Below are 56,850 nucleotides of genomic sequence, written 5' to 3'. Positions count from 1 at the left end.
GGTGATGCGCTGCTCGGTTTCCAGCGGCGAATAGCCGGGGGCTGCGGTGTTGATCTGAACCTGCACGTTGGTGATGTCAGGCACGGCGTCGATTGGCAACTGCCGGTAGCTGTGGATACCCACGGCGGCCATCAGCACCACGGCGAGCATCACCACCAGGCGCTGCTCGATGGCGAATTGGATCAGGCGTTCGAACATGCAAGCATTCCCGTGATCAATGGCTGTGTTCGGCGGAGCCCTTGCCGAGCTCCGACTTGAGGACAAAGCTGCCTGCGGCAGCTACCTGGGTACCGGGCGCCAGCCCAGAGGTGATTTCCACCCGGCCAGCATCACGCCGGCCTGTCTGCACCGCACGGGCCTCGAAGCCCTCGTCGCTGCGGGCGAACACCACGGTCTGCTCTTCCCAGGTCTGCAGCGCGCTCTGGGGCACCACCACGGCGGCGTTGTAGCGCTCGACACTGACCGCGATAGTGACGAACAGGCCCGGACGCCAGGCTCCGTCGGGGTTGGCCAAGGTTGCGCGAACGGTGGCGGCGCGATTCTGCTCGCCGAGCAGGCTGCCGACGTAGTTGACCTTGCCCTCGACCTCGGCACCGAGGTCTGGTGCACTGACGGTGACCGTGCGCCCGGTAGTGACCTTGCCCAGGTCACGCGGGGCCACGGCGAAGGTCGCCCAGACCCGGCTTAGGTCAGAAAGGGTGAACGCGTTGCTGGCTTCGTCGACCACTTCACCCACGGCAAGGTGCTTCTCCACCACCACGGCATCGAACGGTGCACGCAGCTCGTAACGATTGCCTGTACCAGCCGGGCCGACGGCAGCAACCTTCTGCCGGGCATTGGCCAGCGTGATTTCAGCCTCCTGCAAGGCCTGACGAGCCTGGAGGTAGTCCTGCTCGGCACTGATGCCCTCCTGCCACAGCTGTCGCTCGCGCTGGAAGGTCTGGCGCGCAAGCTCCAGGCGTCGCTGGGCAGCTTGCTGCTCGCTGCGCAGGTCGGAAATCTGCTGGCTGGCGATCACGGCCAATACCTGGCCACGCTTGACCGCCTGACCAAGCTGCGCCTGCACGGCCACGACCACACCTGGCACCCGGGGCACGACATGGGCGGTGCGGTCTTCGTCAAAACGGATTTCACCCGCAAAGCTGATGGCGGTGCTCAGCTCATCGGGTGCGGCAGTGACCAGTTGGATGCCGGCAGAGTCGACCTGCGCGCGGGAGAGCTGCACCCTGCCCGCTTCTGCCGGGTGCGCCTCGCCCGCTTCCTCTGCATGGCCGTGGCTGTCTGCCCCCTGGTCATCGTGCCCCTGAGCCTTGCTGGCCTGGCCAACGCTGCTGGTCCAGATCAGGCCGCCGAGGCCCAACACAGTGATGGCGGCAACCACGAGGGCCAGTTTGCGTGGGTTATTCATTGATTGCTCCTGCTGTACGATTCATTGCGCAAACCTTCAAGGTCGCCGTAAATCCGCTCGACCTGCGCGCGTGCGTCGCTGGCGGTGGCCAGTGCCTGGAGGTACAGGCCACGTGCCTCGATCAATGTGCGTTGGGCATCGAGCACGTCGAGAAAGGCAAACTTGCCACGCTCGAAACCCCGGGTGGCGTTATCGACCGCCTGCTGCGCCGAGGGCAGGATGGTGCGGTCATAGGCAGCCACCTCCTGCATTGCCGTACGCCACTGGCTGACGGCGCTAGCGGTTTCAGTGCGCAGGCGAAGTTCAACGGCATTGCGCAGGTCACGCGCCTGGTCGGCACGCCGCGCAGCGGCCAGCACGTTGCCCTGGTTGCGGTCGAACAGCGGCAGGGGCATGGACAAGCCCACCACGTTGACCCGCTCGCGGTCTTCCCGGCTGTACTGGCTACCGATGCTGACGGTCAGGTCGGGGATGCGCTGGGCCTCTGCCGACCCTAGGGTGGCTTCGCCGCGCTCGACCTGTGCAGCGGCCATGCGCCATTCGGCGGTCTGCTCAAGCTTGTCGAGCAGGGCCTGGTGAGCAGGCGCAGCACCAGGGGATAACGCGGTGGCCTGCACCCGGGCAAACGTCGCGACCGGGCTGCCAGTAAGCTGCGCCAGTGCCTGGTATGCCACCCCCTGCTGAGTTTCGGCGCGACGCACTTCAGCCTGCGCCTGGGCCAGTTGGACCTGAGCGCGGGTAGCCTCCACGGGCGAGGACTGCCCGGCCGTAACGCGGCCCTGCACCACCCGCAAGCCCCGCTCGGTCAGTGCCTGTGACTGTTGTGCCAGTTCCAGCGCAGCCTGCATGCGCAGCGCGGTGTGAAATGCCTGGACCACATCGGCGCGCAGGCCATTGCGTTGACGCTCCAGATCGAGCTGGGCCAGTACCTGGCCGCTACCGGCCACCGCGATGCGCGCCCCCCGCTTGCCGCCAAGCTCCAAGGTTTGACTCAAGGTGACTGTCGTGGTGCTGGTGTCGCGGCGGGTGTCTTCGACTTCCCAGGACAATTCAGGGTTGGGCATGAGCCCAGCCTGGCGACGCTCGCCGTCGGCGATGCCGATTTCGCGCCCGGCGGCAGCCAGTTGCGGGTTGTTGGCAAAGGCGGTGGCGAGCGCCTCTGGCAGGCTAAGGCCCTGCCCGGCCTGGGCACCGGCGGCGGCCGTGAGCAGCAAGCAGAGCATGGCGATCTTGCGGGGGGTGGGCACTTCGGATGTCCTCGTCGGCGAGCATTGGCGAGGACTGTAGGCAGCGGTGGTTATCGGGGCGGTGGCGTGAAAATTACAATCCTGTCATCACGCCGTGGCGCATCTGCCTGCCTATTTGTAAAAGCGCAGGTTCGATAATCGCCCACTTTCAGCCGTCCGGGATGTAACCCAAATTGACGAAACTAACCGGTTGGTACAAACATTGGGGCATCCAAAAACAACAAAGCGATACCCGCCATGAAGCCCCTTGTCCTCGTGCTCAACGGCCCCAACCTGAATATGCTCGGTACCCGCGAACCTGGCCAATACGGCCGTGAAACCCTCGCCGACCTGGCCCAACGTTGCGCTGAAACAGCCCAGGCCCACGGCCTGGAAATCGAGTTCCGCCAGACCAATCACGAAGGCGAACTGATCGACTGGATCCACGCAGCGCGTGGCCGTTGTGACGCCATTGTGATCAACCCCGGCGCCTGGACCCACACCTCGGTAGCGATCCGCGATGCTCTGGTGGCCAGCGAATTGCCGGTTATCGAGGTACACCTTTCCAACGTGCACAAGCGCGAGCCGTTTCGCCACCTGTCGTTCGTATCGTCAATCGCCGTAGGGGTGATCTGCGGCTTGGGTAGCCAGGGTTACCGCATGGCCTTGAATCACTTTGCCGACATGCTGCGGGAGCAGGCCACATGACTGAGCACGCCATCCTTGCCGGCCTTATCGGGCGAGGCATACAGCTGTCACGCACCCCCGCCCTGCACGAGCATGAAGGCGACGCCCAGGCCCTGCGTTACCTCTATCGCCTGATCGATGCCGACCAGTTGCAACTGGCCGACAGCGCCCTGCCGCAGTTGCTCGATGCAGCCCAGCACACCGGCTTTACCGGGCTCAACATCACCTACCCGTTCAAACAGGCGATCTTGCCGTTGCTCGATGAGCTGTCGGAAGAAGCGAGGAGCATTGGTGCGGTAAACACCGTGGTCCTCAGGGACGGCAAGCGGGTGGGCCACAACACAGATTGCCTGGGCTTTGCCGAGGGCCTGCGCCGAGGCCTACCGCAGGTGCCACGCCGGCAAGTGGTGCAGTTGGGCGCTGGCGGAGCCGGCTCGGCGGTGGCCCATGCGTTGCTGGCCGAGGGCGTAGAGCGGCTAGTGCTGTTCGAAGTCGACACCACGCGGGCACAAGACCTGGTGGACAAGCTCAACGGCCACTTCGGTGCCGGCCGTGCGGTTGTCGGCACAGCCCTGCCTACAGCGCTCGCCGTGGCGGACGGGCTGGTCAATACCACCCCGGTCGGTATGGCCAAGTTGCCAGGTACGCCATTGCCGGTCGAGCTGCTGCACGCTCGGCTCTGGGTGGCGGAAATCATCTACTTCCCGCTGGAGACAGAATTATTGCGCGCCGCGCGTGCCTTGGGCTGTCAGACACTGGATGGCAGCAACATGGCGGTGTTCCAGGCGGTAAAGGCCTTCGAACTTTTCAGTGGGCGCAAGGCGGATGCAGGCCGGATGCAAGCGCACTTCGCCAGCCTAGGCTGAAACAGCACCGGCTTCTTCGCAGGCATGGCGTGCGAAAAAGCCGGTGTAGCACGCTTAGTACTGTTCATCGAGCAAGGCCCGTATCACGCGCTCCTGCCCGGCATAATCACCCTCACCGAAGTGAACATGCCGCACCTGCCCGTGGCGATCGACAAAATAATGCGCCGGCCAGAACTGGTTGCCCCAGGCATTCCACACATGGTGGTCGTTGTCCACCGCTACCGGGTAACCGATGCCCAGGCTGGCCACCTTGAGCTTCAACTGGCCAACATCACGTTCGTAGTCGTATTCCGGCGTGTGCACCCCCACCACCACGAGCCCTTGGTCGGCATAGCGCCGAGCCCACTCGTTGACATGCGGCAGGCTACGTTGGCAGTTGATGCAGTCCCAGGTCCAGAAGTCCACCAGCACCACTTTGCCCTTGAGCGCCGGTGCGTCCAGCGGCGGCGAGTTGAGCCACTCGCTGGCCCCCGCCAATGACGGCATGGCGCCATAACTGTCGCGGGCCATCAGGTGGCTGGCCAGGCCCAGGCCTACAAGCGCCAAAACCACGCCACCGGCTTTCAATAGCCGCCGATCAATTGTCATGGCACCCGCCGGTCGCGTAGGTACGGTATTCGACACTTTCGTGCTGCCCTTTGGAGTCCAGGTAGTTCATTCGGGTATTGACCACACCGCAGACATTGCTTTGGTCGTCTTTGATCGACAGTACCTTCTTGACATCCAGGTGCTCGCCATAACGGTACTGCATGGCACCGTCATCGTTCATCGGCATGCTGGTAGCCTGGGCTGCGAGGGCGCCAAGGCTGAACACGGCGAACAGACCGGCGCTGGTGATCATTTTGAAGTTCATGGCATTTCTCCTGTGTAACGCTGGGCGGTGGGAAGTTGTGCTTCCCGTTCCAGAGCCATTTCACGCTTGCCAGGTATCCGGCGTGTGTCGCCCGGGCGGTGCTGTGCTTCCTGCTGTATCTGTACCAAGGCCGGATACACTGCAATACAAAACCCCGCAGGCAAGCACCCACATGCTCGATACACTGCGCCCACTCACCCCGCACAGGACCCCTGCGATGGAACATGTCGATCACATCCTGATCGTCGACGACGACCGCGAGATCCGCGAACTGGTCGGCAATTACCTGAAGAAGAACGGCCTGCGCACCAGCATCGTCGCCGATGGCCGACAGATGCGCGCTTTCCTCGAAGCCAACAGCGTCGACCTGATCGTCCTCGACATCATGATGCCGGGCGATGATGGCCTGCTGCTGTGCCGCGAACTGCGTGCCGGCAAGCATCGCAACACGCCGGTGCTCATGCTGACTGCACGCAATGACGAAACCGACCGCATCATTGGCCTGGAGATGGGGGCCGATGACTACCTCACCAAACCGTTCTCTGCCCGCGAACTGCTGGCGCGTATCAACGCGGTGCTGCGCCGCACCCGCATGCTGCCGCCCAACCTGACCATCAGTGAAAGCAGCCGCCTGCTCGGCTTTGGCCAATGGCGCCTGGACACCACCGCGCGCCACCTGCTCGACAGCGAAGGCACCCTGGTGGCTTTGAGCGGTGCCGAGTACCGCCTGTTACGGGTGTTTCTCGACCACCCGCAACGGGTGCTCAGCCGCGAGCAGTTGCTCAACCTGACCCAAGGGCGCGAAGCCGACATCTTCGACCGCTCCATCGACCTGCTGGTCAGCCGCCTGCGCCAGCGTTTGGGCGACGATGCCCGCGAACCGAGCTGCATCAAGACCGTCCGCAGCGAGGGCTATGTGTTTTCCCTGCCGGTACAACTGATCGAGTCGCCGTCATGAAATGGCCCCGCACCCTGGCTTCGCGCCTGGCGTTGATCTTTTTTACCGGGCTGGTGCTGGCCTATGGCTTGTCGTTCAGCCTGCAGGCCTATGAACGCTACATCAGCAGCCGCTCAATGATGCTCAGCAACCTGGAACTGGACGTTGCCACGTCGGTCGCCATCCTCGACCGGCTGCCCGCCGCCGAGCGTGCCAGCTGGCTGCCACGCCTGGAGCGGCGCACCTACCGCTATCAGCTCGATGACGGCCTGAGTGGGAACGCCATGCCGAGCAACGACCCGCCCATGGCCGCCGAGTCGATCGTCAAGGCCATCGGTGACCATTACCGGCTGACCTTCCAGGACATACCAGGGCCGAACGCGCGCTTTCAGGCACACCTTCGCCTGGCCGATGGCGCGCCGCTGACCATCGACGTTACCCCCGCCACCGTGCCAGTCGCCCGCTGGCTGCCGCTGGTGCTGCTGATCCAGCTGGCCGTGCTGTTGTTCTGCACTTGGCTAGCGGTGCGTCTGGCTATCGGCCCGCTGACCCGCCTGGTGCAGGCGGTCGATGCGCTTGACCCGGACAAACCCGGCAAACTGCTGGACGAAAGTGGGCCACGCGAAGTGAAATACGCCGCCGTTGCGTTCAATGCTCTGCAGGCACGCATCGCCGCGTACCTCAAGGAGCGCATGCAATTGCTGGCGGCAATTTCCCACGACTTGCAAACGCCGATCACACGCATGAAGCTGCGGGTCGAGGTGATGGACGAGGGCGTTGAGAAAGACAAACTGTGGCACGACCTGGATGCCATGGAACACCTGGTTCGCGAAGGTGTGGCCTATGCCCGCAGCATGGACATCAACACCGAACCTGCGTGCCGGATCAACCTGGATGCCTTCCTTGACAGTGTGGTTTTCGACTACCAGGACAGCGGTGCTCAGGTCGAGCGCCATGGCAGCACTGGCGGCTTGCTGGAAACCCGCCCCCATGCGCTACGCAGGGTGTTGGTCAACCTGGTGGACAATGCCCTCAAGTTCGCCGGCAAGGCGCAACTGGAGGTAAGCCGTGAACACGGCCGTACGTTGATCAGGGTGCTGGATGAAGGCCCGGGAATCCCCGCTGAAGAACTCAACGAAGTGCTCAAGCCATTCCACCGGGTGGAAAGCTCGCGCAATCGCAGCACCGGGGGCACCGGGCTGGGGCTGGCCATCGCCCAGCAATTGACCCAAGCCATGGGCGGGCGCTTGACCTTGAGCAATCGTCCGAGCGGCGGGCTGTGCGCGCAGATCGAGCTTTAGCGATACGCCACTGAAGCCAGCGCGGCAGGCCGGCCTGACCTGCCGCTCGCGCCCCCGCCCCTACAGTGCGATACACAATCGAGCCTGAACCGACACACTGCAGATACCCTCGCCGCACACACTCCCGGTCGCACAACGGCAGTTCGGGAATGCTGCGTTTCCCGATCGCCGTTTGGTATCCATCGGCCTTCCTTGCGACGAGAACTTACATGATCACTCTGAACCGCGCCTTCACCACGTTTGACCGTTTCGGCAGCTGGAGCGCCGACTTGCCGCTGCGGCTGTTCCTGGCCTGGGAGTTCTTCGAGTCGGGCCTTGAGAAATTCAACGGCAGCAACTGGTTCGGCGATTTGCAGTCAAGCTTTCCGTTCCCCTTCAACGTGCTGCCCGCCGAACTGAACTGGCAGCTGTCGATGTGGGCTGAACTGCTGTTGCCGTTGCTGCTGCTACTGGGCCTGGGCACGCGTCTGGCGTCAGCGGGGCTGATGGTGGTGACGGTGGTGGCAATTGCCGCGGTACATTGGCCAGCACAGTGGTCAAGCCTCGCCGACCTGGCGCAGGGCTACGCCATCACCGACCGTGGCTTCGGCAACTTCAAACTGCCACTGATTTACCTGGTGGCGCTGCTGCCCCTGTTGCTCAAAGGCGCAGGACGCTTGAGCCTCGATCACTGGCTCACGGCCAGCTACCGGCCGGTTGCAGGTGCCCACCGCGTATAACGCACCTGCAATCGCGGGTCACGGTAAAGCCGCCACAGCGTTGGCCGGCCTGTCAGTCGTCCAACGGTTTGGGCGGCGCCGCCGGTTTGGCCGGCTTGGCAGGCTTGCTGTCCTTAGGTTTGGCTTCAGGGGCCGCCGCCACGGGCTCAGGGGCGGTCACGGCCTTTTCGGTAGCGGGTAGCGCATCGACCGCCTTGAGGATGGCTTGTGGGTCGATCTTCTCACCGGTTTCGTCATCCTTGAGCATATGCCGCTCGCCATCCTTGCCCACCAGGATCACCTTGGTCCCTTTGCTCGCACCGAGCTTGAGCTCACGGATCAGCGCCATCGTGGTCTGCTGCTCGAGGTTCTTGTCCTCACGCTTGCCCATCATGTTGGCGACACTGTAAAGCACCAGGCCGCGCTCTTTGAAAGCGGCCTGCGTGGTAGGGTCCTTCATGGCCTCGTTCAGCCCCCGCAGGGTCGGGTCGGCTGAACTGGGGGCAATGATCACCAAGGGCCGAGCCTTGCCCAGCTCCTTGGCCAGAGGCGCGTCGCTGTCGGCGGCGAACAGGGGGCCGGTGACAGCGAGCAAGGTGGCGAGGGTCAGTGACCGAACGAGCATGCGCATCTCCTTATTGTCTCGATAAACCAATGACTACAGATCACGGAGAAAAATCCGACCTGGAGCCTAAACCACTTCGCGCGACAGAGGGCCCAGGAAAAGTAACTTGCGGTTTCCAGCGCAGCCAAACAGGCTTGCAGCCCTGACGCAGACAGCCCACATCCTTGTCTGAGCATAGTCCAAAGCCACTGGAGGCAAGCAAGCTGCGAGCTGGCCTAGAACAACAGCAATTGGCGGTCCGTCAGCGCTGCGAAATCATCACCGACGAAGGGCAGGATGGCATCAGCCACCGGTTGCAGCTGGCGGCTGATGTAGTGCTCGTAGTCGATCGGCGATTGCAGGTTTTCCAGCGGTTCAGGGCCTGCCGTGGTGATGATGTAGCTGATCCAGCCGCCATTCTGGTATTGCCGGGCACGCCCCAGGCGGACGTTGTACTCGTCGGCCAGGCGTGCCGCGCGCACATGGGGTGGGACATTGCGTTGGTAATCGGCCAACGGGCGGCGCAGGCGCTTGCGGTAGATCAGCAATTGATCCTGCTCACCGGCCAGGGTCTGCTGTACGAAGGTGCGCAGGTAATCGCGATAGGGTTGGCCGCGAAAGATCCGCCCGTACAGGGCTTGCTGGAAGTCCCGGGCCAATGGCGACCAATCGGTACGCACCGACTCCAGGCCTTTGTACACGACATCCTCAGACCCATCCGCACGTTGCACCAAGCCTGCGTAGCGTTTCTTGCTGCCCTCATCGGCACCGCGAATGGTCGGCATCAGGAAGCGTCGGTAATGGGTTTCGAACTGCAACTCCAGGGCGCATTCCAGCCCCAGGGTCTGGCGCAGGTGCTGGCGCCACCACTGGTTGACTTCAGCGACCAGCTCGCGGCCGATGCTGGCCGCCGCCTCTTCGCTGTGCGCCCCCTTGAGCCAGACGAACGTGGAGTCGGTATCGCCGTAGATCACATCAAAACCCCGTGCCTCGATCAGCGCGCGGGTCTGGCGCATGATCTGGTGGCCGCGCAGGGTGATCGAGGAAGCCAGACGCGGGTCGAAGAAGCGACAGCCGCTCGAGCCGAGCACACCGTAGAACGCATTCATGATGATCTTCAGTGCCTGCGACAGCGGTGCATTACCCTCTCGCTTGGCCGCTTCCCTGCCCTGCCATACACGCTCGACGATCGCCGGCAGGCAGTGCTGGCTGCGTGAAAACCGCCCGCCGCGAAAGCCCTCCACCGAAAGGCTGTCGTCCGGCTGGCGCAAACCCTCGACCAGGCCAACTGGGTCAATCAGGAAGGTACGGATGATCGAGGGGTACAGGCTTTTGTAGTCCAGCACCAGTACCGAGTCATACAGCCCCGGGCGCGAGTCCATGACAAAGCCGCCGGGGCTGGCGTCACCGGGGCGGCTGCCCAGGTTCGGCGCCACATAACCCAGGCGGTGCATGTGCGGAATGTACAGATGGCAGAACGCAGCCACCGAGCCGCCGCTGCGGTCCACCGCCAGCCCGGTCACAGACGCACGCTCGAGCAGGAACTCCAGCAGCCGGGTGTGGGCGAAAATACGCGTCACCAACTCACAGTCCTTGAGGTTGTAACGTGCAAGCGAAGGCTTGTCCTGGGCGAACATGCGGTTGATCTCGTCCATGCGCTGGTAGGGCGTATCGATCGCCTTGCCCTCCCCCAACAAGGTCTGGGCGACGTTCTCCAGGCTGAAGGAGGGGAAGCTCCAGGTGGCAGAGCGCAACGCCTCGATGCCATCGATCAGCAGCCTGCCTGGCGCATCGGCGAATACATGACCACGGTTGGCGTGGCTGCGTACGGTCATGACCGCGCCATTGCGCCCTAATGCCAGCGGCACCTGCAACTGCCTGGCATGCTCATGCAACAGGCGCAGGTCGAACTGCACAAGGTTCCAACCAATGATGGCGTCCGGGTCATGCTTGGCCAGCCATTGGTTGAGGCAGACCAGCAGCATGGCGCGGTCGTCGCAGTATTGCAGGTCGAAATCCAGGTCACCCGCCTGGCCATTGCTGGGCCCCAGCATATACACCTGGCGTTGGCCGCAGCCCTCCAGGGCAATGCTGTAGAGCTCACCGCGCTCGCTGGTTTCGATATCCAGCGATACCAACCTCAACGGCGGGCGATAGCCCTGCGCAGGTTTGAGCTGGGCATCGCACAGCACTCCCTGGGCGTCAGGCCGGCCGGTGAACTGCACCGCCGCCGTGATGAAGCGCTCCATCAGGTACCGCTCGGGTGGACGGATATCGGCTTCCAGCACATCGATGCCGGCAGCGCGCAGGCGCTGCTCCACCTGCAGCAGGTGCCGATGCTGGCGACAGTACATCCCTGCGACAGGCCGCTGGTCAAAATCACGCAGTTGCAGGGGCCTGAGCTCGACGCCCACATCGCCCGCCAGCAACAGCCGGGCATGTTCGGCCTGGGCCTGCGGGATGAACGCCACCGACGCCTGGGGTGCCAGGCGCACAAGTCGCGGCCCCTGATCGGTGGCCAGCCAGAACTCTACGCACGTCCCTTCGGGCGTGTCATGCCAATGCCGGGTCAGGACAAAGCCCTGCTGCAACTCCACTGCGATGTCCTCGATGCCACCGATCTGTCGAATGGGGCAATTCTACCCCTCACAGCGGTGCCTGTGGGGGGGGTCAACCGTACAGGTAGTGGATGTCCTTGTAGGTCAGCGGTGGCACCTGGCCGACCAGAAAATCACGCAGCTTGTGCATCTGTCGTGCCTTGGGGCTGGCCTTGAGCCAGGTCATGTAGTAACCGTCACCGGTGGCCACCGCATGTTTGAATGGTGTGCTAAGGCGCCCGGCCGCCAGGTCGGTGCTGGCCAGCACCAGGTCGACTACCGAAATGCCCAGGCCCTGCTGCGCCGCCGAGATACCTTGGTCAAGGGTATCGAACACCTGCCCTTGGTCGATGCTGATGTCCAGCGCATCCATGCGCGCCAGCCAGCGCCGCCAATCGCGCCGGTCCGGTGACGGATGGAGGAACTCGCACTGGCGCAGGTCGCCCAGTTGCGCAGGCTCATGCTGCATGTAATCCGGGTGGCACACCGGGATCAGCCATTCATCGAACAACTTGAAACTCTCGACATCAGCGGGGAAGCGGCCGTTAGCCAGCAGGATCGCGCAATCGTAGGGCTCGGAATAGAAATCCACCGAGTCAATGTCCATCCACACGCTCGACAGCTGCACGCTGCAGCTGTCGTCGATCTTCTTGAAGGCGTCCAGGGCCCGCAGGAGCCAGCGCACCGTGAGCGTCGAAGGCGCCTTCAGACGCAGCCCGTAACGGTCCTGACGCAACAGCGCGCAGGCGTTCTCGATGATCTTGAAGCCGACCTTCAGCTCCTGGGCCAGCAAACGCCCGTGTTCGGTCAAGCTCAGTTTGGGGCCGCGACGTTCGAACAGGTCACAGCCAAACATGGCTTCCAGGGTCTTGATGTGATGGCTGACTGCACCTTGGGTCAGTGCCAGTTCCTCGGCCGCGCGGGTGAACGAGCCGTAACGCGAGGCCACCTCGAAGGCACGCAACGCGTGCAAAGCCTGAATCCGTTCCGACATGGCGCCTCCGAAGCATGAGTAAGACTAATAGTAGGTCATAGTTCCACGCGTTTTACAACGTTAAGTACGTCTCAGAAAATGCAGGTAAATAACAAAGATAAACACCTGAACCTGCCTGCATATGAGTTGAACTTCCACTTAACTAAACGCCTGGGGAAATCATGTTTACGGGTTATGGAAACTGCTATCGCCTGGATGCGCTAGAGCTGGCCGCTGAACATGTCCGGAACACGCAACACTGGACGCACAAAACCATAGAACACTTTCGTGGGATTCTTGCCAACCCCGACTTCCCATGCCTGTTCGGGCGCAAGGCGGTGGCCGGCCAATCCTGCCACATTCTCTTCGCCCGGGCCGAGCAACTGGCCGACGACATCGCCCAAGGGCTGGCGGACTACGTACGTACCATCGCCACGGTGCCCGTCAAGCAGCGCATCGGCAGCCCGTTGGTGGTGTTCCTCGAGACCCATGCCGACAGCAGCCTCGCCGACCAGCAGGCGCTGGCCTGGAAGGTGCTGCGCGGCGTACATGCCCGCGACCCGCAGCCCTGGCCGCAAGCGATACCCACCGACCCCGACGACAGCGGCTGGTCATTCTGCTACGCCGGCATGCCGTTGTTCATCAACATGAACTTCCCTGGCCACCAGATGATGAAGAGCCGCAACCTGGGCAACCACATCACCTTCGTCATCAACCCGCGGGAGAACTTCGACGAGGTCGCCAACGCCGGCACCGAAAGTGGCAAGCGCATTCGTGCGCGCATCCGCGATCGCGTGCGCCACTACAACGACGGCGTCATGCCCGACAGCCTGGGGTTCTTCGGCGAGCAAGACAACTTCGAATGGAAGCAGTACCAACTGCAGGAAGCAGGCTCGCTGAACCCATCGCGCTGCCCCTTCCATGCCCACACCAACGCAACACCCGACACACTGATCGAGAACTGACCGTGAATACCGCCCTGACTGCAACCTACGCCCTCACCGTCCTGCTACTGATTGCCACGCCCGGCCCGGTGGTCGCCCTGATCGTCAACACCGCCGCGGCCTCCGGGTCGCGCAAGGCCATGTTCACTGCCGTCGGCACCAACTGGGCATCGTTGGTGCTGATCGGCGCCGCCGCCTGGGTCATCCTGACCAGCGCGGCCATCGACAAGGCCTGGCTCAGCGGCATGAGCCTGCTCGGTTGCCTGTTCATCGGCTACATCGCCGTGGGGACCTTGCGCGAATGCCTGCAGGCGCCTGCCGCGCAGGATGTGGAGCAGGCGCCGAAGGCCGGCCGCGGGGGGCTGTGGCAAGGCTTCATGGTGGGTATTTCCAACCCCAAGGACATCATCTTCTTCATCGCCTTCTTCCCGCAGTTCATCCAGATCACCGAGTCGTTCGGCAAAAGCATGGTGGTCTTGTCGCTGCTCTGGGTGGCCATCGATTTCGCCGTGCTCAGCCTGTACATCTTCGCCATCGGCAAAATTGCCTCGCACCGCAGCAACCGCATGATTTCCCTGGCCTCCGGGGTTGCCCTGCTGCTGATCGCCGTGGGCGGCCTGGCCTACAACATCAAGGAGCTGGCGGGCTGAGGCCAGGCCAGACGCAACGGGAGCGCCCATGACATCGAATGACACCGCCGCACACGTCCAGGGCCACCCTTCGCCGCTGCAACAGGACTACCAGCGCTTCCTGCAACTGGGCAACCGCCGCGCGCCCCACACCCTGCATGTGCACGAGAGTGGCTACCGCTCCGGCACCATCAATACCGACGCCCTCGGCCTGCGCTACAGCCATTGCGCCGGCAAGCGTTTTTCGGCAGCCGAGCGCGGCGGTAGCGGGCGTGTCAACCTGCTGGTTGGCGGCTCGACCGCGCTGGGCATCGGTGCCAGTTGCGATGAGCACACAGTGGCCTCGCACTTGTCGATGCTGACGGGCGAAGTGTGGCTGAGCCTGGCTGGCTGCGGCCTCAATGCCAGCCAGGAGCTCCTGCTATTCCTGACGCATCAGCACCGCTTTGGCGAGGTCGGCCACGTGGTGGTACTCAGCGGCCTGAATACCTTGGCCCATGAAGCACTTGGCGAGGTCCTGACCAGCCCGCAGGGCCCACAGCACGCCAAGGCTTATCAGGACTACCTCAACAGTTTCAACGAAGGCATGGGACCGATCGCCCCGCAACGCCGCGAATCGCTCTGGGACCGCCTGGGCAAGGCGTTGGCCCCCAGGCGTCAGGAGGTAGCGCCTGCCTGGCCGCTGTCGGCCCCGGAAAAACGCCTGGCACGTGCGGCCGACACCATTGGCCGCAGTTTGCGCCAGTGGGAGCGCATGCTGGCGGACAGCCACGCCACACTGACCTTCATCCTGCAGCCCTTGCTGCCCTGGTGCCGCGAAAACCTGCCAGCCGGCGAACAAGCGATGCTCGCTGCACTGCAACTGCAACCGGCAAACTTCGACCGCCTGCTGCAAGGCACCTTCGACAGCCAATTGCACATGGCCTTCTTTCGGCGCATCAAGAGCCAGGCAGACCCGGTGCCGTGCTACGACATGAACAGCATGCTCAGCAGCTCCCCGGTGTTCGGCGCCGATCTGTTCATCGACCGCTTGCACCTCAACGACCTGGGTAACAATGCCTTGGCCAAGGTAATCACCGCCAAGCTTGGCCTTGCCCAGGAAAAACATGCCCAGCGCAAGGTCACACCGATCAAGCTGGTCTGACAATGCTGCAACGGCCTTTCGGTCAGACCGCTCGCTTGGCTAGAATAGGCTGTCGTTCCGATTCGCCAGAGGCGTACGTGTACTTGTCATGAACACCCAAGCCGTCCATCAGTACCTGTTTGCCTTGCGTGGCTGTTGCACCTGCGAGGCCTGCCTGTGAGCCGCCCCGTTCGCGTGCCTGCGCTGCTGCTCAGCCTGCTTCCCTTCGCCGCCCACGCACTTGACGTGCGCATCGACCCACATGCCGACCTGCTCTACCGCCAGGCATTGCCACTGCTGGAACAAGCTGACAATCAGGACGACAGTGCCAGCACCCTGCGCACGGCCATTGGTGGCGACCCAGAACTCAATCGCCAGGGCCAGGCGCTGGCCCGCACGTTGCCGACGGCGGTGGCGCTTCTGAAGAAGTCGGTCGAGCTCGGCCACCCTGTTGCCCAATACCGCTTGGCGCTGTACTACACGACCTACCTGCCGGCAGCGCAAATCGCCGATGCCGCCTGCCCGTTGCTGGAGTCGAGCCTCAACCAGGGCTTTGCCCCACCGGCGACGGCAATCGCCACCTGGTGCCAGCCCTATAACGCCAGCCCCGCCTACCGCGAAGCGCTCGAAGCGATCCCGAGCATGGCCACGCTGTATGCTTCCTACTACCCGCAACCCGCCGCTCGGCTGTCCTGCAGCCGTAGCCAGCCACAAGGGCTGGAAATGCAGTGGGGACGCCAGCGCGACTATCAGGCCGAGGTGTATCGGCTTCTGGGCGACCTTGACCCGCAGCATCGCCGAGACCTGTTGCAAAAGGCCGTGGAAATCAATGGTTGTGCGGCCGCGCAGCAGCGGTTGACCAGCCAACGCTAACCGGCACCGGGGTCGGCGGGCAGCAAACCAGCAAGATCGTTCAAGCCAGCCACCCTCACGCTCTGGCATGCTGGTCTACCGAACAACAGTGTTAGCCCGCTCATGCCAAGCCGCACACCCATTGCCCGCCAAGCCTTCCTTCACGGCGCCATCGCCATTTTGCCGTTATCCCTGGCGGTCGCCCCTTGGGGCCTGCTGGCGGGGTCCATGGCCATCGAGGCCAACCTCAGCGCCTGGGAGGGCCAGGGGCTCTCGGCCATCGTCTTCGCGGGCGCCGCGCAGTTGGTGGCCATCGGCATGCTTAAAGGCGGCGCCAACCTGCTGTCGATCCTGCTGACCACACTGCTGCTGACTTCGCAGCACCTGCTTTACGGCTTGTCCATGCGCCCGTTGCTGTCCAGGCAGCCCTTGCGCTGGCGGCTCGGCCTGGGGTTTCTGCTGACCGACGAGTTCTTTGCCCTCACCAGCCACCATGACCAACAGCAGTTCAATCGCTGGTACGCCCTAGGCGTCGGCCTTACGTTCTACGTAGCCTGGAACCTGTTTACCCTGGCTGGCATCGTGCTAGGCCAGAACATTCCGCACCTCGACCAGTTGGGCCTGGACTTTTCCATTGTCGCCACCTTCGTTGCACTGATCGCGCCCTTGGTGCGCACCCTCCCCACGGTGGTGTGCGTCGCGGTGTCGCTGTTTTGCTCGGTTCTGTTCAGCTACTGGCACTGGGAAACCGCGCTGGTGGCGGCCGGCCTGCTCGGCATGGCGGCCGGTTTCATCTGTCAGAAATGCTCTGGAGGCCGTGCATGACCTGGCTGCTGATCTTCGCCATGGGCGCCGTGGTGTTCCTCAACCGCTACGCCTTCCTTGAACCGCGCCTGCCGTTACGCCTGAGTTCCAATGCACGCCAGTTCCTCGGATTCGCGGTACCTGGCATGCTCACCGCCATCTGCGGGCCGATCATTTTCCTGCCGGGCCACCAACTGGACCTGAGCCTGCTCAACCCTTACCTGCTGGGCGCTGGGGTAGCCGTGGCACTGGTGCTGTTGACCCGCAGTGTATTGCTGAGCATGCTGGTGAGCATGTTGATCTTCTTCCTGCTGCGCAGCTGGCTGGCATGAGCACGCCCCTGCGCGAACAAACCCATCTGTGGCAGGCGCCGGCTCTGGGCGATGTCGAGATGCTGCATGCGCGCTACTTTCAGCAGCGCTTCGCCCCGCATGTGCACGAGGGCTTCGTCTTCACCGTGATCGAGTCTGGCGCCCAGCGCTTCTGGCACCGCGGCAGCGAGCACCTGGCACCGGTGGGCAGCATGGTGCTGATCAACCCCGACGAACTGCATACCGGCGCCACGGCCCATGAAGCGGGCTGGCGTTATCGCGGTTTCTATCCTGAGCACGAGCGGGTTACCGGGGTGCTGGATGAACTGGAGCTGAGTCGGCATGGCATGCCGCATTTCAAGGACAGCGTGATTCAGGACCCCACGCTGGCGGTTGCTTTCAGCCAGTTGCACCAGTTGTCGGAGTCCGGCGCGAGCGCCCTGGAGCAGCAAACGGCTTGGCGCCAGGCCGTGCTGGCCTTGGTGCAACGTCATGGGCAATGCGCCGAGCCGTCGGCGCCTGGCCATGAGCCCCTCGCCGTGGCCCGTGCCCGTGAACTGCTGGAAAGCCAATTGGCCGACCCGCCCTCGCTCGAAGCGCTGGCGGCGGCAGTCAACCTGTCGCCATTCCACTTCGCCCGGGTGTTTCGCCAGGCCACCGGCCTGCCGCCGCACGCCTGGCTGAAGCAGCGGCGCCTGGCCCGCGCCCGGGAAATGCTGAAGAGCGGCCTGGCCGCTTCGGAGGTGGCGTTCGACCTGGGTTTTGCAGACCAGAGCCATTTGAGCCGGCAGTTCAAGCAAGCCTATGGGGTGACACCGGGGGCGTATCGGCAGGCATGCGTCCATTCGGTCGTGCCTGGCCCACTCTTCACAGGGCCAACTCCAGTTGCAAGAGGTCCGAATGATTTCGTCGAATCCTGACGGCAATACCGACCAGTCGCACTGCCCGCCCTTGCCGTTTGGTGTTCCAAAGCATACGGCACAGGCCTTGAATGACGTTCGGCTCCAACGCCAAGGCAGGTGCCTCGGCGCTGGCAATGGAAAAATCGGAAAACTTGAGTTTGACCTGGTTCCTGACTATGCGGGGCACGCTGCCAAGCGCGTTCAGGCGTCCAGCTAAGGTCGCCAGCAATTCATCCAGTTGCCTGGCACAGCAGGCAAAGTCAGTGCAGTCGCTGGGCAGCGTATGCTCGACACCCAGTGACTGGACACTCCCAGGCTTCCCTTCGTAGCCCTCCTGGCCCCGACAACGCTCCCATACATAGAAGCCGTGCGCCCCAAGCTGGCGCAGCAGTGCCGGGATCATTTCGTCAGTGACATCAGCACAAGTGCTGCAGCCCATGGCCTGCAGCACAGCCCAGGTCTTGGGCCCTACCCCGGGAATCTTGCGAACGTCCATGTTCGCAAGAAAGGACTGCACCTGATTCGGCGCCACAACACACTGGCCATTGGGTTTGTTCACTTCCGAAGCCATTTTCGCCAGATACTTCAAAGGTGCGATACCTGCCGAAGCCGTCAACTTCAGCTCCTGTTCGATTGTATTGCGGATCCGACTCGCCATCAGCGTCGCCGAGCCGTTGCAATGCACCTGCCCTGTAACATCCAGTGTGGCCTCGTCCAGCGAGAGAAACTCAACATTCGGGTCATAACGGCGAAAGATGCTGTCCAGCCGGCGTGTCACCGCTTCATAGCGTTCGAATCGCACCGGTAACAGCACCAACTCCGGGCATAGCCGCTGCGCAGTTGCGGTTGCCATCCCACTTCTGACACCAAACTGCCTGGCTATGTAGTTGGATGTGCTGATCACCCCGCGGTCCATCGCTCTGCCGCCCACGGCAACTGGCCGTTCGCGCAGCCACGGCGCATCCAGCAACTCGACGGCGACGAAGTAGGAATCCATATCGACATGAATGAACTTGCTGTTCGGGCCCGAGGGTGATTTTGCGTTTTCAGTCAAACACGAATACCCCTAGCGAGGCCGAGCCATCCGAATTACGAACGGTATGTACCCCTTGAATGTGTGGGGCGAATACAGCTGTGAAGCGTGCGCTGATCTGCTTGTGTAATTTGACTGACGTGGCGGCATTGTTTGAATTTGCCTGTGCTTGGCTCGGGCAACAACAATCTAAGGCTCATTCAGGATCGTGCTCAACTTGTAAGTTGTAACAACAGCAAGTCGCGCCACACGTGCAGTTCTGAACCTAGGAATACTCCTACAGTCAGTAGGCTTTTGAATGCAGATGCTGCCCCAACTGCCAAACAGCGCAGCAGAGCGCTTTTATTCAGGCATATCAAATGCCGTGCTTCATCGCGTACGCACTGAACCACCAGCAACGATAAACATGCCGTTTATAAGTAACGAGTTTTTACAGCGTTGCCAGAGCGAGTCTTTGCCACGACCTCAGCGCGTTTTGCCAGGGGAGTAGAAGCCCACCAACCCTCTGCTACACTGACAAGGCTGAATGGAGGATCCTGCCATGTCCGAAAGAGAGCTCACCACCCTCCTGTCGCTGATGAACCAGCGCCAGGCCTGCCTGAACAGTGCCTGCAAGGAGATTGCCGACTGGATCGACCGGCAGGGCGATGTGCCCGCCGCAGGCAAGATCCGCGCAAGCCTGAAGGCGCTGGAGGCCGATGAGGCCCAGGTTCGAAAGACTCTGACGTCGCTGACACTCGACAGGCCGCTGCCCAAGTTTCGCAGCTGACTGAACCAAAGACCGGCGCGGGAGCGGGCTTGCAGGCGAAGGCGGCAACGCGATTAAGCGGTTCGCGGGGCAAGCCCGCTCCCACAGGCCGCCCCGTTCAAACTTATCAGTGCTTCATGTGCATGTGGTCATGCCCACCGCCAGCCTCGGCGTTGAGCGGACGCACTTCGGCCTGCACGTCGAGGGTTTCCTTGGCCCCCTTGGCATCCTCGATGGTCAGGGTCAGTGGCACTTTCTCGCCTTCCTTCACCTGATTGTTCAGGCCCATCAACATTACATGCAGGCCATTGGGGTCCAGGGTCACGGCCTTGCCGGCTGGCAACTCGACAGCCTTCACCTCACGCATGCCCATCACGTCGCCATTCATGGTCATCTCGTGCACCTGCACGGTCTTGGCCACGGGCGAAGCCACGCTCACCAGCTTGCTGTCGCTGCTGGCGGTCAAGGTCATGAAGGCACCGGTGGACTGCTGGTGCGGCACGCTGGCACGAACCCAGGCATCACTCACTGTGGTCTGGGCCAGGGCCGGCAGGGCCAGGCCCATCAGTGCCAGGGCAGCCAGGCCGCGTTTGATCGGTTGCATCGACATTCAGCAGATCTCCATCAGGGTGACCAGGTCTTCGGCGCATTCCTTGGCGTTCAGGGAATGGCCCAGGCTCAGGCGCAGGGTGCCACGTGTGTCGTAGACGTAGCTGGTGGAAGAATGAGAGATGGTATAGGTGTCACCGGCCGGAACCTTCTCGTAGAACACCTTGAACTCCTTGGCGACCTCGGCGATTTCCTCCGGGGTGCCAGTCAGCGCGGTGAACGACGGGTCGAAGGCCTTGACATAGGCGTCGAGCACTTCGGGGGTGTCGCGCTCCGGGTCCAGGGTGATGAACACCACCTGGAACAGTTGGCGATCGCGGCCTTTGAGCAGGTTCTTGATTTGCACCGCCCGCGCCAAGGTGATCGGGCAGACCGCCGGGCATTGGGTGAAACCGAAGAAGATCATCGGCATGCTGCCGTAGAAGCTGGACAGGGTGACGTCGTTGCCCTTGGTATCCTTCAGGCGGAACTTGCGCCCGAGGATCTCGTTGCTCATGTTCTTGCCGTACTTGAACTCAAGCCCCCGTGCCGGGTTGCAACCCGCCAACAGGCCGAGCCCGAGAACGCCCATCCCAGCGACAACTGCGCGCCGGGTCAACAGATCATTCATGGAACCATCCTTTACAGGGAAGGTGCCGACCCTCGGGACGGGCCGGCCGAAAAACCGGGGCATTCTGGCATGACACCTCGAGGGCTTCTACCCGACGAAGGCGGTGATGGCCTGCAGCCCTTTAAACACGGGCTGCGGCCTGTTGTCGCAGGGGTTGAATCCGTAACAGATTGTTGCTAGATGTGCGCCACGACCCCGGATCAGTAGTAGGCGTTTTCCTTCTGGGTGTGGTCGGTAACGTCACGCACGCCCTTGAGTTCCGGAATACGCTCGAGCAGGGTGCGCTCGATACCGTCTTTCAGGGTAACGTCGGCCTGGCCGCAGCCCTGGCAACCGCCACCGAACTGCAGCACGGCAATGCCGTCGTCAACCACATCCACCAGGCTCACCTGACCACCGTGGCTGGCCAGCCCCGGGTTGATCTCGGTCTGCAGGTAGTAGTTGATGCGCTCGTTGATCGGGCTGTCTTCATTGACCATCGGCACCTTGGCATTCGGCGCCTTGATGGTCAGCTGGCCGCCCATACGGTCGGTGGCGTAATCGACCAGCGCATCTTCCAGAAACGGCACGCTGACGGCGTCGAGGTAGGCGGTAAAGCTCTTCAGACCCACGGCGGTGTCGTCAGGCTTCTCTTCGCCCGGCTTGCAATAGGCAATGCACGTCTCGGCGTACTGGGTGCCCGGCTGGGTGATGAAAATGCGAATGCCGATGCCAGGCGTGTTCTGCTTGGAAAGCAGATCAGCCAGGTAATCATGGGCGGCGTCGGTAATGGTTATAGCGCTCATGGAAGTTCCTCACAGACTTGCGGCCAAGTGTACGCCAACCTGGCCTGTGAACAAAGTCCTAGTATTTAACTCGGGAAAGCGCAAATGCCGGGCTTTGCTGCCGTGGTTGCGCCAGCCATGCCTGCATCCGCCGGTACAGGCCACGCTCCAGCCATTGGTAGCTGAACCACGACATTAGTCCAATGGACGGCACGCACAGGGCGAATACCAGGTAGGGATTCAGGTGCAGGCGCTCGCTGGCGAACCAGCCCGCATACAGCACCAGCACGTGAATCAGGTACACCGAGTAGGAGCAGTCACCCAGTGCCTTGAGCACACGGTTGCCCTGGAAGTACGGTTCCAGGGCGATGAATGCCAGCACCACCAGCGCGCTCGGCACGCCCCAGTGCAGCAGGCGTTGTGACGCATCGAGGTGGTAGATCGCATACCCCGCAGCGCCCAGCACCACCAGTGGCAGCCACAACCCCTCGCGCACCAGGCCACGCCGATACAGCACACCAAGGCCGATACCCAACAGAAACTCGTAGATGATGCCGTTGTTGTAGAAGTGGCTGAGCACCCCCAGGCGGCCAAGCACCTCGCTGACCAGCAGCAACGCCGCCGTCACCAGCAGCAGGTGGTGGCGCTGGCGAACCAGAAAGGCCAGGCCGAACAGCAGGTAGAAAAACATCTCGAAGTTAAGCGTCCAACCCACGTTCAGGGTGGGGTACAAGCCATAACCCCCAGGGTTTTGCGCCGGGATGAAAAGCATCGACAGCAACAGGTGGCGCCAGGCGAACTCCTGGTGCGGCATCCACTGACTGAACGCCAGCAGCACCACCGCCATGAGTGCCGTGTAGAACCAGTAGGCGGGTATGATACGCAGCGCCCGATTGAGCAGGAACTGCCGCGGTTCGATGGGCTTGTCGCGGGTCGACAGGTAGATCACCAACCCACTGATGACGAAAAAGATGTCCACGCCCACCGCGCCCCGGTCGGCGAGCAACTGGCCAATGGGGCCGGTGGCATGGAAGTCGAAGAAGATCTGCATGAAATGGTGGCAGACCACCACCCAGGCGGCGAACGCCCGCAGTGCCTGAAGCGAATACAGCATGTAATACCCTGCGATTGCCGGTGCATTGAGGCCTTGGCGAACGCGGTGCGTTCGATCGCCGAAAGCGGCGATGGGCTGCAAGCAGCCCCGGACCACCCAACCTTTCCGACCGCAGTCGTATCGGAAAGGTCAGGCCAACCGATCAGAGGTTCTCGTAGCGGTTCATGTCGAGCACGCCGGCCTCCACCGGTTCGGTCTCCTTGATGTAGGTGTTCAGGTCATGGAAGTAGTGCCAGAACTGCGGGTGGCTGCGGCGCACGCCCCACCGCATGACGATACGCTCGAACCTGGCCGCATCGTCGCGTGCATACTCCATGTCCTCGACAAACTCCGGCACGTCGCTGGCAGGGATGTTGAAGATGAAGTTCGGGTAACTGCTGAGCACCCCGGGGTACAAAGTCAAGGTGTCCAGGCCCGGCTGGTAGCGGTAGGCTTCGCCGAGCAGGAAGGCGACGTTGCTGTGGGCACGGTTGCGCAACAGGCTGTAGACCTGGCGTTGGCCACCCTGCCCTTCGATACGCAGCAGGGTTGCCTCTGGCAATTGGTTGATCACTTTCAGCCCGGCAGCCGGACGGGACACCAGACGGCTGAGCGATTGCTCGACGTTACGGAACTCTTCACTCATCTGGGGCCGTGAGCAGTATGCGCCCTGGCAGCGGTTGATCGGGTCGGGTGCGGCATTCAGGCTGCCGGTGCGCTGTACCAGCTTGAGGCCGAAATCGCGCTTGGGGTTGCGCGGGTCGAGCTTGATACCGCTTGGGGTATCGGTGTCGATGTCTTCATAGTCCAGCCACATCTTCACCTTGCCGCTGTTCTGGTACCAGTCGCTGAGGATCGCGCCACGCTGGTCGGCCGGCATCAGGCGCAGGAAGTTGACCTCGGCACCATTGCGAATCAGGTCGAAGTACAGGCGAGTCTGCAACTGGTGCGAGACGTTGCCGAACACATCGAAATTGACCGCCAGCTGGTAGTAGGTGCGCTCGAACAGCGGATAGTCGAACAGCCACATTGTCAGCGGCACGTCGCCGATCAGGCCTTTGGTTACAGACGCACTGTCGAAGTGGCGGAAAATGCTCAGCAACGCATTGTCGTTGCCGGCCCACAAGCTCGACCAGCCCGGCGCGGGCATTTGCGCATAGGCCTCACGGCGCAGCTTCTCGTATTCGTTACGTTTGTCGCGGTAGGCATGCCAGAGGGTGAGCACACTGCCCACATCGTCGATCTGCCCCGGCATGGCCAGCAGCGGGGTGGCCTGGCCACGGTATTCGGCATCGGTGATGTAACGGTCGTGGGCCGGCTCCTGGAACAGCGCCCAGAAGTTGTCACGGATCACGTCGGTGGCGATCTGGCCACGGCACACCGGGCCGCGGATGAAGGTGCGGACGAAGTATTCGGCGTTGTCGAGCATGAACTGGTAGCGCGCCACCGCCGGGATCGCCTCGAAGGTTTCGAACGGGTTGGCCCGATGACGCGGGCCATAACCTGGCAATGCGGTGGCATGCCAGTCGCCAGCGTAGAACAGCTGCTTCACGCGCTTGAGTTTTTGGGGCCCCATTGGGTAGGTGATGTGGGTCTTGTGAACGATCACGCCCTGCACCGGGATCAAGCGGTAGTAGAAGTCGGTGCCTGGCGGATCGTTGGGGCGACGGGTGGCGATCAGGTCCACCGGCTGGCCACTGGGCGTGCGCGAGCGCACCCACTGGAAGAAGTGGCCCTGCTCGCCGCCGACAAAGTAAATGTGCGCCAGGAACAGGTGCTCGTACAGCCACCGGCCCACCAACGCTTCGGTGGAGCCTGGGCGGTTGAGCAACGCTTCCCAATCAGCGATCTGCCTGGCCTCTACCGGGCTCGGCGTGATCGCTTGATACTCGACCGGCGCACCCGCGGCCAGCCAGCGCTGCAGCGTCTGGTATTCCGGGTCGGTTAGCCCAGTGACCGCCAACGGCATGCCCTCCTTAGGGTGCGCGCCGGCATAGGCGTCGAACTCATGGGGCAACGGGCACATATTGTTGCGATTCAGGCCCAGGACGATTTCGTCCGGCAGCTTTGCGTTGGGGGTCAGCGGCGTCTTGTGCCCCAGCTCCAGCATCCGCGCCATCAGCGCGGCCTGGCTGCCCTGGTTGTCGAGCACTGAGTAGAAACCCTTCTTGCGCCACTCCCCTTCGCTGTGAGCGTCGTAGAACAGCCGTGTAGTGGGCACTGCCTGGCTCCGTTCACCCTGGTACACCGGTACCTTGGTCGCGCCGCGCACCGCGCCTTCCGGGCTTTCCAGCTTCAATTGGCAGGCAGCATCGTTGCAGGCATGGCAGGCCACGCATTTCTCTGTGAGGATCGGTTGAATATCCCGAGTGTAGGAGATTGCCGGGCTTGATTGGGGGGCTTGCCCGAACGCCGCGCCGCTGATGAGCAGGGCGAAGGCGACGACAAGAATACGCTGCACCATGTGCCGAAAGTCCTGGGTTCTGAAAGCTATCACGATTGCCTGGTCGTTCTTGGGTGCTTTGGGCTCAACATGAACGAAATTCATGCAATTGGCTGATGCGCCTAAAAACCGCGCAGCTTTGATATGATTCCGCACCTTCTGATTTCGCCCGACCAGGTAGTTCCTATGTCCGACCGCAGCGCTCGTCTCCAAGCACTCCAGCACGCACTCAATGAGCGCATTCTGATCCTCGACGGCGGTATGGGTACTATGATCCAAAGTTATCGCCTCGAGGAACACGACTATCGTGGCACGCGTTTCGCCGATTGGCCAAGCGACGTGAAGGGCAACAACGATTTGCTGCTGCTCAGCCGCCCCGATGTCATCGCGGCCATCGAGAAAGCCTACCTGGATGCCGGCGCCGATATTCTCGAAACCAACACCTTCAACGCCACGCAGATTTCCCAGGCCGACTACGGCATGGAGTCGCTGGTTTACGAACTGAACGTCGAGGGCGCACGCATCGCCCGCCAGGTGGCCGATGCCAAGACCCTGGAGACCCCGGACAAGCCGCGCTTCGTTGCCGGTGTGCTCGGCCCGACCAGCCGTACCTGCTCGATTTCCCCGGACGTCAACGACCCTGGCTACCGCAACGTTACCTTCGACGAGCTGGTGGAGAACTACATCGAAGCCACCCGCGGGCTGATCGAGGGCGGCGCCGACCTGATCCTGATCGAGACCATCTTCGACACCCTCAATGCCAAGGCGGCGATCTTCGCCGTGCAGCAGGTGTTCGAGGACGACGGCATCGAACTGCCGATCATGATCTCCGGTACCATCACCGACGCCTCGGGCCGTACCCTGTCGGGCCAGACCACCGAAGCGTTCTGGAACTCGGTGCGCCATGCCAAGCCGATTTCCGTAGGCCTGAACTGCGCACTGGGCGCCAAGGACCTGCGCCCGTACCTCGAAGAACTGTCGACCAAGGCCGACACCCATGTTTCAGCCCACCCCAACGCCGGCCTGCCGAACGCCTTCGGCGAGTACGACGAAACCCCGGCCGAGATGGCTGCCGTGGTCGAAGAGTTTGCTGCCAGCGGCTTCCTCAACATCATCGGTGGTTGCTGCGGCACCACGCCAGGGCACATCCAGGCCATCGCCGAAGCCGTGGCCAAGTACAAGCCACGCAAGATTCCGCAGATCGCCAAAGCCTGCCGGCTGTCGGGCCTAGAGCCGTTCACCATCGATCGCCAATCGCTGTTCGTCAACGTCGGCGAGCGCACCAACATCACCGGCTCCGCCAAATTCGCCCGCCTGATCCGCGAAGAGAACTACACCGAGGCCCTGGAAGTCGCCCTGCAGCAGGTCGAAGCCGGCGCCCAGGTAATTGACATCAACATGGACGAAGGGATGCTCGACTCCCAGGCTGCCATGGTGCGCTTCCTCAACATGATCGCCGGCGAGCCCGACATTTCCCGCGTGCCGATCATGATCGACTCCTCCAAATGGGAAGTGATCGAGGCCGGCCTCAAATGCATCCAGGGCAAGGGCATCGTCAACTCGATCTCCATGAAGGAAGGCGTCGAGCAGTTCAAGCACCACGCCCGCCTGTGCAAGCGCTACGGCGCTGCGGTGGTGGTGATGGCCTTCGATGAAGTCGGCCAGGCCGACACGGCCGCCCGCAAGAAGGAAATCTGCCAGCGAAGCTACGACATCTTGGTCAACGAAGTGGGCTTCCCGCCGGAAGACATCATCTTCGACCCGAACATCTTCGCCGTTGCCACCGGCATCGAAGAACACAACAACTACGCCGTCGACTTCATTGAGGCCTGTGCCTACATCCGTGACCACCTGCCCCATGCCCTGAGCTCGGGCGGGGTGTCCAACGTGTCGTTCTCGTTCCGCGGCAACAACCCGGTGCGCGAAGCGATCCACTCGGTGTTCCTGTTCCACGCCATCCGCAACGGCCTGACCATGGGTATCGTCAACGCCGGCCAGCTGGAGATTTACGACGAGATTCCAGCCGACCTGCGCGAAAAGGTCGAAGACGTCGTGCTCAACCGCACGCCGGAAGGCACCGACGCCTTGCTGGCCATCGCCGATGACTACAAAGGCGGCGGCGCCACCAAGGAAGTCGAGAACGAAGCCTGGCGCTCGCTACCCGTTGGCAAGCGCCTGGAACATGCCCTGGTCAAGGGCATCACCGCGCACATCGTCGAGGACACCGAGGAATGCCGCCAACAGTGCGCTCGCCCAATCGAGGTCATTGAAGGGCCATTGATGAGCGGCATGAACGTGGTCGGCGACCTGTTCGGTGCCGGCAAGATGTTCCTGCCCCAGGTGGTCAAGTCGGCGCGGGTGATGAAACAGGCCGTGGCCCACCTGATCCCCTTCATCGAAGCTGAGAAAGGTGACAAGCCTGAAGCCAAAGGCAAGATCCTGATGGCCACGGTCAAGGGTGACGTGCACGACATCGGCAAGAACATTGTCGGCGTGGTGCTCGGCTGTAACGGTTACGACATCGTCGACCTCGGCGTGATGGTGCCGGCGGAGAAAATCCTGCAAACCGCCCGTGACGAGAAATGCGACATCATCGGCCTCTCCGGCCTGATTACCCCGTCGCTGGACGAAATGGTCCACGTTGCCCGTGAAATGCAGCGCCAGGGCTTCGAGCTGCCACTGATGATCGGTGGCGCCACCACATCCAAGGCGCACACCGCCGTGAAGATCGAGCCCAAGTACAGCAACGATGCCGTCATCTACGTTACCGACGCCTCGCGCGCCGTGGGCGTGGCCACCCAACTGCTGTCCAGGGAGCTCAAGCCAGGTTTCGTGGAAAAGACCCGCCAGGAATACGTCGAAGTACGTGAACGCACCGCCAACCGCAGTGCCCGCACCGAACGCCTGAGCTATGCCCAGGCAGTGGCGGCCAAGCCGAAATACGACTGGGCCGGCTACCAGCCGGCGGTGCCCACCTTTACCGGTGTCAAGGTGCTGGAAGACATCGACCTGCGTACCCTGGCTGAGTACATCGACTGGACCCCGTTCTTCATCTCCTGGGACCTGGCCGGCAAGTTCCCACGCATCCTCACCGACGAAGTGGTCGGCGAAGCGGCCACTTCGCTATACAAGGACGCCCGAGAGATGCTCGACAAGCTGATCGACGAGAAGTTGATCAGCGCCCGCGCGGTGTTCGGTTTCTGGCCCGCCAACCAGGTGGCCGACGACGACATCGAAGTCTATGGTGACGACGGCCAGCCGCTGGCCACCCTGCACCACCTGCGCCAGCAGACCATCAAGCCCGACGGCAAGCCAAACTTCTCCCTGGCCGACTTTGTCGCGCCGAAAAGCAGCGGCGTAACCGACTATGTGGGCGGTTTCATCACCACCGCAGGCATCGGTGCCGAGGAAGTGGCCAAGGCGTACCAGGACAAAGGCGACGACTACAGCTCGATCATGGTCAAGGCCCTGGCCGATCGCCTAGCTGAGGCCTGTGCCGAATGGCTGCATGAACAGGTACGTAAAGAGCACTGGGGTTACGCCCGCGACGAGCACCTGGACAACGAGGCGCTGATCAAGGAGCAGTACAGCGGCATCCGTCCCGCCCCTGGCTACCCGGCCTGCCCGGACCACACCGAAAAGGCCACGCTGTTCCGCCTGCTCGATGGCACTGCGATTGGTGAAACCGGGGCTAGCGGCGTGTTCCTGACCGAGCACTTCGCCATGTTCCCAGCGGCAGCGGTCAGCGGTTGGTACTTCGCGCACCCGCAAGCGCAGTACTTTGCGGTGGGCAAGGTCGACAAGGACCAGATCGACAGCTACAGCGCGCGCAAAGGCCAGGAGGTCGGTGTGAGTGAACGCTGGTTGGCGCCGAACCTGGGTTACGACAGCTGAGCCCGCCCCGGCCTCATCCTCGGCGCCCACAGCCCCCAAGGTTGGATCAGTGTCCAACTTCTTGGGGGCAGTCCACCCTTGTAGGAGCGGGCGTGCCCGCGAATACCGGCCAAGCCGGTGCCAACCACCGCGTTAACTCCAGGTTCAAATCCCTCTGAAGGCACAAGCGGGCAATGGTGCCGGCGCTTTCACCTACAATGTCCCTGATTGCCTCCGATACAGCTCAGGAGCCACCATGGACGACTCAAGCCAAGGCAAGCCCCCTACGTTGTGGCAGATGCTGCACAGCATCCTCGCCGCCGCCTTCGGTGTGCAAAGCGGCAAGAACCGCGCGCGCGATTTCACCCACGGCAAAGCCAGCCACTTCATCGTGCTGGGCACGTTGTTCACCCTGGTTTTCATTCTGGTGCTGATAGGCCTTGTACAACTGGCCATGCACCTGACCGCCCGCTAAAACGCGAACCGCCCACGCAAGTCCATTGCGCGGGCGGCCTGCTTGCATCACGGTCTTGTCACGAAGGTTACTGGTGGCTGACCCAATACACGGCAGTGACCACCACCAGGACGATCAGGCACAGTATCGCCCAGGCATCAACACTGCTGTCAGCCTTGCGGACCTTGGTTGAGTTTCCCATTGCATTGCCTCTTGTAGTGGTTATGGGAATGCACTTCACACCCAGCAGTTAAGACGAGCACCGCCCAGCTCTCAAGCGGGCGCCCCGCACAATCGACGAATGACGCCTGATACCCGAGATGAGCGCACGCTGGTTGGTCTTCAGTACGCCATGGGGGACGTCAGGAACGGGTATTGATAATCGGCTGGGCGCCCTTCGGCGCTGTAGGGCTGGAAGTGAACGCCATGCCCGTCTTGTTCGAGCAGCTTCAGCCAGCGCCGGGCCTTGGCCTGGTCGATCAACTGCAGGGCTGGCACGGTGTGCTCGCGCTGGCCATCACGGTTGATCTCGAGCCCCAGAGCGTCGTCATGCAGCATGACCATCGCCCAGCCCCCCAAGCTGAAGTGGCCGCCCATCAATACACCCAGGCGTCCGTCGATACGCGCACGCAAGGCTTCGGGGGAGCTGTTGATCGCGCTGAACACCACATCACGCCCCGGCTTGCGCCCGGCGGCCTCGAACGCCTGCATGGCACCGAAGGCCATTTCGTCGTTGGCCGACCACACCAACTGAGTATGCGGATAACGCTCAAGCAGTACCTGCGCCTGTTCGAAAGCACGCTGACGGCTCCAGCCACCGTAAACCACCTGGCGCAAACGCACCTGAGGAAAGTCGGCCAGGGCCCGGCGCATGCCCGCCTCGCGCAGCTGCGAAGCCGGCGTGGTCTTGACCCCGGCGAACGCCACCAAGTCCACCGGGCCATCGCTGCGCGGCAGCAACGCAACCATCTGGTGCAGCATCTGGTAACCGGCCTGCTCATCGTTGGTGGTCAGCGCACCCAGCACCGGGGCATACTTTTCAGGATGCGCCTGGACGCTCTGCGCCTGGCTGGCGGTCAAACCGTTGTTGACCAAAAACAACTTGACCCCCGTGCCCTGGGACAAGCGGATGATCTCCGGGGCTACATACTGCTCGTTGACCAGCACCAAATAATCTGGACGTTGCGGGCCGTCGAGCACTGCCCGTGCCTGGGTCAGTGCCAACCCGGCGTTGCGTTCGCTGTACGCCACCTGCAGGGTCATACCCAAGTCGTCGGCGGCCGCCTGCATGAAGCGCGAATAACTCGCCCAGAATGCCTCATTGGGCAACCCAGGGTTTAGGAAAACCACTGAAGCGGCATGTGCGCCAGCTGCCAGCGGCAGGCTCAGGCACAAGCTTTGGCAAAGCGCCTTGAGCATGCGGTTACACCCCTTGCAACAAACACGCGAGTATAAACACATGGCACCGAATGACGAACAAATGCCAGTCAGTCTCACTTAGTCCGTTTGGTTCTTTTCATATGCAAAAACATCACTTTAGCGCATAAACGCAACCTGATATCGTTCCCCGGCTCCGAACCGGAGTGCGCGGCCGTGCGCGCGAATAGCTGCATGCCTGAGACAGGACTTTTATGTACGTATACGACGAGTACGATCAGCGGATCATCGAGGACCGCGTCAAGCAGTTCCGTGATCAGACCCGCCGCTACCTGGCCGGTGAGCTGAGCGAAGAAGAATTCCGCCCTCTGCGCCTGCAGAATGGCCTGTATATCCAACGTTTCGCGCCGATGCTGCGCGTCGCCGTGCCCTATGGCCAGCTGAACGCCCGCCAGGTCCGCACACTGGCCAAGATCGCTCGCGACTACGACAAGGGCTACGCCCACATTTCCACCCGTCAGAACGTGCAGTACAACTGGCCGGCGCTGGAAGACATCCCGGACATCCTTGCCGAGCTGGCCACCGTGCAAATGCACGCGATTCAGACCAGCGGCAACTGCCTGCGCAACACCACTACCGACCAGTTCGCGGGCGTTGCCGCAGACGAAATCATCGACCCGCGCCCCTGGTGCGAGATCGTTCGCCAGTGGACCACGTTCCACCCAGAATTCGCCTACCTGCCACGCAAGTTCAAAATCGCCATCAACGGCTCCAAGGAAGACCGTGCCGCCATCGAAGTGCACGACATCGGCCTGGAGCCTGTGCGCAACGCGGCCGGTGAACTGGGCTTCCGTGTACTGGTCGGCGGTGGCCTGGGCCGTACCCCAGTGGTCGGTTCGTTCATCAATGAATTCCTGCCGTGGCAGGACCTGATCAGCTACCTCGATGCCATCCTGCGCGTGTACAACCGTTACGGTCGCCGTGACAACAAGTACAAGGCGCGGATCAAGATCCTGGTCAAGGCACTGACGCCGGAAGTGTTCGCCGAAAAGGTCGAGGCCGAAATGGTCCACCTGCGTGGCGGCAGCTCCACCCTGACCGAAGAAGAACTGCAGCGCGTTTCGCGCCACTTCGTCGACCCGGCCTACCTGCCCCTGGACAATGTCGACTACAGTGCCCAGGACGCTGAAAACCCGGGCTTCGCCCGTTGGCGCTCGCGCAACACCCGCGCCCACAAACGCCCAGGCTATGTGGCCGTGACCCTGTCGCTCAAGCCCACCGGCGTTGCCCCTGGCGACCTGACCGACAAGCAACTGGACGCCGTTGCCGACCTGGCCGAGCGCTACAGTTTCGGTTTCCTGCGGACCTCGCACGAGCAGAACATCATCCTCGCGGACGTCGAGCAACGCCAATTGCACGCGCTGTGGCTGGAGCTGCGCGAGAGTGGCTTCGCCACACCGAACATCGGCCTGCTGACCGATATCATCTGCTGCCCGGGCGGTGACTACTGCTCGCTGGCCAACGCCAAGTCGATCCCGATCGCCGAATCCATCCAGCGCCGTTTCGACGACCTGGACTACCTGTTCGACATTGGCGAGCTCGACCTGAACATCTCCGGCTGCATGAACGCCTGCGGCCACCACCACGTCGGCCATATCGGCATCCTCGGCGTGGACAAGAAGGGCGAAGAGTTCTACCAGGTGTCACTGGGCGGCAATGCCGCGCGCGACGCAAGCCTGGGCAAGATTCTCGGCCCGTCCTTCGCCCAGGATGACATGGCCGATGTGATCGAGAAGCTGATCGCCGTGTACGTGGAACAACGTACCGAGGAAGAACGTTTCATCGATACCTACCAGCGTATCGGCATCGACCCCTTCAAGGAACGCGTCTATGCAGCGAATCATTAAGAACAACCAGATCGTCGACGAGACCTGGCACCTGCTGCCCAAGGAAACCACGCTCGACGAACTGACCAACTGCGATGACTACATCGTCCCGCTGCAACTGTGGCGCGACCATGCCCATGTGCTCAAGGCCCGCGACGGCGGCCTGGGCGTGTGGCTGGACAGCGATGAACAGGCCGAAGAAATCGGCGAAGACGTGCAGCACTTCCAGGTCATCGCCCTTAACTTCCCGGCGTTCACCGACGGGCGCAGTTACTCCAATGCGCGCCTGCTGCGCGACCGCTACAAGTTCAAGGGCGAGCTGCGGGCCATTGGCGACGTACTGCGCGACCAGCTGTTCTTCATGGCCCGTTGCGGCTTCGATGCGTTCGCCATCCGCGCCGACAAGAACCCTGAAGATGCGCTGCAAGGCTTGAAGGACTTCTCGGTGACCTACCAGGCTGCCACTGACGAACCACTGCCGCTGTTCCGCCGCCGCTGATCGTCACCCGCCATGGCCCACGTCGCTGGGCCATGGCCTTCCTCACCGTCTGCCCCGAGGGCGCCCTGCATCAGCCATGGCGGCTCGGCGGTTTCCTGCTCGCTGTCGCAGGCGGTATGTCGGCCCCCCTCGCCGCCTCCTCCCTGAACCGAATCAATGCAGCCCGCACCCGCTCCATGACCTGTGAACTCAACACGTTGTGCTCAAGATTGACGTTGGCTGCATGGGTCTCGATCCAACTGAGCGCGTCCTCGCTTAGCGTCGCGATGCGATTGCCACGCAAATCCACGACCAGATCAGGATGGCGCTGCATCAGGGCCAAGGGGAAACTGCGCAGGCCGGTTGCGCGCAGTGACAGGTAAGACAGGTGCGGGTTGTAGCGCAGCCTCGGCACAATGCCCAAGGGGTTGCCTGCCAGGCTGAGGATTTCCAACCTGGAAAACCATTCCAGCCGCAGCTCGCTGCCTGCATCAAGGGTGATGACGTTGTCATGCAGGTACAACTGGGTCAGCCGGCCAAGGCCATTGAGGTGCTCGGGTACGGTGGTCAAGCGGTTGGCGCTCAGATCGAGTACAACCAACCGCTCGAGGTTACCGAGGCGGCGCGGCACGCTGCCCAGCAGGTTGCCGCTCAAGTGCAGGTTCTCCAGGCTGGTCAATCGGCAGGCCCGTTCGCTGAGGTCGGTGAGCTGGTTGAACGAGAGGTCCAGGTCGCGCAGGTGTCCCAGTTGCTCGATACCGGCTGGCAGTTCTTCCAGCTGATTGCCGCTAAGGTCCAGTTCGGTCAATTGGCTTAGGTGTTGCAATCCCGTCACCGTGGTCAGCAGATTACCGCCCAGGTTTAACCGGCGCAGGTATGGCAGGTGTTCCAGCCCGTCAAAACGGGAAATGCTGTTGCCGGAAAGGTCCACCTCTTCCAGATTTGGAAAGCACCTCAGAAATGCGCTGTCGACCGCCGTGAGCTGCTGATTGCTCAGCGACAGCGTCCGCAGCCGGTCGAACACGATACCCGCTGGGAGGGTGGGCAGCGAGCTGATCGATAAGCCTTCGATTGTTGAATTCAACGATGAATCCTGGTCCTGATAGTTCGACAGCCAGACATCCCTCAGCACCCCGGCGATGTAGGAGCGCGCCTTGTACTCCGGGTCACCAGGATGCCCCCGCCATGCCATGAGGTTGTGCTCGAGGCGCCTCGACAAATGGCTGAACCCACGGACATTTGGACCATGCGGGCCATCGAGCCGGTACCACGTCCAATAATTACCCCGGGCCAGGGTCAATGTCATGGCCTGCTCCTCTTCCCGGCGCTGATCACGCAGCCGCTCGATCACCTCTGCAGGTGCCTGCCCTTCGCCCTCAGGAACAGCGGCAGCCAGGCGCAGGTGGTAGTCCCGGCGTATGGCGGCGAAGGGTGCGAGGTATTCTGCCTGAACATATTCCTGCCAGAACGGCTGTTGCGCCAGAAACTGACTCAGCACCTCGGGGGTTTCGGTTTCATACAAATGAGCCTCGGCGTCAGTCAGGTTGCCCAGTGTCACGGTGTCGACGTGCTCATAACTCAAAAGCGAAGGCTGGCCTTGGAGGCCCAGTGATTCGGCGAGCCCAGCCCTGAACGCCAGGTAGATATCATTTTCGTTCACAGGCTCGCCGCCCGTACGCAGGGCTTCGATATGACGTGCGGCAAAGCGGTCGAGCTGATCGAGCCTGAACAACTCACGCCCCAGGTTGCGTAGCTCGCGCTCCACACGCCGGCCGCGCAGGCCCTCGGTGCGCAACACCACCTGCATCCGCACCCGCCATGCCGCAAGATCCGCCCGCCCACGTGTCGCAGCGGCCTGCTCGAACAGCGCGCTGCGTACTTGCCCATGGTGGTACATGGCATTGAGCAGTTCGACGACCTGCCGGCGCATCTCTGCAGGATGCTGGATAAACGCTGGGCCATCGGACAGCTCCGCGAGCTGAGAAAAAAAGCGCTCGCTACCCACTTGTGCGCGAAGCAACCGCCACTGTTCACGGCACTGATTCGCTTGCGCCTCCGCCAGCCCGTCGAACCATGGCGCGCCGTCCACGGCCGGCTCCTGCACGACAGGCGCGGGCTCGCTATGGAGTCGCTCCCGCGCACGCTGAGACAGCGGATTGCCCTGCAACTGAACCTCGTCGAGGCTGGCGCGCAGCCGGGCAGCCTGCGCTTGGCTGACCTCGGCAATGCGGTTGTCCCGTAGGTCAATGTGCTGCAAGCACTGCAAATGCGAGGTATCGGGTATCGATGTCAGCCGGTTGCCCGACAGGTTCAGCCGAGTCACATTCGGGAAGCGGGCGAGAAACCCCTCGCTGACCTCGCCCAAGTCGAGGCTGCGCAAGGTCAGCGTGGTCACATGATCAAAGCTCACCGTCGGCGCAAGGTCAGGCAGGGTGCCCAACCTGGAACCTTCCAGGGTCAACGCCCGATTGCCGCTCGCATCATGGTCACGGCGCTGCCAGGCACGCCGGATACGCCGTGCCATACGTGCACGGCGAAGGAACTGTAGTGGGCCGGAGGCCTGTCGCCGCCACTGCCCCAACGCCTGATCCAGCGCCCGCAGCTCGTCGCACAGGCGCAGGTAGTAGTTCCAGGGGGAAAGGCCGAGGCTACGGGCAGTCGCCGTAAAATGGTCGAGTGTGTGCTCGTCGCTCGCCGGGAACAATTGCTGGAGGCCGCGCCGCAGTGCGCGATTGCTGCTCTCCCCGCGGCCGCTCAAGGGGTAACCCACACGGCCATCGCCCAGGCGTACCGGCGGCCTGAAACCAAGCCCGACCGGCGCCATGCCCAGCAACGCAGCGGCCCGCTCACGGTGCTTGCTTGCCCACAACGACAGGGCGTCGGCCAGTGCCTCAGGCGACTCACAAGCGTCGCCCAAGACTTTCTTCTGCCAGGGGTCGAGCTGCAGCAGCAGTGCCTTGAACAGGCTGTCTTCAGCGCTGGCCGATGGCAAGGGTTGGCCAAGGGCATCCAGCGCTTGATAGCCCTGGGCAGTCCTGAGCACGGTTCGTACGTGTGTTGCCGCAGGAGCGCCAGCACTGGCGGTAGGCGTCGCCGCCAGCGTGTCGCCGCGCACATCGAGCCGCACTGCGCGCCAGGGCGCGCGGTCAGCGATCAGGCCCAGGGCCAATCGCTCAGTGTCGCGGTTGATCGCTGCCGCTTGCAGCAGGCCCGCACAGGCGCGGTCCAGCCGCGCATCGCGGATGTACCAGCGTGCCTGTTCAGCCAAGGCCAGCGGCACACGCTGGTGAGCTTGCATGTGCTCGACCAGGTCCTCAGGCGCGTGATCGATGATCTCACCCGCGCCCAGCACCGTCAGGCCGGGGAAGTCACGGCGCATCAGGGTTTGCGCCGGGCTGGGGCTACCCTGCTGCGCCTGCAGCTGCCGTTCGAACGCCTCTCCCTCCAGCCTGGGGAACTGCGCATGCAACTGGTGACGCTGCACGGCATCGCGCAAGCGCGCTGGCGGCGGGGCCTGTTCAATGTGCAAACCGCGCAGTTGCGCTTCGTCATACCCCGTTGCTCGCATTACTTCATGGACTGTTCGTTCATCGAGCTGCGCCCAGTCGCGGCTCAAGTCCTGCATCAGCTGCACGCTGCCCTGCCACTCTTGCGGGTTCTCAAGCGCATGGCGCCAGCCGCCGGCCCCATTGTCCTCAAGCACAGGGGCGTAAGCATCGCTACGCAGCGGGTGGCGGATGCGCCGCTGCTGCGTGGCCTCGTCCAGGTACGTCATGTGGCTAGCCAACGGTGTACGCACATACGCTTGGCCTTGCACCTGGGTGAGCTCGCCGACCGCCCCTCGGTCCTCGACGCCATAGCCCGGCAATGCGGGGTCACACAGCTTGAGGGTGCCTTCACCGGGGTACACCGGCACCAGCTCATCGACCCTGTCAGCACGGGCCAGACGCTGCGAAGCCGCACCAGCCCCCACATTGAGCGCGGTCATGATCACGGTTTCGGCCACGGCATACAGGTGTTCTAGGGCCTCCTGGCGGTCCCCCAATCGCCAGTCGGCATACCCCTCATACACGTCATCGGCCACCTGCAATGCCGTGATGCCCAGCAAGGGCACGGCCAAAACAGGCAGCGCGAAACTGACCAGGCCCACCGCATCGAGCGCAAAGCTGCGATAGAAATGCAGGCGGCGATCCCGCACTTGCCCATCCACCGCGGCAGTGGGCGGCGCCTGCACACTGGCGTTGTCCAGCAAGGTGTCGATCTGTTGCTGACGCAGGTGTTCGAACAACGGCACTTCAATGGCCTCGTAGCGCCCGTCGAGCCGGACCGGGACATCCACGCCGACGCCTTGCAGTGCCTGGGCCAGGCCACGCGCATACGCTTCTCGGTCACGCTCACCGATAAAACGTTGGAAGAATTCTTTGTAGCCCGGCAAACGGAACTGTTTGCCCAATGCCAGAAACAGCATCTCCCAGGAGGCGTACCAGGTGAGCGCGCCCTGGGGGTCGTCCGGGATCCAGCACAGCACACCTTCAACCGCCGACCCGCTGGCGCCGTGTTGCTTGAATTCAAAGGCCACCGCTGAGCGTACCCGTTGACCAAACACCCGCAGTTGCATGGGCCGCAAGCCGCAGGCCGACTCCGGTTTGGCCGCCAGCAAGGCAAACAGCGGTGCACACGGGGCGTAGGCCTCTACACCGATTTCACCCTTGGCCAACGACAGCCGCAGTGTCGCCTCGAGGCTGGCCCGAAACCCTTCCTCAAGCAGAGCCTGAAGCTGCCTGCCCGCCTCGCCGTCGGGCGTAAGCTGGGCCCGCAGGTAGGCCTGGTATCGGCCCCCCAAGTCCAGCGTACGGCACAGCCTGGCAAAAGCGTTGAGCGACAAACCGGTCTCTAGCCCCGACGGATCCAGCACGGCGCTGCCCTGGAGAACCTCGGCCGCGAACGTTTCACGTTCAGTGAAGTTGTGCAGTGCCGCTTCCAGCAGGCTGTGCTCATGGACCTGCTCTCTGACGCCATCTGGCACTTGAGCGATGTAAGACGGAGAGCGTTGCAGCGTTCTGCGGCGCAAGCGGGCTTCACGCACATCAAGCGTTAGCGCGTGCTGTGTCTGCAATGCTTGTTGCAGCAGCGGCGCGGCAAAGGCCTCCAACGGGGTGATGCACGTTAGCAGCTCGTGTAATTCTTGTTGCACCTGCTGCTGGCGCTGCTGGCTGTGGTGCAAGGCGTAGAGCGTGTCCAGCGAACCGGTGGTCATCCACACCGGCAGGCGGCTGGCAATCAAAGCATCGGTGGAATCATCGGTGAACGCTTGGCTGGGCATCGCGGGCTCCTCGCGGCAAAAGCGCGATTGCACCACTGCTGTGTCAGGCGGTTGCGGTAGCTATTGCTGTACCAGTGCTTCGGACCTGGCGGTGCGCATGCCCCTCGGCCTCGGGGATACCTACATCAATAGCGCTCATGTTCCTGTCCGGCCTGCCGATACCAAGCTTTATATGCCGTGAACAGTAAGGAAGCTGGCGATGAACCCCATTACCTCAGCAGCACGCCTGACCCCCGTCTTCGACGTTGTAGCACGCGCGCCTCAGGTGAGGGCTGCCAGTTCGACCCAAACATTGGCAACCCCCCCAAGCACCGTGGTGAGCCTCGGGCAGCAGATCGACAGCGTCGATGCTCCGCTCTACACGGCCAAGGGCACGCTGGGCGAGGGGCAGCGCCAGTATGCGTGGGAGCAGGACAGCACCGACAAACTCAGCATGTACATGTTGAGCGCAATCCAGTCGTCCTCCACTGCCGCACGCTTCCAGGGGTTGGGTGCCGCCTTGCTGGAGCAATTGGCAGCCAACGGCGGGCAACGCATCTCGCAATCGGGGCTGGCAATCAGCAACAACACGCCAACCGACCCTTTGTTGCTAGGTCTGCAGCAGGCCAGGCTGCGCGAACATGCCACCAGCAGCGTGAGCTTCAACCTGACCACCGCATCGGGTGCCACGGTGACCCTGGGGCTGTACAGCAGCGCCAATGGCCTGGCAGTGGACGCTGACGTGCAAGGGGGTACGCTGAGCGGCGAAGAGCTCAAGGGCTTGGCTGCCATGGCAGACAGCTTCCAGTCAGCCCTCAACGGCTTGTCCCAGGAGCCACCGCGCCTGCAACTGGGCACACTGGTCAAGCTCGACCCCACGCTGTTCGCCGGTCTGCAGTTGAATGCCAAACTTGAGAACGCCAATGGCGACATGCAAACCTTCGACCTGCAGCTCGATGACCACACCCGCAGCCTGAAACTGCAAGGCCCCAGCGGTGAGGTGAAAATGAACCTCGATACCCAAGGGGGTGCGCTGCTGGGCAGCCAGGCACAGCGCCAGGCTGCGGTGGCCAATTACCTGACCCAGTTCGATGCTGCACAGAAGCGTGGCCACGGTGACGCGCAGTTGATGGCCCTGTTCAAGGATGCCTTCAGCCAGCTCAACAGTGTGGACGATACTCAGCCGCGCCCGGTGGGCCATACAACGGCGCAGAACACCGCCAGCCGCCTGCTGTTGAGTGGTCTGGCCGACTTCACCGCCTCGCTCAAGCAGGCCGAACAGAAGATCAACCCCATGCGCAGCGAAGAGGTCGATCACTTCGACTACAACGCCTCGCAAGCGACCACGCTCAAGGGCGGCACCACCAACCTGTCCGTGCAACAGGACCAGCAGGCCGATCTGAAAGCAGCCTGGCACACCGGCCTGAACCCCTTGGTCCAGCTCAACCTGACCCGTGACAGCAAATCGCAGAATTACCGCTACCACGAGGTCAACGACCAATCGAGCAGCACCACACGGCTTGAGTTCGCTCGCGATAAGCTGGTGCACGCCAGTGCGACCCAGCAAGCCAGCCAGCAGGAGCGAGTACGCACCTATCAAGAGGGGGTGATGAAGGACGATGTGACCCACAAAGCGTCGTCCACCAAGACCCGTGATCTACTGGCCATGCTCGATACCCTGCTTACCCAGGATCGCGCCGCACGCCGGGTAGGCGCGGCCTCTGTGCTGGAAGACCAGTTGGCTAGCCAGCGCCATCTGTGGCTGCTGCAGTCGGTCCCAGGGCAGATCGCCGCCTGACAGACTTGATTGTAACGCTGGGAGTCACGAGCCAAAGCTGTACTCGTGACTTTCAGTCAAAGCACCTTGACCCCGCCCCGCCTTAATCAATCCCCGCCAAACCCGCACACTGCTCCCATTCGAACGAGCTTGAGGCTAAAGCGCCTAAGCTCTTGTTCACCTTTCATCACTCAGCAGGAGCAGCCATGAACATTCCATCCTTCGGCCTCGGCACCTTCCGGCTCACCGGCAACGCCGTCATCGATTCGGTCAAATCCGCCCTGGCACTGGGCTACCGGGCCATCGATACCGCACAGATCTACAAGAACGAAGCCGACGTCGGCCAGGCGATCGCCGAGAGCGGCGTCCCGCGAAATGAGCTGTTCATCACCACCAAGATCTGGGTCGACAACTACGCCGCCGCCAAGCTGGTCCCCAGCCTGCGCGAGAGCCTGAACAAGCTGCGCACCGACTACGTCGACCTGCTGCTGATCCATTGGCCGGCTCCGGATAACGGCGTCGAATTGACCGAATTCATGACGGCCCTGGCCGATGCCAAGAAGCTTGGCCTGACTCGCCAGATCGGTGTGTCCAACTTCAACATCGAACTGACCCGGCAGGCCATCGATGTGGTCGGTAAAGGGGAGATCGCCACCAACCAGATCGAACTCAGCCCCTACCTGCAGAACAGCAAGCTCGCCGCCTACCTCAAGGAACAGGGCATCACCGTGACCTCCTACATGACCCTGGCCTATGGCAAGGTCCTGAACGACCCGGTGCTAGCCGAGATCGCCGCCAAGCACAAGGCCACCGTCGCCCAGGTCGCGCTGGCCTGGGCCCTGCAGTTGGGCTACGCGGTGATCCCGTCGTCCACCAAGCGCGAGAACCTGGCCAGCAACCTGCTTGCCCGCGACCTGCGCCTGGACGCTGACGACATGGCGCGCATCGCCACGCTCGAGCGTAACGGTCGCGAAGTCAGCCCCGACGGCCTGGCGCCTGCCTGGGACTGATCCCTATGCGCCGGTAGCGCTTCCCTCGCAGGTAAACCCGTCAAGGGAGCGCTACCGACCACCTTCGATGACCTGCATTCTTGGAGCTGTAGATGAGCGCGCTTTCCCCCAAACGGGTCCTGTTTGCCCTGGCCATCGGCGCCTTCGGCATCGGCACCACAGAGTTCACCCCGATGGGCCTGCTGCCGGTGATCGCCCAGGGCGTCGATGTCAGCATCCCCAGCGCGGGCATGCTGATTACCGCCTACGCCATCGGCGTGATGGTCGGCGCACCGATCATGACGTTGTTGTTCAGCCGCTTTGGCAAACGCGCCGCGCTGATGGCGCTGATGGCTATCTTCACGCTCGGCAACCTGCTGTCGGCGTTCTCGCCGGACTACTACACCCTGCTCGCGTCCCGGCTAGTCACCAGCCTCAACCATGGCGCCTTCTTCGGCCTGGGTGCGGTGGTGGCCGCCAGCGTGGTGCCCAAGGATAAACAGGCCAGTGCCGTGGCAACCATGTTCATGGGCCTGACCATCGCCAACATCGGCGGCGTGCCCGCCGCCACCTGGATCGGGCAGCAAGTCGGCTGGCGCATGGCGTTTGCCGGTACCGCAGGGCTCGGCCTGCTGGCCATGAGCGCCTTGTGGTATGCCCTGCCCAGAGGTGAGCGCGGCAGCGTACCCCACGTGCGCAAGGAGCTGGCAGTGATCGCACGCCCCAGCGTACTGCTGGCGATGGCCACCACGGTGCTGGGTGCCGGCGCCATGTTCACCCTGTATACCTACGTGGCACCGGTGCTGGCGGAGCTGACCGGCGCCTCGGACAGGTTCGTCACCTTCGGCCTGGTACTGATCGGGGTGGGGTTCACCCTTGGCAACAGCTTGGGGGGGCGTCTGGCCGACTGGTCGCTGGACGGCGCAGCCCGAATCTTTCTTGGCCTCTTGGCGTTGATCATGTTGCTGATGCCACTGGTGCTCGGCAGTCACATGGGCGCCGCCATCGCGCTGTTGGTTTGGGGCGTGTTCACCTTCGCGGTGGTGCCGCCTTTGCAGATGCGCGTGATGACGGCGGCCATCGAGGCGCCGGGGCTGGCCTCGTCGATCAACGTTGGCGCGTTCAACCTGGGCAATGCCGTGGGTGCGGCCCTGGGTGGCGCTGTGATCAGCCTGAACCTGGGCTATGCCGCGGTGCCGGTGGCCGGTGGTCTGCTGGCGGCGGCAGCCCTGCTGCTGGTCTGGCTCGGCGGGCGCCAGAAGGCGCCTGACCAGGCCCTCAAGGGCGCCGCTGAGCAGTGAAAGCGGGAGGGGGCTGTTGCGGGCCCGCATCATTTCGCCAACTGCAATTATCAAATGTTGCATGCAGCCATTCTCAACCCAGGCATCGTGGTACTACGCTGCTCCAGGCCCACCACCACCGAGGAGTATCCCGATGTCACGCCCACCCTTGCCACCCTTCACCCGCGAAAGCGCCATCGAAAAAGTCCGCCTGGCCGAAGACGGCTGGAACAGTCGCGACGCCGCCAAGGTAGCTCTGGCCTACACCGTGGACACGGTCTGGCGCAACCGTGTGGAGTTTCCCCGGGGCCGCGCCGACGTGCAGGCATTCCTGACCCGCAAGTGGAACCATGAGCTGGAATACCGCCTGATCAAGGAGCTGTGGGCGTTCACCGACAACCGCATTGCCGTGCGTTATGCCTACGAATACCACGACGATAGCGGCCAATGGTTCCGCGCCTATGGCAACGAGAATTGGGAGTTCGCCGAAGATGGCTTGATGCAACTTCGCCATTCGAGCATCAACGAGCACCCCATTACCCAAGCGCAGCGCAAATTCCACTGGCCCCTTGGCCGTCGCCCGGACGACCACCCAGGCCTTGGCGAACTGGGGCTCTGAAGGTCAGGCACCCTCGCAGACGGCGCACCTGCGGGTGACGCACGCACAGCACGTAGCGCTCATGCACGACGCTCTGCTGCGAGTAACCACCCAAGGTCCAGCCAGGCGCATGTTGCCCAAACCAGCAATGTCCGAAACGTGCTAGTGGGTGCCTGTTCGACGTGAGACAGGCAAAAGCGGCGCTGGATATTCTCCAGCCGCAATGCCTTGTTACCACTCGACAAAAAGAGCCTCGCCCATGACGACTTCTGCCGCCACCTTGGCCTCGCCCACCGCGCCCGCCGATCAACCCCAGGGCTTTCTGGTCCGCATCGTCGGTGCTGCCGCCTTCGCACACCTGCTCAACGACCTGATCCAGGCTGTCCTGCCGTCGATCTACCCCATGCTCAAAAGCGACTTCTCGCTTAGCTTCGCACAGATCGGCTGGATCGCCCTGGTCTACCAGGTCACCGCCTCGCTGCTGCAACCCTGGGTTGGCATGTACACCGACAAACACCCACAACCTTACCTGCTGCCCGCCGGCATGCTGGTGACCCTGGTCGGCATCGCCCTGCTGGCATTCGCCGACAGTTACCCCATGTTGCTGGTGGCGGCGGCGGTAGTCGGCGTCGGTTCGGCTACCTTCCACCCCGAAGCCTCGCGGGTGGCGCGCATGGCCTCGGGCGGGCGCTTCGGCACCGCGCAGTCGACCTTCCAGGTCGGCGGCAACACCGGCTCTGCGATCGGCCCATTGCTGACGGCAGCGATCGTCATCCCCCACGGCCAGTCGGCCATCGCCTGGTTCATGCTGGCCGCTGCGTTGGCGGTCTTCGTGCTGCTGCGCGTCACCGGCTGGACCATCCGCCATGGCCAGACACACCTCAAGAGCTTTGCCGGGCAACAGGCGCCAGGGCTTTCCAGGGGCGCCATGTGGCGTGCGGTGGGTGTGATCGCAGTGCTGATGTTCGCCAAGTTCGTGTACATCGCCTCGTTTACCAACTACTTCACCTTTTACCTCATCGAACACTTCGGCCTGAGCGTGCAGCAAAGCCAGTTGTACCTCTTCGTGTTCCTTGCCGCCGTGGCGCTGGGCACCTTCGCCGGCGGGCCGGTGGGTGACCGAATCGGGCGCAAGGCGGTGATCTGGATTTCCTTCCTTGGCGTAGCGCCCTTCGCCCTCGCCTTGCCCTATGCCAACCTGGCATGGACAGCCGTGCTGGCGGTGGCCATTGGCCTGGTGATGTCGTCGGCCTTCGCCGCGCTGGTGGTCTACGCCCAGGAAGCGGTGCCAGGACGCGTCGGCATGGTGTCCGGGGTGATGTTCGGGCTGATGTTCGGCATCAGCGGCATCGGTGCTGCCGGGCTGGGGGAGTTGGCCGACCTGCATGGCATCGAGTGGGTGTACCGGGCGATCTCGTTCCTGCCGCTGCTCGGCCTGGCGACCGCCTTGCTGCCGGCGACCCGTTCCAAGGCACGACCAGCCACCTGCTGCTAAGATGGCGGCGCCGGATTGCGGCAACATGAGGGCACCATGGTAAAGCCACTGAAAGACATGCTGGTGGAGGTCGATGAATGGACCTGGGAGGTCGGCAGCCGTGCCACCGACTACCCCCCGGACTGGTACATCGCCCCGCACTCGCATGCCAAGCATCAGCTGATCTACGCCATCAAGGGCCTGATGATCGTGGCGTCGCAATCCGAACGCTGGACGGTACCGACCAGCCGTGGCATCTGGATGCCCTGCGGGCAGGAGCACGCCATTCGCTGCGTGGGCGACGTGAAGATGCGCAGCGTGTTCGTGCGCCCGGATGCCGCAGCAGGCCTGCCACTCCAGAGCAAGGCCATCAGTATTTCACCGCTGCTCAGCGAGCTGATCAAGGCCTCGGTACACTTCACCGGGCCCTTTGCCGACGATTCGCGGGAAGCGCGCATCATGCGCCTGATCCTTGATGAAATCAGCGTTCTGCCGACCTTGCCGCTGAAGCTGCTGCAACCCCGCGACCAGCGTCTGCTGACGATTTGCTCAGCCCTGCAGCAACGGCCGGACGACCCCTCCACCGTTGCCGACTGGGGGCAGTACCTGGGCGTGGACGAGAAAACCATCCAGCGCCTGTTTCGCAAGGAAACCGGCATGACCTTCGGCCAATGGCGCCAGCAGGCGCGACTGATGCAGGCCCTGGAGCGCATCGCCCTCGGCGAGCGCATCATCGATGTGGCCGGGACGCTGGGCTATGACAGCCCCAGCGCGTTCGCCAGCATGTTCAAGCGCCAGTTCGGCACCACCCCGAGCCAGTTCTTCAAGTAGGCTTCACGCCCTGAAAGCCTGATCCAGGTCACGCTGCAGCGAGCCCACGTCTTCAAGCCCGACATGCAGGCGCACCAGCGTGCCGGGCAATGCCGGTGACGTGCTGCGTTCGCCGACCTCGGCCAATGTGACCAGGCTCTCGTAGCCGCCCCACGAGGCGCCGATCCCGAATAGCCGCAAACCGTTGACGAAGGCCTCGGCGCGGGCGCTGTCTGCGTCGGCAAAGGCAAAGCTGAGCAGGCCGTTGCTGCCCTTGAAGTCGCGCTGCCACAGCGCATGCCCAGGGTGCTCCGGCAGCGCCGGGTGGTACACCCGGGCCACTTCTTCACGGCCCTGCAGCCAATGGGCGATCTGCAGCCCCTGGCGCTCGTGCACGGCCATGCGGCTGGCCAGGCTGCGGGCCCCGCGCAGTACCAGCCAGGCATCGTCGGGGCTGACGGTGCAGCCGCAGGTATCGCTCATGCGCGACAGCGCGCGGAACGCTTCGCGGGTGGTGCAGACACTGCCCATCATCACATCGCTGTGGCCGCCCAGGTACTTGGTCAGGGCCATGATCGAGATGTCGGCCCCCAACGCCAGGGGCTGCTGCAGATAGCCCGAGGCCCAGGTATTGTCGACCGCCAGCAGGATGTTTCTGGGCTTGCACAGGGCCGCCACGGCGGGCAGATCGACAAGTTCGTACAACAGCGAACCTGGGTTCTCGCAGTAGACCATGCGCGTATTGGCGCGCAATGCATCCTGCAAGCCGTGGCCGTTGGCGGCAAAATACTGCACCTGCACGCCGAAAGGCTCGAGCAGTTCACGCGCCAGGCGTCGCACCGGGCCGTAGACGCCATCACTGACCAACAGATGATCCCCCGGGCGCAGGTAGGCGAGCAGGGTCTGGCTGATGGCCTGCAAGCCGGTCGCGAAGAGCTTGCTGCGGTATCCGCCCTCAAGCTCGGTGACCAGGTCTTCCAAGGCGTGACCGGTCGGGTTGCCACGGGCACCGTAGCTGAGCACCCGCTCCTGGTCGCGACGGCTGCGGGCCTCGCGCATGGCCGCGACGTTGTCGAACAACACCGTGCTCAACCGGCTTACCGGCGGGTTGACGCCATGGGCACCCTGCCCTGGTTCGCCGCGCCCGCCGTGCACCAGGCGGGTGGCGACCGGCTCGGCCGGGGTCAACGGGGCGAAGCTGGCGATTTCCGCGGCGCTCATCTGGGCGATCAGGCCGGTCTCCCACGCCAGGTACTGGCGTGCAGCCTCCTTGTTGCCGGCATGGCGGTCATGCACGAAGAACAGAAAGTCGATGCACTCGGCATCGGCCAGCGACAGGTCATCATCGACCTGGGGCCAGGTCGCGAGCGCGGCGGCCGGGAACAGCCGTGCTGCCCTGCGTTGTGCGTCGGGCAGCTCATCGGCGGCCAGTTGCGCAACCCGCGGGTCGTCGGCAATGAACACCAGGTGCTGCTCGACGCCCCGCACATCTGCTGCAAGCCGCGACCGGGTCGACCAGCGCGCACCACGGGCATGGCGCTTGCGGTAGGCCATGCTCGGGCGCAGGTCGATCAGCAGGGCGTCGTCGAGCGCCGCCATACTGGCCTCTGGCAGGCTGGCAATCGGTGCCGGCACAGGCGCCAAGGCCAGCCCGCTGGCCACGCCGCCATCGAGGACATAGGCCGGGTGGCCCATCTGGCGCAGCCAACTGGCGACCACCGGGGCCCGCACCCCGTCATCGTCGAACAGCACGACCCGCGCCTTGCGCACGCCAATGTACAGGTCGGTCCCCTGCACCAGCTGACCGCCCGGCGCATGTTGCGCCCCTGGCAGGCTGCCTGCAGCGAACTCCTCCGGCGTGCGTACATCGCACAGGAACAGACTACGGGTGCGGTCAGCCGCCCATACCTGCACCTGCTCGGCCGACACCCATTGCACCCCCGCCTGCTGCCCCAAACGCCGGGCGCGTTCGCGCTGGTGCGCCAGCGCCTGGCCGCTGTGGGCCGGGTAGCCCTGACGGCTGCCATGCTCAAGCGGCAGGTCGACCAGGTGCCAGCCCTGGGTGCCGTTCTCCAGGGCATAGACCGGGTTTTCGAGGCCCAGGTTGATCAGCGTCTGCGCCCCGATGATGCTCCGGGTGCGGCCCGCACAGTTGATGACCACCGGCGTCTGCGGATCGCTGACCAGGTCCTCGATGCGGTAGCCCAGCTCGCCATTGGGGCAGCAGATGGCGCCTGGGATGCTCATCTTGGCGAATTCATCCAGCGGCCGGCCATCGAGCAGTACCAGGGATTTGCCCGTGCGCTGCCACGTTGCCAGTTGCTCGGCGCTGATGCTTGGGGTATGGCAAGCATGCTCAACCAGTTCGCCAAAGGCCTTGGACGGCAGATGCACGCCAGCGAACAGCTCATGGCCAGCGGCCTGCCATGCCCGGCTGCCCCCGGCAAGCCGATGCACCGCGCAGTAGCCCAGCGCGGCCAGGCGCTGGGCCGCACGCTCTGCCAGCGCGCCGTCGTCAAGGTCATAGATCACCGTGCGCACCGCCGGGTTTGGGGCCAGGCGCGGGGCGTCGATTTCCAGCCGGCTGTACGGCAGGTTGACGGCATGGAACAGGTGGGCTTCGCCGTATTGGCCGTGCTCACGCACATCGAACAGGGCGATTTCCTGGCCATCGAACAGCCAGTCATGCAGTTGTGCGGGGGTAACGCTCGAGCTCATGGGACGCGGTCCGTGGTCGTGATCGTGGTCGGTCAGAGGCCGTAGGCCTCGATGGAAGGCGCCATCTGCGATTTGTTGTAATTCACCACGCTGCCGTCGTCCTTGACGCCGTAGCGATGGTCGAGGGATTCCAGCGGGCGGCCGTACAGGTGAAAGTGCAAGGTAGGGGTCTGCCCTTCGACACGGATGCCGTGCAGGTCTTCACCCAGGAAGGCCACCGAAGTGCCTGGCTGCACGATGATCTCGCGCTCGAGCGCCAGCTGCGCCCGGGTCGGGTCGCTGCCGTCGTCGGCGCGGCGGTACACCCGGTTGAGCTCCTGGCCTTCGACCGCAACGATGATCGCCCAGGTTTCGTGGTTGTGCGGCAGGGTCGCTTTGCCGGGCAGCAGCGAGTTGACGTACAGCGTCGGCGACTCGCCATCGTCATTGAGCCGATAGCGGAACTGGGTTTCACCGCTGGCGGCATCCGGTGCCGGGAAGCGCTCGAAGTTGAACAGCTCACGCTGGTTGGCCAAGGCCTCGAGCAGGGTGACGATCTGCTGCAGTGCAGCGCGGTCAACCCCCCGCTCGTGTATGGCACGCACTTGCGCGAGGAATGGCTGGATCACGGATTCACGGGACATCGTAGGCCTCTCTTCTTCGGTGGGGTCATACGCTGAGGCTGTAGCGCCCCAGGTTGCTCAAAAGGTCCGGTGCAGGTCGGCCGGGGCGTTGGCCGGCCTCACCTTGGGCATGCTGCAGGAACGTACGCGTGCGCTCGTGCTGCGGGTCACGGAATACCTGCTGGGCGCTGCCGTGCTCGACGATGCGGCCATGCTCGGTGAAGTACACCTGGTCGCTGATCTCTTCGGCAAAGCGCATCTCGTGCGTCACCAGCACGCAGGTCATGCCCTCCTCGGTCAGGGCACGTATCACCGCCAGCACCTCACCGACCGTCTCTGGGTCGAGCGCCGAGGTTACCTCGTCGAACAGCATCAGCCGCGGCCGCATGGCCAGGGCGCGGGCGATCGCCACGCGTTGTTGCTGACCCCCGGACAGCTGGCCGGGGAAGGCATCGGCCTTGTGGCCCAGGCGTACCTTGTCGAGTAGCACCCGCGCTTCTTCGCGGGCCTCGTCACGGTTGCGGCCCAGCACTTTGATCGGAGCGATGAGCAGGTTGTCCAGCACGCTCAGGTGAGGGAACAGGTTGTACTGCTGGAAAACAAAGCCTACGTGCTTGCGCAAGGCAATCAGCTCAGCCTCGCTGCGCAGGTCGTGCACCTGCGTGCTGCCAATGCGGATGCTGCCCCGCTGTGGGCGCAGCAAGCCGGTGATGCAGCGCAGGATGGTCGACTTGCCCGAACCTGACGGGCCAATGATCGACACCGCCTGCCCGGCCTGCACCTGCAAGTCGATGCCGCGCAGCACCTGGGTATCACCGAACGCCAGGTGCACATCGCTGAGCTGGATCAAAGGTTCAGAAGGCATAGCGGCGCTCCAGGCGTTGGGTAAGGCGGGAAATCGGGTAGCAATAGAGGAAGAACAACACCAGCACACTGGCATACACCAGCACGGTGAAGTGGGTCTGGTTGACCGTGTTGGCGGCGATCTGGGCGCTGTCGATCAAGTCATGCACACCCACCAGCGAGGCCAGGGCGGTACCCATGGTCACCACCGCGTACAGGTTCATCCAGGGCGGCAGCATGCGCTTGAGGCACTGCGGCAGGATGATCGAGCGGAAGATCTGGCCCCGGCTGAAGGCCAGTGAGCGCGCGGCCTCCCACTGCGTCGCCGGGATCGAGGCGACTGCACCGCGAAAAATCTCGGCCACATTGGCGCTGGCGGGCAAGGCCAGGCCGACTGTGACCTTGAGCCAGTCGGGGAACGCCAACCAGGTACCGCCGATGTGTACCTCGAAGGGGAACACGTAGGACGTGAAGTAGAGCAGCACCAGCCACGGCGCGTTGCGGAACACCTGCACCCATAACCGTGCAAGCACGCGCAACGGTGCCAGTGGCGACAATGCCAGCCCCCCCACCAGCAGGCCCAGCAGGCTACCGATGGCGATGGCCCCGACACTGATCTGGATGTTCTGCAGCAGGCCCAGCGCCAGGCTGGGGGCCCAGTGCCACAAGGTGGTCAAGGCATCAGTGGCCATAGCCGGGCATCCTCAGGCGTGCTTCCAGCGCACGGCCGATACAGTTGACGGCGAAACTGAGCAGGCCGAAGAAGGCCAGGATCAGAATCATCAGTTCGATCACGTTGTCGCTCTGGGTCCAGATCATGATCGAGGCATAGGTGATGTCGTTGACCGCAATCGCCGAGGCCACCGCCGTCATCTTCACCAGGTCGATCAGGTTGTTGACCAGGGCTGGCAAGGCGAAGCGCAGCGCCAGCGGCAGCTGCACCTCCAACAGTTGCTGGCGCCGGCTCAAGGCCAGCGAACTGGCGGCCTCCAGGGTGACCGGCGGCACCGCCTCGATACCGGCACGCAGGGCTTCGGCGTGGAACGCGCCCTTGTGCAAGGAGATCACGATCACGACCCAGGCGAACGGTGTCATGGGGTTGGCGTTGCCCAGGCTCTGGTTGAGCAACATGTTCAGTACCAGGAAGGCGCAGTACAGTTGAACCAGCGTCGGGGTATTGCGCGTCACCTCGACAAATGCCCGTGCTGGCCAGCGCAGCCAGCGCTGCTGGCTGGTCAGCATGGCGGCCAGCACCATGCCGACCAGCAGGCTACCCATGATGCTCGTCAGGCACAGCCAGAGCGTGGTCAACGCGCCCTCGAGCAGGTTACCGCGGTGGTAGGCATCGAGCAGGAAGTGGTAGTCCAGACCCAGCCGGGTGCCCTGCTCGACCAACCCTTGCAAAATCGCGCTCATTTCAGGCGCCATCGCCCTGCAGTTGCTGGCGCAATTCCACCAGCGCCGGCGAGGCCGGGGTAATGTGGTTGGCCTGTTCGCGCTCGATCAACCAGCCGCTGCGATGCCACTGGCGCACGAACGGATCAAGGCGGGCCTGGGTGTCGGTTTCGCCGAGCCGGGTCCAGATCACCGACGGTGCCGGGTTGAGCTCGGGCGCCAGGGCACGGTAGCCGCTCCACTCGCCGCCCTTGGCCAGCAGCGGGTTGATCAGCGTGGCGTCGTGCACCGCCGCCACGCAGTTGTTGCCGCGCAGGGCCAGCAGCGACTCGGCCGATGTCTTGAAGGCCTTGAGCTGGGCCCCCAGATCGATCAGCGCCTGGGTATAGCTGCTGCCCTGGGAGGTGCACACCGGTTGCCCCTTGAGCTCGGCCCAGCTGTGTACCGGGCTGTCCTTGGCCACTGCGGCAGTGCCACCCACGCGGTAGAACGGCGTCGCCACGTGGCCAAGCAGCTTGTCGCGTTCAGGGTTCCATTCCATGTTGGCGATCAGCAGGTCGACCTTGCCCTGTTGCAGGAACTGCACGCGGTTGGCGGGCTGCACGGCCACCAGGTCGAGCTGCACATTGAGCTGGCGGGCCAGGTCACGGGCCAGGTCGACACTGAACCCTGTCGGCTGGCGGGTGGCCGGGTCGATGGCACCGAAGGGCCCGCCAGACAGCACGACGCCTACTGACAGGCGCTGGCGTTGCTCGATCTTGTCGAGGGTGGCGTCGGCATGGGCCAGACCGCTGCCGGCCAGGGTGGTGCCGGTGAGCAGCGTGGCAAGCAGGGCCTTGCGGGCAACAGTGGACAGCGACATGGTGAGCTCCTCGTTCCGGCGGCCGGAGCACCCGGCCTGATGAGGGCGCATGCTAGGAAGTCGCAGGCGCGAGGGGAAATGCAAATATCGCCTATCGTTATAACTCTGAGGCTATACACAATCATCAAAACGGACATAAGCCAGCATTTACAGGCGCTTCAAACTTTTTAAATGCACCGCTCTCGCAGAACGCATAAAGATCCGTTATGTTTATTTGAAACGGATTAATGTAAAGCACACCCGCCCATGCCTGCTCTGGACCTGGAATTGCTCCGCACCTTCGTCGCCATCGCCGACCACGCCAGCTACGCCGAGGCGGGCCGCCACCTTGCCCGCACCCAGGCCTCGGTGACGCAGCACATGCAACGCCTGGAACACCAGGTGGGCGTTACCCTGCTGCGCAAGCAAGGCCGCCACAAGGCCCTTACCGACGCCGGGCGCCAATTGCTGCGCCATGCCCGGCAAATGCTGGCACTCAACGACGAGGCCCTCGCCGGGCTGCGCGAGGACGGCCTGAGCGGCGTGCTGCGCATCGGTTCACCCCACGACATCGCCGATACCATCCTGCCGCCCATTCTTAGCCACATCGCCCGTTCGGCGCCCAACCTGCGCCTGGAGATCGACGTAGGCCGCAGCCCGTTCCTGATGGAGGACCTGCAACGCGGCAAGGTCGACATGGTCATCTCGACGCGCACCGCAGCGGGGCTGGAAGGTTTTGCCCTGCGGACCTCGCCGGTGTGGTGGATCTGCGCTGCCCAGTACCAGCACGTACCGGGCGAGCCGTTGCCGTTGGTGCTGGTGGATGAGCCAAGCCTGTACCGCAAACTGGCCCTGGAAGCACTCGAGCACGCCGGAATCGCCTGGCGCCAGGCGTACCTGGCGTCCAACCTGATCGGCATCAAGGCGGCGGTGCGCGCCGGGCTGGGGATTACCGCACGCAGCCAGGAAATGGTCAGCCCGGACATGCGGGTGCTCGGCCAGAGCGATGGCCTGCCACCGCTGCCGGACGTGACCTACTACCTGTGGGTGCGGGCGAATACGGTCAACCCGCTGATTCGCCAGGCCTATGCCATGGTGCGCGCCAGCATAGGCCTGTAGCGCAGGCGCTTACTGCCCAGCGCGGGGCTCGAACACGGTCACCGCACGCGCATCGACCGGCTTGGGCAGTAGCCCTTCACGGTAGAACGCATCGGCGATGCGCTGCTGCTCGCCGAGGTTGTCCAGCTTGACCGGCTGCACATCGTAGCTGCGCCGGGCATTGGCCTGCTGCACGGTGGCGCTGTCCAGGTTGCCCCACAACGGCCCCAGCACACGGGCGGCAGCTTCAGGGTTAGCCTTGGTCCAGGCCCCTATCTCGCGCAATGCCTGGTAGACCTGCTGCAGCACCTCGGGGTGCGCCTTGGCGTAGTCGCTGCCGGCCAGGTAATAGCGCTGGTAGCTGGCCAGGCCGTTGCCATCGGCGAGAACCCGCGCATTCTGCTGGCGCTGGGCACTGGCCACATACGGGTCCCAGGTTACCCAGGCATCGACCTTGCCGTTCTCGAACGCAGCGCGCCCATCAGCGGGAATCAGGTACGCCGGGGTGATGTCCTTGAAGTTCAAGCCGGCCTTGGCCAGCGCCTCAATCAACAGGTAATGGCTGCCCGCCGCCTTGGTTACCGCCACGCGCTTGCCCTTGAGGTCGGCCAGGGTCTTGAGCGGCGAGTTGGCCGGCACCAGGATGGCCTGGGCCGACGGCGACGGGGCTTCCCGGGCAAAGTAGGTGAGGTTGGCGCCAGCAGCCTGGGTGAACACCGGCACGGTATCGGCAACGTCCGCAGACAGGTCGACGTTGCCCAGGTTCAAGGCCTCGAGCAGCGGCAAACCGCTGGGGAACTCGTGCCAGGTGACGCGAATGCCCTCGGCCTGCAAGCGATGCTCCAGGCTGCCACGGGCCTTGAGCAACGTCAGCAAGGTCGAGGACTTCTGATAGCCGATGCGCAGGGTCTGCTCGGCGCTGGCCAGTGACGGCAGCAGGCCGCCGATCAGCAAGCCCAGGGCGAGGTGGCGCAAGCGTTTACGGTGCAACATAGGGGGTCTCCGGATCAATGTTGGGCCAACGCGCTGGTAGCGGGCACGGTAAAGCCAGTGGCAAAGGTGGGCGCCACGTCCAGGCGCTGATTCATCAGCCCGTGGGTGTGGTAGAAGTCGGCGGTGTCCTGCTGCTCGCTGATGGTCTTGGCATCGATGGCGTGCCAATGCAGCTGACGCCGCTCGAACTGCAGGCGGGCCGCGTCCTCGGGGAAGCCGATGATGGCGGCGAGGGTTTTCGAGTAGCCGTCCAGGTGCTGATAGGCCCAGACCTGGGCATTGCTCAGCCGTGCCAGGTAGTCCTGCAGCGCGCCGCGGCGCGCTGGGTCGTCCAGCGCCTTGTCGGTGGCAGCCAGGAAACTGTTACCGCTGGAAAGGCCACGACCATTGACCAGCACCCTGCCCTGCCCGCTCAGCTCAGCCAACGCGGTGTAGGGCTCCCAGGTGGACCAGGCATCCACCGAGCCATTGGCCAGGGCGATCTTGGCATCGACCGGGCCGAGGAAACGAAAGTCCACGTCCTTCTCCGACAGGCCGGCCTGGGCCAGCGCCTTCAGTGCCAGGTGATGGCCGATCGACCCCCGGCCGGTGGCAATGCGCTTGCCTTTGAGGTCGGCGGCACTGTGCAGCGCTGCATCGGGGCGTACCAGCAAGGCGGTGCCGTAGGGGTCGGACTTGTCCACGGCAATTGCCTTGACCGGCGCACCGGAGGCCAGCACGAACAGCAGCGGAGCGTCGCCGATGATACCGGCATCGATCGCACCGGCGTTGAGCGCTTCGGCCAACGGCGCAGCAGCCGGAAACTCCGCCCAGCGGATGTCGTAAGGCAGGTCGCGCAGGCCGTCGGCCGCCTCCAGCTGAGCACGCATGTTGCCCTTCTGGTCGCCTATGCGCAGGGTCAGGCGTTCGGCGGCGAACGCCTGGCTCGCCAGCAAGGTGGTGGCGATGACAATCAACAAACGGGACCGTATGGACATCCGCTGCTCCTGTTAAGTCCTTGGGGAGCAGCGAATGTAGCGGCATGTCAGAAATAAATAAAAGTGATTTTAGGAATAACCTAATATGCTTATTTAAGCAGCCAGACTACGCCCGGCGAGATCGCCAGCCGCAATGGTCTACGGCCCAGGCCCAAGCCTTCAAAGCGTCCCGCGCGGCCAACGCAATTTCTTCGTCACTGCGGCTGGCAAACTGGCGCTCCACAGCATCCGCTGCGATGAGCCCGACAACAGTGGGTTTGCCAACCGCATCCGTCAGGTCTAGCCATTCGATCCAGTTGGCTGGGGTGTCGTACCAGCGCAAATAACCCGTAGGCGAGCGCGGCCACCAGCGCTGATCGAACTGAAGTACGACCTTCTCGAGCTTGCCCATTCCAAGGTGAGCCAACGCCTCTTGCTGGCGCTGAGGCAGCTGCGGAACGAATTCCAGCAGTTTGAGTACCCCCAGCGGTACGGTGCAGATGCAGAAGTCGCCCCGCTCTGCGTTGATACACAGCTCACTGCCTCTCCAGTCAATCTGCACGACGGGCTGGCCCAAGCGAATATCTATGCCGTCGGCCAGATGCTCGATGAGCTGGCTGTATCCGCCGGGTAAGAAGTGATCATCATTGCCGACGCCTTCTTCATCCAGAGACGCCACCGAAAGCTCATCGAGCGCAAGACAGGCCTCGCTGATCAGGTTGGCATCGATGGCATACCTCGCTATCCGCGCCTGGTCGGGTTCCAAACCAGCCAGGTAGCGTGCTACACCTTCGGCCAGTGGGGCACTGCGCTCGACGCCTTGACGCAATGCCTGCCAAGCCTCGTCGATGCCATGGATCGGCCCATCACTGGCAGCGCAAAGCGGTTGACTGAAGTCGGTTGCCTCGACGCGAACCCCAAGACGCTCTGCCTCCCGGGCCAGGGCGTTGTCGGCGAACTGCTGCAACCAAGCTGCGCCGACGTCTACGGTCACTGAGCCCAGTTGCACGCTAAAGGTGCGGCCGCCGATGCGGTCCCGTGCTTCGATTACGGCACAATCGACACCGTGGGCGCGCAGATGACGGGCAGCTGCCAGACCGGCACATCCCGCACCGATAACTATGACCCGATGGGCGCCGTTTTGGATCGCAAGGTCTGCCGCGCGAACGCCGTCATCCCAAGCACCGTGAGCCATTGCAGGCGCGTGCGGGTTACACGCCTCGCCAGCAATCACTAGCCGCCCACTGAGGCATTCACCCAACGCGCGGCGATGCTCCAAGCTGCCGCCGGGCAGAAGAGCACTGTATGCGCCCCGACAAAAAGCATCCTGGCTCCAATGGGTAACGTGCCAGGCAGTAGGGCGATGCATAGAAGCGTCCGAGTCGGCACTTGGCTTGCTCATGAACGTAACCATCCTCTGTAGGGGCTGACCATGCTGGAGAGTGCCACACTAGATTTCATCCCTGTAGTTAGCAGATTCAAGTTTTTGACCTCTCTGGGATAGCGCTCATCGCCCTAGGCAAGCATTGCTCAACCCTGTCGGGCGAGCGCCGTGGCTGTTTGTCTACGGACACCGCCCCAGCAGTTTGCGCCGATGCGGCGCACGGGGGAGCCTTGCGGTTGGCCTCAAAGGCGCCAGTTTACCGTTGGATCCTCGCTGGCATGGCCCGTGCAATTATCGTACTGCATGCCACTTCAAGGTCTGATCTCATGGGTTACGTCCGGCCGTTAAACGAACTCCTTGTTCGCAAGCCCCTCAGCAGTGATGCCGCAGCCATCGCCACACTCCATGTCCGCAGCTGGCAAAGCGCCTACAACGGGCTATTGTCGGCACATTACCTGAACGCCCTGAGCGCCAGCGTGTCATTGAAGAGAACAGTGAGCCGCTTGCGCTCACCCGTTTTGGCCGAACGCTCTTCACCCAATCGGATCACGCGAAGCTGGAACGCCGGGCAAATGATGGGCGGGCTTCAGACTAAATGATGCTAAGACATCCTGGCTGTCAGCCACTGCTCTGGTAGGTCGTCGTTGTCGACGTAAGAGGCAGCGGGGGTTCCGGTCGTGAACGTCAGCTCTCGACCCTGAGCTGCC

Annotated in this window: 50 protein-coding genes (1 of these 50 only partly in view); 25 read left to right on the top strand and 25 right to left on the bottom strand. The window is 63.2% G+C overall.

Going from position 1 to position 56,850, the window contains the following annotated elements:
- The 3 genes in view from APH34_RS13445 to APH34_RS13435 are tightly spaced (at most 16 nt apart) and all read right to left on the bottom strand, a layout consistent with a single transcriptional unit that may run on beyond the window.
- Window positions 1-198, bottom strand: partial view of an efflux RND transporter permease subunit gene (locus APH34_RS13445; RefSeq protein ID WP_054901519.1) — the 5' portion only. It extends 2,949 nt beyond the left edge of the window; 198 of the gene's 3,147 nt are visible here — the first part of the coding sequence; its start codon is at window positions 196-198; its stop codon lies off the left edge, out of view.
- Between the two features lie 16 nt (window positions 199-214).
- Window positions 215-1,408: an efflux RND transporter periplasmic adaptor subunit gene (locus APH34_RS13440; RefSeq protein WP_054901518.1), complete on the bottom strand. Its 1,194-nt coding sequence runs from the start codon at window positions 1,406-1,408 to the stop codon at window positions 215-217.
- A complete protein-coding gene (locus tag APH34_RS13435; RefSeq protein ID WP_054901517.1) occupies window positions 1,405-2,655 on the bottom strand; it encodes a TolC family protein in 1,251 nt (416 codons plus the stop codon). The genes APH34_RS13440 and APH34_RS13435 overlap by 4 nt, the downstream gene beginning before the upstream one ends.
- 237 nt (window positions 2,656-2,892) lie before the next feature.
- On the opposite strand from APH34_RS13435, the gene aroQ reads away from it, so the two are divergent.
- Together aroQ and APH34_RS13425 are read left to right on the top strand one after the other, a co-directional pair.
- The gene (gene aroQ, locus APH34_RS13430) at window positions 2,893-3,342 is read left to right on the top strand and encodes a type II 3-dehydroquinate dehydratase (protein ID WP_054901516.1); all 450 of its coding nucleotides are present in this window, start codon (window positions 2,893-2,895) and stop codon (window positions 3,340-3,342) included.
- Window positions 3,339-4,187, top strand: coding sequence for a shikimate dehydrogenase (locus APH34_RS13425; RefSeq protein WP_054901515.1), 849 nt, complete (start codon window positions 3,339-3,341; stop codon window positions 4,185-4,187). The genes aroQ and APH34_RS13425 overlap by 4 nt, the downstream gene beginning before the upstream one ends.
- 54 nt (window positions 4,188-4,241) lie before the next feature.
- Here APH34_RS13425 and APH34_RS13420 read toward each other — a convergent pair whose 3' ends face one another.
- Both APH34_RS13420 and APH34_RS13415 read right to left on the bottom strand, forming a co-directional pair.
- A complete protein-coding gene (locus APH34_RS13420) occupies window positions 4,242-4,775 on the bottom strand; it encodes a thioredoxin family protein (RefSeq protein ID WP_054901514.1) in 534 nt (177 codons plus the stop codon).
- On the bottom strand, window positions 4,765-5,040 hold the full coding sequence (locus APH34_RS13415) for a DUF2790 domain-containing protein (protein WP_054901513.1): 276 nt from the start codon (window positions 5,038-5,040) through the stop codon (window positions 4,765-4,767). Before APH34_RS13415 ends, APH34_RS13420 begins: the two co-directional genes overlap by 11 nt.
- Window positions 5,041-5,257: 217 nt before the next feature.
- Between APH34_RS13415 and APH34_RS13410 the strand changes: the two genes are divergently transcribed.
- From APH34_RS13410 to APH34_RS13400, 3 genes are all read left to right on the top strand, one after another.
- The gene (locus APH34_RS13410; protein ID WP_054901512.1) at window positions 5,258-5,998 is read left to right on the top strand and encodes a response regulator; all 741 of its coding nucleotides are present in this window, start codon (window positions 5,258-5,260) and stop codon (window positions 5,996-5,998) included.
- On the top strand, window positions 5,995-7,278 hold the full coding sequence (locus tag APH34_RS13405; RefSeq protein ID WP_054901511.1) for a HAMP domain-containing sensor histidine kinase: 1,284 nt from the start codon (window positions 5,995-5,997) through the stop codon (window positions 7,276-7,278). Before APH34_RS13410 ends, APH34_RS13405 begins: the two co-directional genes overlap by 4 nt.
- 209 nt (window positions 7,279-7,487) lie before the next feature.
- Window positions 7,488-7,997, top strand: coding sequence for a DoxX family protein (locus APH34_RS13400; protein ID WP_054901510.1), 510 nt, complete (start codon window positions 7,488-7,490; stop codon window positions 7,995-7,997).
- A gap of 52 nt (window positions 7,998-8,049) precedes the next feature.
- On the opposite strand, the gene APH34_RS13395 is transcribed toward APH34_RS13400, so the two are convergent.
- The 3 genes from APH34_RS13395 to APH34_RS13385 form a co-directional block, all read right to left on the bottom strand.
- Window positions 8,050-8,601 (bottom strand): DUF4174 domain-containing protein, encoded by a 552-nt coding sequence (locus APH34_RS13395; RefSeq protein WP_054901509.1) that lies wholly within the window; start codon window positions 8,599-8,601, stop codon window positions 8,050-8,052.
- A 215-nt stretch (window positions 8,602-8,816) separates the two neighbouring features.
- On the bottom strand, window positions 8,817-11,177 hold the full coding sequence (locus APH34_RS13390; RefSeq protein ID WP_054901508.1) for a DNA polymerase II: 2,361 nt from the start codon (window positions 11,175-11,177) through the stop codon (window positions 8,817-8,819).
- A 73-nt stretch (window positions 11,178-11,250) separates the two neighbouring features.
- The gene (locus APH34_RS13385; RefSeq protein WP_054901507.1) at window positions 11,251-12,171 is read right to left on the bottom strand and encodes a LysR substrate-binding domain-containing protein; all 921 of its coding nucleotides are present in this window, start codon (window positions 12,169-12,171) and stop codon (window positions 11,251-11,253) included.
- 161 nt (window positions 12,172-12,332) lie between these two features.
- On the opposite strand from APH34_RS13385, the gene APH34_RS13380 reads away from it, so the two are divergent.
- The 7 genes from APH34_RS13380 to APH34_RS13350 all read left to right on the top strand — a co-directional run bounded on the left by APH34_RS13380 (window position 12,333) and on the right by APH34_RS13350 (window position 17,733).
- Window positions 12,333-13,115, top strand: a complete 783-nt coding sequence (locus tag APH34_RS13380) for a YqcI/YcgG family protein (RefSeq protein ID WP_054901506.1) — start codon at window positions 12,333-12,335, stop codon at window positions 13,113-13,115.
- 2 nt (window positions 13,116-13,117) lie between these two features.
- Window positions 13,118-13,744, top strand: coding sequence for a LysE family translocator (locus APH34_RS13375; protein WP_054901505.1), 627 nt, complete (start codon window positions 13,118-13,120; stop codon window positions 13,742-13,744).
- Window positions 13,745-13,772: 28 nt separating this feature from the next.
- Window positions 13,773-14,867 carry a hypothetical protein gene (locus APH34_RS13370; RefSeq protein ID WP_054901504.1) on the top strand — a complete coding sequence of 365 codons (1,095 nt, stop codon included), beginning with the start codon at window positions 13,773-13,775 and terminating at the stop codon, window positions 14,865-14,867.
- Window positions 14,868-15,023: 156 nt separating this feature from the next.
- Window positions 15,024-15,719 carry a hypothetical protein gene (locus APH34_RS13365; protein ID WP_054901612.1) on the top strand — a complete coding sequence of 232 codons (696 nt, stop codon included), beginning with the start codon at window positions 15,024-15,026 and terminating at the stop codon, window positions 15,717-15,719.
- 102 nt (window positions 15,720-15,821) lie between these two features.
- On the top strand, window positions 15,822-16,523 hold the full coding sequence (locus APH34_RS13360) for an AzlC family ABC transporter permease (protein WP_054901503.1): 702 nt from the start codon (window positions 15,822-15,824) through the stop codon (window positions 16,521-16,523).
- On the top strand, window positions 16,520-16,834 hold the full coding sequence (locus APH34_RS13355) for an AzlD domain-containing protein (protein ID WP_054901502.1): 315 nt from the start codon (window positions 16,520-16,522) through the stop codon (window positions 16,832-16,834). Before APH34_RS13360 ends, APH34_RS13355 begins: the two co-directional genes overlap by 4 nt.
- The gene (locus APH34_RS13350) at window positions 16,831-17,733 is read left to right on the top strand and encodes an AraC family transcriptional regulator (protein ID WP_054901501.1); all 903 of its coding nucleotides are present in this window, start codon (window positions 16,831-16,833) and stop codon (window positions 17,731-17,733) included. Before APH34_RS13355 ends, APH34_RS13350 begins: the two co-directional genes overlap by 4 nt.
- Here APH34_RS13350 and dinB read toward each other — a convergent pair.
- Window positions 17,681-18,769, bottom strand: coding sequence for a DNA polymerase IV (gene dinB, locus APH34_RS13345; RefSeq protein ID WP_256215634.1), 1,089 nt, complete (start codon window positions 18,767-18,769; stop codon window positions 17,681-17,683). The genes APH34_RS13350 and dinB overlap by 53 nt on opposite strands.
- Before the next feature lie 520 nt (window positions 18,770-19,289).
- Here dinB and APH34_RS13340 point away from each other — a divergent pair.
- Window positions 19,290-19,517, top strand: coding sequence for a hypothetical protein (locus tag APH34_RS13340; protein ID WP_024717704.1), 228 nt, complete (start codon window positions 19,290-19,292; stop codon window positions 19,515-19,517).
- Between the two features lie 106 nt (window positions 19,518-19,623).
- Here APH34_RS13340 and APH34_RS13335 read toward each other — a convergent pair whose 3' ends face one another.
- The 5 genes from APH34_RS13335 to APH34_RS13315 form a co-directional block, all read right to left on the bottom strand.
- Window positions 19,624-20,106, bottom strand: coding sequence for a copper chaperone PCu(A)C (locus tag APH34_RS13335; protein WP_054901499.1), 483 nt, complete (start codon window positions 20,104-20,106; stop codon window positions 19,624-19,626).
- Window positions 20,107-20,715, bottom strand: coding sequence for an SCO family protein (locus APH34_RS13330; protein WP_054901498.1), 609 nt, complete (start codon window positions 20,713-20,715; stop codon window positions 20,107-20,109).
- Window positions 20,716-20,915: 200 nt separating this feature from the next.
- Window positions 20,916-21,500 (bottom strand): Fe-S biogenesis protein NfuA, encoded by a 585-nt coding sequence (gene nfuA / locus APH34_RS13325; RefSeq protein WP_054901497.1) that lies wholly within the window; start codon window positions 21,498-21,500, stop codon window positions 20,916-20,918.
- Between the two features lie 58 nt (window positions 21,501-21,558).
- A complete protein-coding gene (locus APH34_RS13320; protein WP_054901611.1) occupies window positions 21,559-22,593 on the bottom strand; it encodes an acyltransferase in 1,035 nt (344 codons plus the stop codon).
- Between the two features lie 142 nt (window positions 22,594-22,735).
- On the bottom strand, window positions 22,736-25,036 hold the full coding sequence (locus tag APH34_RS13315; protein ID WP_054901496.1) for a fatty acid cis/trans isomerase: 2,301 nt from the start codon (window positions 25,034-25,036) through the stop codon (window positions 22,736-22,738).
- 165 nt (window positions 25,037-25,201) lie between these two features.
- Between APH34_RS13315 and metH the strand changes: the two genes are divergently transcribed.
- Window positions 25,202-28,909, top strand: a complete 3,708-nt coding sequence (gene metH / locus APH34_RS13310; RefSeq protein ID WP_054901495.1) for a methionine synthase — start codon at window positions 25,202-25,204, stop codon at window positions 28,907-28,909.
- Window positions 28,910-29,144: 235 nt separating this feature from the next.
- Window positions 29,145-29,363, top strand: a complete 219-nt coding sequence (locus APH34_RS13305; protein ID WP_054901494.1) for a DUF2970 domain-containing protein — start codon at window positions 29,145-29,147, stop codon at window positions 29,361-29,363.
- A 321-nt stretch (window positions 29,364-29,684) separates the two neighbouring features.
- Here APH34_RS13305 and APH34_RS13300 read toward each other — a convergent pair whose 3' ends face one another.
- On the bottom strand, window positions 29,685-30,761 hold the full coding sequence (locus APH34_RS13300) for an ABC transporter substrate-binding protein (protein ID WP_054901493.1): 1,077 nt from the start codon (window positions 30,759-30,761) through the stop codon (window positions 29,685-29,687).
- Between the two features lie 212 nt (window positions 30,762-30,973).
- Here APH34_RS13300 and APH34_RS13295 point away from each other — a divergent pair, with 212 nt between their 5' ends.
- Complete coding sequence (locus APH34_RS13295; RefSeq protein ID WP_054901492.1) at window positions 30,974-32,626, top strand: nitrite/sulfite reductase; 1,653 nt, start codon at window positions 30,974-30,976, stop codon at window positions 32,624-32,626.
- The gene (locus APH34_RS13290) at window positions 32,610-33,104 is read left to right on the top strand and encodes a DUF934 domain-containing protein (protein ID WP_054901491.1); all 495 of its coding nucleotides are present in this window, start codon (window positions 32,610-32,612) and stop codon (window positions 33,102-33,104) included. Before APH34_RS13295 ends, APH34_RS13290 begins: the two co-directional genes overlap by 17 nt.
- 70 nt (window positions 33,105-33,174) lie before the next feature.
- On the opposite strand, the gene APH34_RS13285 is transcribed toward APH34_RS13290, so the two are convergent.
- A complete protein-coding gene (locus APH34_RS13285; RefSeq protein WP_054901490.1) occupies window positions 33,175-38,406 on the bottom strand; it encodes an NEL-type E3 ubiquitin ligase domain-containing protein in 5,232 nt (1,743 codons plus the stop codon).
- Window positions 38,407-38,605: 199 nt separating this feature from the next.
- On the opposite strand from APH34_RS13285, the gene APH34_RS13280 reads away from it, so the two are divergent.
- From APH34_RS13280 to APH34_RS13255, 6 genes are all read left to right on the top strand, one after another.
- Window positions 38,606-40,183, top strand: a complete 1,578-nt coding sequence (locus APH34_RS13280) for a hypothetical protein (RefSeq protein ID WP_054901489.1) — start codon at window positions 38,606-38,608, stop codon at window positions 40,181-40,183.
- 185 nt (window positions 40,184-40,368) lie between these two features.
- Complete coding sequence (gene dkgB / locus APH34_RS13275; protein ID WP_054901488.1) at window positions 40,369-41,172, top strand: 2,5-didehydrogluconate reductase DkgB; 804 nt, start codon at window positions 40,369-40,371, stop codon at window positions 41,170-41,172.
- 92 nt (window positions 41,173-41,264) lie between these two features.
- A complete protein-coding gene (locus APH34_RS13270) occupies window positions 41,265-42,452 on the top strand; it encodes an MFS transporter (RefSeq protein WP_054901487.1) in 1,188 nt (395 codons plus the stop codon).
- 133 nt (window positions 42,453-42,585) lie between these two features.
- Window positions 42,586-43,050 carry a DUF1348 family protein gene (locus APH34_RS13265; protein WP_054901486.1) on the top strand — a complete coding sequence of 155 codons (465 nt, stop codon included), beginning with the start codon at window positions 42,586-42,588 and terminating at the stop codon, window positions 43,048-43,050.
- A gap of 238 nt (window positions 43,051-43,288) precedes the next feature.
- Entirely contained in the window at window positions 43,289-44,524 is a 1,236-nt protein-coding gene (locus APH34_RS13260) for an MFS transporter (protein ID WP_054901485.1), read from the top strand.
- A 36-nt stretch (window positions 44,525-44,560) separates the two neighbouring features.
- Window positions 44,561-45,334 (top strand): helix-turn-helix domain-containing protein, encoded by a 774-nt coding sequence (locus APH34_RS13255; RefSeq protein ID WP_054901484.1) that lies wholly within the window; start codon window positions 44,561-44,563, stop codon window positions 45,332-45,334.
- A 3-nt stretch (window positions 45,335-45,337) separates the two neighbouring features.
- Here the strand turns inward: APH34_RS13255 and metC are convergent, their stop codons facing one another.
- The 6 genes from metC to APH34_RS13225 are packed head-to-tail and all read right to left on the bottom strand — an operon-like array spanning window position 45,338 to window position 51,733.
- Window positions 45,338-48,031, bottom strand: coding sequence for a cystathionine beta-lyase (gene metC, locus APH34_RS13250; protein WP_054901483.1), 2,694 nt, complete (start codon window positions 48,029-48,031; stop codon window positions 45,338-45,340).
- A gap of 32 nt (window positions 48,032-48,063) precedes the next feature.
- The gene (locus APH34_RS13245) at window positions 48,064-48,654 is read right to left on the bottom strand and encodes a cysteine dioxygenase family protein (RefSeq protein WP_054901482.1); all 591 of its coding nucleotides are present in this window, start codon (window positions 48,652-48,654) and stop codon (window positions 48,064-48,066) included.
- Between the two features lie 25 nt (window positions 48,655-48,679).
- Window positions 48,680-49,498: an amino acid ABC transporter ATP-binding protein gene (locus APH34_RS13240; protein ID WP_054901481.1), complete on the bottom strand. Its 819-nt coding sequence runs from the start codon at window positions 49,496-49,498 to the stop codon at window positions 48,680-48,682.
- On the bottom strand, window positions 49,488-50,168 hold the full coding sequence (locus APH34_RS13235; RefSeq protein ID WP_054901480.1) for an amino acid ABC transporter permease: 681 nt from the start codon (window positions 50,166-50,168) through the stop codon (window positions 49,488-49,490). The genes APH34_RS13240 and APH34_RS13235 overlap by 11 nt, the downstream gene beginning before the upstream one ends.
- On the bottom strand, window positions 50,158-50,892 hold the full coding sequence (locus APH34_RS13230) for an amino acid ABC transporter permease (protein WP_054901479.1): 735 nt from the start codon (window positions 50,890-50,892) through the stop codon (window positions 50,158-50,160). The genes APH34_RS13235 and APH34_RS13230 overlap by 11 nt, the downstream gene beginning before the upstream one ends.
- 1 nt (window position 50,893) lies before the next feature.
- Window positions 50,894-51,733: a transporter substrate-binding domain-containing protein gene (locus APH34_RS13225; protein WP_054901478.1), complete on the bottom strand. Its 840-nt coding sequence runs from the start codon at window positions 51,731-51,733 to the stop codon at window positions 50,894-50,896.
- A gap of 246 nt (window positions 51,734-51,979) precedes the next feature.
- Between APH34_RS13225 and APH34_RS13220 the strand changes: the two genes are divergently transcribed.
- Window positions 51,980-52,831, top strand: coding sequence for a LysR substrate-binding domain-containing protein (locus tag APH34_RS13220; protein ID WP_054901477.1), 852 nt, complete (start codon window positions 51,980-51,982; stop codon window positions 52,829-52,831).
- Between the two features lie 9 nt (window positions 52,832-52,840).
- Here APH34_RS13220 and APH34_RS13215 read toward each other — a convergent pair whose 3' ends face one another.
- The 3 genes from APH34_RS13215 to APH34_RS13205 all read right to left on the bottom strand — a co-directional run bounded on the left by APH34_RS13215 (window position 52,841) and on the right by APH34_RS13205 (window position 56,128).
- Window positions 52,841-53,803 (bottom strand): aliphatic sulfonate ABC transporter substrate-binding protein, encoded by a 963-nt coding sequence (locus tag APH34_RS13215; protein ID WP_054901476.1) that lies wholly within the window; start codon window positions 53,801-53,803, stop codon window positions 52,841-52,843.
- A gap of 14 nt (window positions 53,804-53,817) precedes the next feature.
- Window positions 53,818-54,780 (bottom strand): ABC transporter substrate-binding protein, encoded by a 963-nt coding sequence (locus APH34_RS13210; RefSeq protein ID WP_054901475.1) that lies wholly within the window; start codon window positions 54,778-54,780, stop codon window positions 53,818-53,820.
- 106 nt (window positions 54,781-54,886) lie between these two features.
- The gene (locus tag APH34_RS13205; protein WP_082422804.1) at window positions 54,887-56,128 is read right to left on the bottom strand and encodes an NAD(P)/FAD-dependent oxidoreductase; all 1,242 of its coding nucleotides are present in this window, start codon (window positions 56,126-56,128) and stop codon (window positions 54,887-54,889) included.
- 293 nt (window positions 56,129-56,421) lie between these two features.
- Here APH34_RS13205 and APH34_RS29545 point away from each other — a divergent pair, with 293 nt between their 5' ends.
- On the top strand, window positions 56,422-56,742 hold the full coding sequence (locus APH34_RS29545) for a hypothetical protein (RefSeq protein WP_177337029.1): 321 nt from the start codon (window positions 56,422-56,424) through the stop codon (window positions 56,740-56,742).
- Window positions 56,743-56,850: the final 108 nt, after the last annotated feature.

The sequence above is a fragment of the Pseudomonas sp. NBRC 111131 genome, assembly GCF_001320525.1.
Taxonomy (GTDB): Bacteria; Pseudomonadota; Gammaproteobacteria; order Pseudomonadales; family Pseudomonadaceae; genus Aquipseudomonas; species Aquipseudomonas ceruminis.
The sequence above is the reverse complement of the archived record's forward strand: the minus strand, read 5'-3'. Positions and strand labels throughout refer to the sequence as shown.

What these genes read in the sequence shown, in the direction of transcription:
- APH34_RS13385 (WP_054901507.1), bottom strand. Translation starts at nt 12,171, where the DNA reads ATGTCGGAACGGATTCAGGCTTTGCACGCGTTGCGTGCCTTCGAGGTG.
- APH34_RS13255 (WP_054901484.1), top strand. Translation starts at nt 44,561, where the DNA reads ATGGTAAAGCCACTGAAAGACATGCTGGTGGAGGTCGATGAATGGACC.
- APH34_RS13220 (WP_054901477.1), top strand. Translation starts at nt 51,980, where the DNA reads ATGCCTGCTCTGGACCTGGAATTGCTCCGCACCTTCGTCGCCATCGCC.
- APH34_RS13260 (WP_054901485.1), top strand. Translation starts at nt 43,289, where the DNA reads ATGACGACTTCTGCCGCCACCTTGGCCTCGCCCACCGCGCCCGCCGAT.
- APH34_RS13360 (WP_054901503.1), top strand. Translation starts at nt 15,822, where the DNA reads ATGCCAAGCCGCACACCCATTGCCCGCCAAGCCTTCCTTCACGGCGCC.
- APH34_RS13265 (WP_054901486.1), top strand. Translation starts at nt 42,586, where the DNA reads ATGTCACGCCCACCCTTGCCACCCTTCACCCGCGAAAGCGCCATCGAA.
- APH34_RS13300 (WP_054901493.1), bottom strand. Translation starts at nt 30,761, where the DNA reads ATGCTCAAGGCGCTTTGCCAAAGCTTGTGCCTGAGCCTGCCGCTGGCA.
- APH34_RS13380 (WP_054901506.1), top strand. Translation starts at nt 12,333, where the DNA reads ATGTTTACGGGTTATGGAAACTGCTATCGCCTGGATGCGCTAGAGCTG.
- APH34_RS29545 (WP_177337029.1), top strand. Translation starts at nt 56,422, where the DNA reads ATGGCCCGTGCAATTATCGTACTGCATGCCACTTCAAGGTCTGATCTC.
- APH34_RS13245 (WP_054901482.1), bottom strand. Translation starts at nt 48,654, where the DNA reads ATGTCCCGTGAATCCGTGATCCAGCCATTCCTCGCGCAAGTGCGTGCC.
- APH34_RS13215 (WP_054901476.1), bottom strand. Translation starts at nt 53,803, where the DNA reads ATGTTGCACCGTAAACGCTTGCGCCACCTCGCCCTGGGCTTGCTGATC.
- APH34_RS13355 (WP_054901502.1), top strand. Translation starts at nt 16,520, where the DNA reads ATGACCTGGCTGCTGATCTTCGCCATGGGCGCCGTGGTGTTCCTCAAC.
- APH34_RS13205 (WP_082422804.1), bottom strand. Translation starts at nt 56,128, where the DNA reads ATGCATCGCCCTACTGCCTGGCACGTTACCCATTGGAGCCAGGATGCT.
- APH34_RS13425 (WP_054901515.1), top strand. Translation starts at nt 3,339, where the DNA reads ATGACTGAGCACGCCATCCTTGCCGGCCTTATCGGGCGAGGCATACAG.
- APH34_RS13285 (WP_054901490.1), bottom strand. Translation starts at nt 38,406, where the DNA reads ATGCCCAGCCAAGCGTTCACCGATGATTCCACCGATGCTTTGATTGCC.
- APH34_RS13395 (WP_054901509.1), bottom strand. Translation starts at nt 8,601, where the DNA reads ATGCTCGTTCGGTCACTGACCCTCGCCACCTTGCTCGCTGTCACCGGC.
- metC (WP_054901483.1), bottom strand. Translation starts at nt 48,031, where the DNA reads ATGAGCTCGAGCGTTACCCCCGCACAACTGCATGACTGGCTGTTCGAT.
- APH34_RS13420 (WP_054901514.1), bottom strand. Translation starts at nt 4,775, where the DNA reads ATGACAATTGATCGGCGGCTATTGAAAGCCGGTGGCGTGGTTTTGGCG.
- APH34_RS13440 (WP_054901518.1), bottom strand. Translation starts at nt 1,408, where the DNA reads ATGAATAACCCACGCAAACTGGCCCTCGTGGTTGCCGCCATCACTGTG.
- APH34_RS13410 (WP_054901512.1), top strand. Translation starts at nt 5,258, where the DNA reads ATGGAACATGTCGATCACATCCTGATCGTCGACGACGACCGCGAGATC.
- APH34_RS13340 (WP_024717704.1), top strand. Translation starts at nt 19,290, where the DNA reads ATGTCCGAAAGAGAGCTCACCACCCTCCTGTCGCTGATGAACCAGCGC.
- dkgB (WP_054901488.1), top strand. Translation starts at nt 40,369, where the DNA reads ATGAACATTCCATCCTTCGGCCTCGGCACCTTCCGGCTCACCGGCAAC.
- APH34_RS13350 (WP_054901501.1), top strand. Translation starts at nt 16,831, where the DNA reads ATGAGCACGCCCCTGCGCGAACAAACCCATCTGTGGCAGGCGCCGGCT.
- APH34_RS13230 (WP_054901479.1), bottom strand. Translation starts at nt 50,892, where the DNA reads ATGAGCGCGATTTTGCAAGGGTTGGTCGAGCAGGGCACCCGGCTGGGT.
- APH34_RS13400 (WP_054901510.1), top strand. Translation starts at nt 7,488, where the DNA reads ATGATCACTCTGAACCGCGCCTTCACCACGTTTGACCGTTTCGGCAGC.
- APH34_RS13210 (WP_054901475.1), bottom strand. Translation starts at nt 54,780, where the DNA reads ATGTCCATACGGTCCCGTTTGTTGATTGTCATCGCCACCACCTTGCTG.
- APH34_RS13415 (WP_054901513.1), bottom strand. Translation starts at nt 5,040, where the DNA reads ATGAACTTCAAAATGATCACCAGCGCCGGTCTGTTCGCCGTGTTCAGC.
- metH (WP_054901495.1), top strand. Translation starts at nt 25,202, where the DNA reads ATGTCCGACCGCAGCGCTCGTCTCCAAGCACTCCAGCACGCACTCAAT.
- APH34_RS13330 (WP_054901498.1), bottom strand. Translation starts at nt 20,715, where the DNA reads ATGAATGATCTGTTGACCCGGCGCGCAGTTGTCGCTGGGATGGGCGTT.
- APH34_RS13320 (WP_054901611.1), bottom strand. Translation starts at nt 22,593, where the DNA reads ATGCTGTATTCGCTTCAGGCACTGCGGGCGTTCGCCGCCTGGGTGGTG.
- APH34_RS13295 (WP_054901492.1), top strand. Translation starts at nt 30,974, where the DNA reads ATGTACGTATACGACGAGTACGATCAGCGGATCATCGAGGACCGCGTC.
- nfuA (WP_054901497.1), bottom strand. Translation starts at nt 21,500, where the DNA reads ATGAGCGCTATAACCATTACCGACGCCGCCCATGATTACCTGGCTGAT.
- APH34_RS13305 (WP_054901494.1), top strand. Translation starts at nt 29,145, where the DNA reads ATGGACGACTCAAGCCAAGGCAAGCCCCCTACGTTGTGGCAGATGCTG.
- aroQ (WP_054901516.1), top strand. Translation starts at nt 2,893, where the DNA reads ATGAAGCCCCTTGTCCTCGTGCTCAACGGCCCCAACCTGAATATGCTC.
- APH34_RS13270 (WP_054901487.1), top strand. Translation starts at nt 41,265, where the DNA reads ATGAGCGCGCTTTCCCCCAAACGGGTCCTGTTTGCCCTGGCCATCGGC.
- APH34_RS13335 (WP_054901499.1), bottom strand. Translation starts at nt 20,106, where the DNA reads ATGTCGATGCAACCGATCAAACGCGGCCTGGCTGCCCTGGCACTGATG.
- APH34_RS13280 (WP_054901489.1), top strand. Translation starts at nt 38,606, where the DNA reads ATGAACCCCATTACCTCAGCAGCACGCCTGACCCCCGTCTTCGACGTT.
- APH34_RS13235 (WP_054901480.1), bottom strand. Translation starts at nt 50,168, where the DNA reads ATGGCCACTGATGCCTTGACCACCTTGTGGCACTGGGCCCCCAGCCTG.
- APH34_RS13370 (WP_054901504.1), top strand. Translation starts at nt 13,773, where the DNA reads ATGACATCGAATGACACCGCCGCACACGTCCAGGGCCACCCTTCGCCG.
- APH34_RS13240 (WP_054901481.1), bottom strand. Translation starts at nt 49,498, where the DNA reads ATGCCTTCTGAACCTTTGATCCAGCTCAGCGATGTGCACCTGGCGTTC.
- APH34_RS13225 (WP_054901478.1), bottom strand. Translation starts at nt 51,733, where the DNA reads ATGTCGCTGTCCACTGTTGCCCGCAAGGCCCTGCTTGCCACGCTGCTC.
- APH34_RS13290 (WP_054901491.1), top strand. Translation starts at nt 32,610, where the DNA reads ATGCAGCGAATCATTAAGAACAACCAGATCGTCGACGAGACCTGGCAC.
- APH34_RS13405 (WP_054901511.1), top strand. Translation starts at nt 5,995, where the DNA reads ATGAAATGGCCCCGCACCCTGGCTTCGCGCCTGGCGTTGATCTTTTTT.
- APH34_RS13315 (WP_054901496.1), bottom strand. Translation starts at nt 25,036, where the DNA reads ATGGTGCAGCGTATTCTTGTCGTCGCCTTCGCCCTGCTCATCAGCGGC.